General features: G+C 40.6%; 80 protein-coding genes (2 of these 80 running past the window's edge). 3 read left to right on the top strand and 77 right to left on the bottom strand.

Annotation, left to right across the window (positions count from 1 at the left end; genetic code table 11):
* From D6853_RS09175 to D6853_RS09255, 19 genes are all read right to left on the bottom strand, one after another.
* Positions 1-2 carry a 2-nt sliver of a relaxase/mobilization nuclease domain-containing protein gene (locus D6853_RS09175; protein ID WP_120657707.1) on the bottom strand. Its footprint begins 1195 nt before the window's first position, so just 2 of its 1197 coding nucleotides fall inside the window; its start codon straddles the left edge of the window (only 2 of its three bases are visible, at positions 1-2); its stop codon lies off the left edge, out of view.
* A 65-nt stretch (positions 3-67) separates the two neighbouring features.
* Positions 68-352, bottom strand: a complete 285-nt coding sequence (locus D6853_RS09180) for a hypothetical protein (protein ID WP_120657708.1) — start codon at positions 350-352, stop codon at positions 68-70.
* Between the two features lie 104 nt (positions 353-456).
* Complete coding sequence (locus tag D6853_RS09185) at positions 457-732, bottom strand: plasmid mobilization protein (protein WP_199713016.1); 276 nt, start codon at positions 730-732, stop codon at positions 457-459.
* A gap of 13 nt (positions 733-745) precedes the next feature.
* On the bottom strand, positions 746-1048 hold the full coding sequence (locus D6853_RS09190) for a DUF4316 domain-containing protein (RefSeq protein WP_120657710.1): 303 nt from the start codon (positions 1046-1048) through the stop codon (positions 746-748).
* Positions 1049-1057: 9 nt separating this feature from the next.
* Positions 1058-1195 (bottom strand): hypothetical protein, encoded by a 138-nt coding sequence (locus D6853_RS15285; RefSeq protein ID WP_158588708.1) that lies wholly within the window; start codon positions 1193-1195, stop codon positions 1058-1060.
* On the bottom strand, positions 1195-1818 hold the full coding sequence (locus D6853_RS09195) for a CD1107 family mobile element protein (protein ID WP_120657711.1): 624 nt from the start codon (positions 1816-1818) through the stop codon (positions 1195-1197). Before D6853_RS09195 ends, D6853_RS15285 begins: the two co-directional genes overlap by 1 nt.
* Entirely contained in the window at positions 1808-2107 is a 300-nt protein-coding gene (locus D6853_RS09200; RefSeq protein WP_120657712.1) for a DUF4315 family protein, read from the bottom strand. Before D6853_RS09200 ends, D6853_RS09195 begins: the two co-directional genes overlap by 11 nt.
* A 12-nt stretch (positions 2108-2119) precedes the next feature.
* Complete coding sequence (locus tag D6853_RS09205) at positions 2120-3430, bottom strand: C40 family peptidase (protein WP_120657713.1); 1311 nt, start codon at positions 3428-3430, stop codon at positions 2120-2122.
* A 2-nt stretch (positions 3431-3432) separates the two neighbouring features.
* Positions 3433-5955: a VirB4-like conjugal transfer ATPase, CD1110 family gene (locus D6853_RS09210; RefSeq protein WP_243108323.1), complete on the bottom strand. Its 2523-nt coding sequence runs from the start codon at positions 5953-5955 to the stop codon at positions 3433-3435.
* A gap of 12 nt (positions 5956-5967) precedes the next feature.
* The gene (locus tag D6853_RS09215) at positions 5968-6834 is read right to left on the bottom strand and encodes a VirB6/TrbL-like conjugal transfer protein, CD1112 family (protein WP_120657714.1); all 867 of its coding nucleotides are present in this window, start codon (positions 6832-6834) and stop codon (positions 5968-5970) included.
* Between the two features lie 134 nt (positions 6835-6968).
* A complete protein-coding gene (locus D6853_RS09220) occupies positions 6969-7181 on the bottom strand; it encodes a Maff2 family mobile element protein (protein ID WP_120657715.1) in 213 nt (70 codons plus the stop codon).
* Between the two features lie 263 nt (positions 7182-7444).
* On the bottom strand, positions 7445-8038 hold the full coding sequence (gene purN, locus D6853_RS09225) for a phosphoribosylglycinamide formyltransferase (protein ID WP_120657716.1): 594 nt from the start codon (positions 8036-8038) through the stop codon (positions 7445-7447).
* A gap of 88 nt (positions 8039-8126) precedes the next feature.
* Positions 8127-9872: a VirD4-like conjugal transfer protein, CD1115 family gene (locus tag D6853_RS09230; protein ID WP_120657717.1), complete on the bottom strand. Its 1746-nt coding sequence runs from the start codon at positions 9870-9872 to the stop codon at positions 8127-8129.
* A complete protein-coding gene (locus D6853_RS09235; protein ID WP_120657718.1) occupies positions 9869-10348 on the bottom strand; it encodes a PcfB family protein in 480 nt (159 codons plus the stop codon). The genes D6853_RS09230 and D6853_RS09235 overlap by 4 nt, the downstream gene beginning before the upstream one ends.
* A gap of 12 nt (positions 10349-10360) precedes the next feature.
* Positions 10361-11290 carry a ParB/RepB/Spo0J family partition protein gene (locus tag D6853_RS09240; protein WP_120657719.1) on the bottom strand — a complete coding sequence of 310 codons (930 nt, stop codon included), beginning with the start codon at positions 11288-11290 and terminating at the stop codon, positions 10361-10363.
* Positions 11247-12071 (bottom strand): ParA family protein, encoded by an 825-nt coding sequence (locus D6853_RS09245; RefSeq protein WP_120657720.1) that lies wholly within the window; start codon positions 12069-12071, stop codon positions 11247-11249. Before D6853_RS09245 ends, D6853_RS09240 begins: the two co-directional genes overlap by 44 nt.
* Before the next feature lie 10 nt (positions 12072-12081).
* Positions 12082-13002 carry a DUF6017 domain-containing protein gene (locus tag D6853_RS09250; RefSeq protein ID WP_120657721.1) on the bottom strand — a complete coding sequence of 307 codons (921 nt, stop codon included), beginning with the start codon at positions 13000-13002 and terminating at the stop codon, positions 12082-12084.
* Complete coding sequence (locus D6853_RS15545) at positions 12992-13126, bottom strand: hypothetical protein (protein WP_256372400.1); 135 nt, start codon at positions 13124-13126, stop codon at positions 12992-12994. The genes D6853_RS09250 and D6853_RS15545 overlap by 11 nt, the downstream gene beginning before the upstream one ends.
* Positions 13126-14160 (bottom strand): DUF5688 family protein, encoded by a 1035-nt coding sequence (locus tag D6853_RS09255; RefSeq protein ID WP_199713017.1) that lies wholly within the window; start codon positions 14158-14160, stop codon positions 13126-13128. Before D6853_RS09255 ends, D6853_RS15545 begins: the two co-directional genes overlap by 1 nt.
* A gap of 549 nt (positions 14161-14709) precedes the next feature.
* Between D6853_RS09255 and D6853_RS09260 the strand changes: the two genes are divergently transcribed.
* Both D6853_RS09260 and D6853_RS09265 read left to right on the top strand, forming a co-directional pair.
* A complete protein-coding gene (locus D6853_RS09260; RefSeq protein WP_120657722.1) occupies positions 14710-15144 on the top strand; it encodes a MarR family winged helix-turn-helix transcriptional regulator in 435 nt (144 codons plus the stop codon).
* 21 nt (positions 15145-15165) lie between these two features.
* Positions 15166-15642, top strand: a complete 477-nt coding sequence (locus D6853_RS09265; RefSeq protein WP_330542027.1) for a GNAT family N-acetyltransferase — start codon at positions 15166-15168, stop codon at positions 15640-15642.
* Positions 15643-15975: 333 nt separating this feature from the next.
* On the opposite strand, the gene D6853_RS09270 is transcribed toward D6853_RS09265, so the two are convergent.
* The 8 genes from D6853_RS09270 to D6853_RS09305 all read right to left on the bottom strand — a co-directional run bounded on the left by D6853_RS09270 (position 15976) and on the right by D6853_RS09305 (position 22279).
* Positions 15976-16719: a hypothetical protein gene (locus D6853_RS09270; RefSeq protein WP_120657724.1), complete on the bottom strand. Its 744-nt coding sequence runs from the start codon at positions 16717-16719 to the stop codon at positions 15976-15978.
* Positions 16720-17269: 550 nt separating this feature from the next.
* Positions 17270-17605 (bottom strand): ATP-binding protein, encoded by a 336-nt coding sequence (locus tag D6853_RS09275; protein WP_330542029.1) that lies wholly within the window; start codon positions 17603-17605, stop codon positions 17270-17272.
* A gap of 38 nt (positions 17606-17643) precedes the next feature.
* A complete protein-coding gene (gene rsgA, locus D6853_RS09280; protein WP_158588709.1) occupies positions 17644-19230 on the bottom strand; it encodes a ribosome small subunit-dependent GTPase A in 1587 nt (528 codons plus the stop codon).
* A gap of 363 nt (positions 19231-19593) precedes the next feature.
* Complete coding sequence (locus tag D6853_RS09285; protein WP_120657727.1) at positions 19594-19896, bottom strand: flavodoxin family protein; 303 nt, start codon at positions 19894-19896, stop codon at positions 19594-19596.
* Between the two features lie 25 nt (positions 19897-19921).
* Complete coding sequence (locus D6853_RS09290; RefSeq protein ID WP_120657728.1) at positions 19922-20746, bottom strand: ornithine carbamoyltransferase; 825 nt, start codon at positions 20744-20746, stop codon at positions 19922-19924.
* 49 nt (positions 20747-20795) lie between these two features.
* Positions 20796-21236 (bottom strand): GNAT family N-acetyltransferase, encoded by a 441-nt coding sequence (locus D6853_RS09295; RefSeq protein WP_120657729.1) that lies wholly within the window; start codon positions 21234-21236, stop codon positions 20796-20798.
* Positions 21237-21345: 109 nt separating this feature from the next.
* Complete coding sequence (locus D6853_RS09300) at positions 21346-21978, bottom strand: helix-turn-helix domain-containing protein (RefSeq protein ID WP_120657730.1); 633 nt, start codon at positions 21976-21978, stop codon at positions 21346-21348.
* A gap of 139 nt (positions 21979-22117) precedes the next feature.
* Entirely contained in the window at positions 22118-22279 is a 162-nt protein-coding gene (locus D6853_RS09305) for a hypothetical protein (protein WP_243108324.1), read from the bottom strand.
* Between the two features lie 205 nt (positions 22280-22484).
* Between D6853_RS09305 and D6853_RS09310 the strand changes: the two genes are divergently transcribed.
* Positions 22485-24224, top strand: coding sequence for a S41 family peptidase (locus D6853_RS09310; protein ID WP_120657731.1), 1740 nt, complete (start codon positions 22485-22487; stop codon positions 24222-24224).
* A 96-nt stretch (positions 24225-24320) separates the two neighbouring features.
* On the opposite strand, the gene D6853_RS09315 is transcribed toward D6853_RS09310, so the two are convergent.
* The 50 genes from D6853_RS09315 to D6853_RS09550 form a co-directional block, all read right to left on the bottom strand.
* Positions 24321-24932 (bottom strand): CPBP family intramembrane glutamic endopeptidase, encoded by a 612-nt coding sequence (locus D6853_RS09315; RefSeq protein ID WP_120657732.1) that lies wholly within the window; start codon positions 24930-24932, stop codon positions 24321-24323.
* 91 nt (positions 24933-25023) lie between these two features.
* Positions 25024-25533 carry a GNAT family N-acetyltransferase gene (locus tag D6853_RS09320; RefSeq protein WP_243108325.1) on the bottom strand — a complete coding sequence of 170 codons (510 nt, stop codon included), beginning with the start codon at positions 25531-25533 and terminating at the stop codon, positions 25024-25026.
* Positions 25520-25987, bottom strand: coding sequence for a C-GCAxxG-C-C family protein (locus D6853_RS09325; protein ID WP_120657733.1), 468 nt, complete (start codon positions 25985-25987; stop codon positions 25520-25522). Before D6853_RS09325 ends, D6853_RS09320 begins: the two co-directional genes overlap by 14 nt.
* Positions 25988-26276: 289 nt before the next feature.
* Entirely contained in the window at positions 26277-26531 is a 255-nt protein-coding gene (locus tag D6853_RS09330; RefSeq protein ID WP_243108326.1) for a hypothetical protein, read from the bottom strand.
* Positions 26495-26953, bottom strand: coding sequence for a hypothetical protein (locus tag D6853_RS09335; RefSeq protein ID WP_243108327.1), 459 nt, complete (start codon positions 26951-26953; stop codon positions 26495-26497). Before D6853_RS09335 ends, D6853_RS09330 begins: the two co-directional genes overlap by 37 nt.
* 173 nt (positions 26954-27126) lie before the next feature.
* Positions 27127-27816: a Type 1 glutamine amidotransferase-like domain-containing protein gene (locus D6853_RS09340; protein ID WP_120657734.1), complete on the bottom strand. Its 690-nt coding sequence runs from the start codon at positions 27814-27816 to the stop codon at positions 27127-27129.
* A gap of 24 nt (positions 27817-27840) precedes the next feature.
* Positions 27841-28266: a GNAT family N-acetyltransferase gene (locus tag D6853_RS09345; RefSeq protein ID WP_330542036.1), complete on the bottom strand. Its 426-nt coding sequence runs from the start codon at positions 28264-28266 to the stop codon at positions 27841-27843.
* A 39-nt stretch (positions 28267-28305) separates the two neighbouring features.
* On the bottom strand, positions 28306-28827 hold the full coding sequence (locus tag D6853_RS09350) for an AAA family ATPase (protein WP_120657736.1): 522 nt from the start codon (positions 28825-28827) through the stop codon (positions 28306-28308).
* Positions 28828-28886: 59 nt separating this feature from the next.
* Complete coding sequence (locus tag D6853_RS09355) at positions 28887-29621, bottom strand: flavin reductase family protein (RefSeq protein ID WP_120657737.1); 735 nt, start codon at positions 29619-29621, stop codon at positions 28887-28889.
* 7 nt (positions 29622-29628) lie between these two features.
* The gene (locus D6853_RS09360; protein WP_120657738.1) at positions 29629-30102 is read right to left on the bottom strand and encodes a GNAT family N-acetyltransferase; all 474 of its coding nucleotides are present in this window, start codon (positions 30100-30102) and stop codon (positions 29629-29631) included.
* A 118-nt stretch (positions 30103-30220) separates the two neighbouring features.
* Positions 30221-30664: a GNAT family N-acetyltransferase gene (locus tag D6853_RS09365; RefSeq protein ID WP_120657739.1), complete on the bottom strand. Its 444-nt coding sequence runs from the start codon at positions 30662-30664 to the stop codon at positions 30221-30223.
* A 37-nt stretch (positions 30665-30701) separates the two neighbouring features.
* Positions 30702-31061: a TrmO family methyltransferase domain-containing protein gene (locus tag D6853_RS09370; RefSeq protein WP_120657740.1), complete on the bottom strand. Its 360-nt coding sequence runs from the start codon at positions 31059-31061 to the stop codon at positions 30702-30704.
* A 29-nt stretch (positions 31062-31090) separates the two neighbouring features.
* A complete protein-coding gene (locus D6853_RS09375; RefSeq protein WP_158588710.1) occupies positions 31091-31345 on the bottom strand; it encodes a TIGR04076 family protein in 255 nt (84 codons plus the stop codon).
* 26 nt (positions 31346-31371) lie between these two features.
* Positions 31372-31983 carry a class I SAM-dependent methyltransferase gene (locus D6853_RS09380; RefSeq protein WP_120657742.1) on the bottom strand — a complete coding sequence of 204 codons (612 nt, stop codon included), beginning with the start codon at positions 31981-31983 and terminating at the stop codon, positions 31372-31374.
* Positions 31973-32359: a DUF3795 domain-containing protein gene (locus D6853_RS09385; RefSeq protein ID WP_120657743.1), complete on the bottom strand. Its 387-nt coding sequence runs from the start codon at positions 32357-32359 to the stop codon at positions 31973-31975. Before D6853_RS09385 ends, D6853_RS09380 begins: the two co-directional genes overlap by 11 nt.
* 30 nt (positions 32360-32389) lie before the next feature.
* Positions 32390-32860, bottom strand: coding sequence for a GNAT family N-acetyltransferase (locus tag D6853_RS09390; RefSeq protein ID WP_120657744.1), 471 nt, complete (start codon positions 32858-32860; stop codon positions 32390-32392).
* A gap of 23 nt (positions 32861-32883) precedes the next feature.
* Positions 32884-33405, bottom strand: a complete 522-nt coding sequence (locus D6853_RS09395; protein WP_120657745.1) for an HAD domain-containing protein — start codon at positions 33403-33405, stop codon at positions 32884-32886.
* 82 nt (positions 33406-33487) lie between these two features.
* Complete coding sequence (locus tag D6853_RS09400; protein ID WP_120657746.1) at positions 33488-34159, bottom strand: methyltransferase family protein; 672 nt, start codon at positions 34157-34159, stop codon at positions 33488-33490.
* Positions 34160-34173: 14 nt separating this feature from the next.
* The gene (locus tag D6853_RS15290) at positions 34174-34332 is read right to left on the bottom strand and encodes a hypothetical protein (RefSeq protein ID WP_158588711.1); all 159 of its coding nucleotides are present in this window, start codon (positions 34330-34332) and stop codon (positions 34174-34176) included.
* A gap of 33 nt (positions 34333-34365) precedes the next feature.
* Positions 34366-35211 (bottom strand): nucleotidyl transferase AbiEii/AbiGii toxin family protein, encoded by an 846-nt coding sequence (locus D6853_RS09405; protein ID WP_243108328.1) that lies wholly within the window; start codon positions 35209-35211, stop codon positions 34366-34368.
* On the bottom strand, positions 35211-35807 hold the full coding sequence (locus D6853_RS09410) for a type IV toxin-antitoxin system AbiEi family antitoxin domain-containing protein (protein ID WP_120657747.1): 597 nt from the start codon (positions 35805-35807) through the stop codon (positions 35211-35213). Before D6853_RS09410 ends, D6853_RS09405 begins: the two co-directional genes overlap by 1 nt.
* A gap of 239 nt (positions 35808-36046) precedes the next feature.
* Complete coding sequence (locus D6853_RS09415; RefSeq protein WP_120657748.1) at positions 36047-36631, bottom strand: DUF1349 domain-containing protein; 585 nt, start codon at positions 36629-36631, stop codon at positions 36047-36049.
* A 65-nt stretch (positions 36632-36696) separates the two neighbouring features.
* Positions 36697-37293 (bottom strand): GNAT family N-acetyltransferase, encoded by a 597-nt coding sequence (locus D6853_RS09420; protein ID WP_120657749.1) that lies wholly within the window; start codon positions 37291-37293, stop codon positions 36697-36699.
* Between the two features lie 178 nt (positions 37294-37471).
* Entirely contained in the window at positions 37472-38032 is a 561-nt protein-coding gene (locus D6853_RS09425) for a helix-turn-helix domain-containing protein (protein ID WP_120657750.1), read from the bottom strand.
* Between the two features lie 194 nt (positions 38033-38226).
* Positions 38227-38796 (bottom strand): GrpB family protein, encoded by a 570-nt coding sequence (locus D6853_RS09430; RefSeq protein WP_120657912.1) that lies wholly within the window; start codon positions 38794-38796, stop codon positions 38227-38229.
* The gene (locus D6853_RS09435; RefSeq protein WP_120657751.1) at positions 38793-39839 is read right to left on the bottom strand and encodes a helix-turn-helix domain-containing protein; all 1047 of its coding nucleotides are present in this window, start codon (positions 39837-39839) and stop codon (positions 38793-38795) included. The genes D6853_RS09430 and D6853_RS09435 overlap by 4 nt, the downstream gene beginning before the upstream one ends.
* A gap of 190 nt (positions 39840-40029) precedes the next feature.
* Entirely contained in the window at positions 40030-41505 is a 1476-nt protein-coding gene (locus D6853_RS09440; RefSeq protein WP_158588712.1) for a methyl-accepting chemotaxis protein, read from the bottom strand.
* Between the two features lie 116 nt (positions 41506-41621).
* On the bottom strand, positions 41622-42542 hold the full coding sequence (locus D6853_RS09445; RefSeq protein ID WP_243108329.1) for a DMT family transporter: 921 nt from the start codon (positions 42540-42542) through the stop codon (positions 41622-41624).
* Between the two features lie 15 nt (positions 42543-42557).
* Entirely contained in the window at positions 42558-43049 is a 492-nt protein-coding gene (locus D6853_RS09450; protein WP_243108330.1) for a GNAT family N-acetyltransferase, read from the bottom strand.
* Between the two features lie 47 nt (positions 43050-43096).
* On the bottom strand, positions 43097-43864 hold the full coding sequence (locus tag D6853_RS09455) for a GNAT family N-acetyltransferase (protein WP_120657753.1): 768 nt from the start codon (positions 43862-43864) through the stop codon (positions 43097-43099).
* 7 nt (positions 43865-43871) lie between these two features.
* Positions 43872-44231: a tautomerase family protein gene (locus D6853_RS09460; protein WP_199713019.1), complete on the bottom strand. Its 360-nt coding sequence runs from the start codon at positions 44229-44231 to the stop codon at positions 43872-43874.
* A gap of 60 nt (positions 44232-44291) precedes the next feature.
* Positions 44292-45068 carry a PhzF family phenazine biosynthesis protein gene (locus D6853_RS09465; RefSeq protein WP_120657754.1) on the bottom strand — a complete coding sequence of 259 codons (777 nt, stop codon included), beginning with the start codon at positions 45066-45068 and terminating at the stop codon, positions 44292-44294.
* Positions 45065-45211 (bottom strand): hypothetical protein, encoded by a 147-nt coding sequence (locus D6853_RS15295; RefSeq protein ID WP_158588713.1) that lies wholly within the window; start codon positions 45209-45211, stop codon positions 45065-45067. Before D6853_RS15295 ends, D6853_RS09465 begins: the two co-directional genes overlap by 4 nt.
* Before the next feature lie 46 nt (positions 45212-45257).
* Positions 45258-46124 (bottom strand): NAD-dependent epimerase/dehydratase family protein, encoded by an 867-nt coding sequence (locus D6853_RS09470; protein ID WP_120657755.1) that lies wholly within the window; start codon positions 46122-46124, stop codon positions 45258-45260.
* Positions 46121-46585 (bottom strand): hypothetical protein, encoded by a 465-nt coding sequence (locus D6853_RS09475; RefSeq protein ID WP_120657756.1) that lies wholly within the window; start codon positions 46583-46585, stop codon positions 46121-46123. The genes D6853_RS09470 and D6853_RS09475 overlap by 4 nt, the downstream gene beginning before the upstream one ends.
* On the bottom strand, positions 46582-46965 hold the full coding sequence (locus tag D6853_RS09480; protein WP_120657757.1) for a hypothetical protein: 384 nt from the start codon (positions 46963-46965) through the stop codon (positions 46582-46584). The genes D6853_RS09475 and D6853_RS09480 overlap by 4 nt, the downstream gene beginning before the upstream one ends.
* Before the next feature lie 35 nt (positions 46966-47000).
* The gene (locus D6853_RS09485) at positions 47001-47282 is read right to left on the bottom strand and encodes a hypothetical protein (RefSeq protein WP_120657758.1); all 282 of its coding nucleotides are present in this window, start codon (positions 47280-47282) and stop codon (positions 47001-47003) included.
* A gap of 68 nt (positions 47283-47350) precedes the next feature.
* Entirely contained in the window at positions 47351-47698 is a 348-nt protein-coding gene (locus tag D6853_RS09490) for a hypothetical protein (protein ID WP_147367735.1), read from the bottom strand.
* Between the two features lie 74 nt (positions 47699-47772).
* Positions 47773-48081, bottom strand: a complete 309-nt coding sequence (locus tag D6853_RS09495) for a hypothetical protein (RefSeq protein ID WP_120657760.1) — start codon at positions 48079-48081, stop codon at positions 47773-47775.
* A gap of 46 nt (positions 48082-48127) precedes the next feature.
* Positions 48128-48637, bottom strand: coding sequence for a hypothetical protein (locus D6853_RS09500; protein ID WP_120657761.1), 510 nt, complete (start codon positions 48635-48637; stop codon positions 48128-48130).
* Positions 48638-48679: 42 nt separating this feature from the next.
* A complete protein-coding gene (locus D6853_RS09505; protein WP_120657762.1) occupies positions 48680-49201 on the bottom strand; it encodes an Imm42 family immunity protein in 522 nt (173 codons plus the stop codon).
* A gap of 87 nt (positions 49202-49288) precedes the next feature.
* Entirely contained in the window at positions 49289-49600 is a 312-nt protein-coding gene (locus D6853_RS09510) for a hypothetical protein (protein ID WP_120657763.1), read from the bottom strand.
* Between the two features lie 35 nt (positions 49601-49635).
* On the bottom strand, positions 49636-50085 hold the full coding sequence (locus tag D6853_RS09515; RefSeq protein ID WP_120657764.1) for a hypothetical protein: 450 nt from the start codon (positions 50083-50085) through the stop codon (positions 49636-49638).
* Positions 50086-50087: 2 nt separating this feature from the next.
* Complete coding sequence (locus tag D6853_RS09520; RefSeq protein WP_243108331.1) at positions 50088-50639, bottom strand: T6SS immunity protein Tdi1 domain-containing protein; 552 nt, start codon at positions 50637-50639, stop codon at positions 50088-50090.
* 5 nt (positions 50640-50644) lie between these two features.
* Positions 50645-51181, bottom strand: coding sequence for an RNA 2'-phosphotransferase (locus D6853_RS09525; protein ID WP_120657766.1), 537 nt, complete (start codon positions 51179-51181; stop codon positions 50645-50647).
* A gap of 16 nt (positions 51182-51197) precedes the next feature.
* Positions 51198-51734 carry a DUF4303 domain-containing protein gene (locus D6853_RS09530; RefSeq protein WP_120657767.1) on the bottom strand — a complete coding sequence of 179 codons (537 nt, stop codon included), beginning with the start codon at positions 51732-51734 and terminating at the stop codon, positions 51198-51200.
* On the bottom strand, positions 51718-52179 hold the full coding sequence (locus D6853_RS09535) for an SMI1/KNR4 family protein (RefSeq protein WP_120657768.1): 462 nt from the start codon (positions 52177-52179) through the stop codon (positions 51718-51720). The genes D6853_RS09530 and D6853_RS09535 overlap by 17 nt, the downstream gene beginning before the upstream one ends.
* A gap of 28 nt (positions 52180-52207) precedes the next feature.
* Positions 52208-52510: a hypothetical protein gene (locus D6853_RS09540; RefSeq protein WP_243108332.1), complete on the bottom strand. Its 303-nt coding sequence runs from the start codon at positions 52508-52510 to the stop codon at positions 52208-52210.
* A 114-nt stretch (positions 52511-52624) separates the two neighbouring features.
* On the bottom strand, positions 52625-52966 hold the full coding sequence (locus D6853_RS09545) for a hypothetical protein (protein WP_120657770.1): 342 nt from the start codon (positions 52964-52966) through the stop codon (positions 52625-52627).
* Between the two features lie 110 nt (positions 52967-53076).
* A protein-coding gene (locus D6853_RS09550; protein WP_120657771.1) for a GNAT family N-acetyltransferase crosses the window boundary here: on the bottom strand, positions 53077-53625 show its 3' portion. The gene runs 33 nt beyond the window's last position; 549 of the gene's 582 nt are visible here — the last part of the coding sequence; its start codon lies off the right edge, out of view; its stop codon occupies positions 53077-53079.

Genomic DNA, 53625 nt, shown 5'->3' on the forward strand with positions numbered 1-53625 from the left:
ATAGAAAAAGGACAGCTCTTCCGTTTTGGAAAAACTGCCCTTTGGACATTTACCAATTATTTAGTTTTTATACTCTTTTGAGAACTCCATGAGCTGACTCTAGGAGAAGCTGGATATTGGCTGCTGCGAACAGACATATAAACATCGCTATAAGGATTGCCCCAAAGAAGATCGCACATGGGATCATCTTAAATACGATTGAAAGAACACAGCAGATACCACACAGCCACACAGCAAAACCAGCGACATAGCATCCAACGAATATAGATGCCTTCGTAACAAGTGTCAGTACGTCGACCACTAGCAGTAATGGTAACACTATTATCTTTAAAAGAAATCTCATAATCCACATGTCAAACCTCCTTCATCCATCTTTTGCCTTAAGTCTATTTCCTGAATTTTCAAAATGCAAGGATGCCTCTTTTTGTTGATGGAAAGTTGATGGCTCTTTGATGGTTATCTGATGGCAGCAAACTTTTTTAGGATTGTTCTCATGCCTTCCCAGATATCTTCAAACCTGTGCTGCAGGTCCTTGATATCAGCTTCATGGATAACGCCAAGACCGTTTGCTTTCTTTGCATACTGATTAAGGTTGTTGGAACACATGCGGATGAGATATACCATCTCTTTAATATCCGAAGTATCAACTCTTACGCAGTAGCCATCAAGCAGCATCTTACGCATGTACTTACTCATGTTTGTGATACCGGCTTCTTCCATCTTGGCTTTCATCCGGGCCAGCTCATCATCTGACAATCTCACCGAGATCTTGTTTGTGCGGTTTTGCAACTTTCACCACCTCAGCTTTTTTCTCTATGAGTTTTTCATACTCCTTGGCTTTCTTAATGGTAGTCTCAGATGGAGCATCCTCTGGCATATTGTTGATTATACCGTCGAAGTTATTGTCGTTACCTTCTATGGCATCCTCCACCGCCTTAAGATGGTTCTTTTTGGAAAAGATCGTATGCTCCTCTAAAATGTTTTCTTCTACCTTTGAAAGCTCTTCTTCCTTGGCTAATCTCTTTTCAGCAATATCGAGTCCATCCATAAGCGCCTCCTACATCTGCTTGTATTCATCAAGCTTCTTAAGAACAGATGGCTTTTTCACCTGCTCTTTTACCATGGTATCCATTTTCTTACTGAAAGCCTGAAAGCGGCGAACTGCCGCCTCCTTATCAAATATCATCTGCTCCATTACTCTTCCTCCTTCTCATCTTCTTCAGGGATATCAATATAATCATCAGCATAGGCGCTGTCAGGATCTTCGCCGCTTTTCTTTTTCTTGAAGCTCTCAGAATTACTGTAGAAATAGAATCCTGCTACGCCTGCAAGACCAAGAACTATGATCAGTCCAAGGATAGGATTGGGCCCTGACTTTTTGACAGGCTCTTCCGGTTCGGGCTCTACAGGGGTAGGCTCTACAACGGGTTCTACAGGAGTTTCAACCTTACTTCCAAGGGAAGCTTCCAGTGCCTCTTTATCCTCATCGCTAAGAACATCCAGAAGGTCTCTTTCATCTACCTGATTGAGGAAATGGACGTTATTAACTCCCGTATTGTTATCGCGGTCTACAATGATATAAAAGATATTTCCGTTCCTGGTAGTTACTGTCAAAAACTCCTTGCTGTGATTGTCGCTGCTTACTATGTCATCAACAAGGGTCATGTTTCCTTCAGGTGTAAGGGGAGTGGGATCTTCTTCCTCTTCATCAATTACTGTGGTATCTACGTTGTCAGGGACGTTGGCACTTACTGTAAGGGGCATAGCGCAGGTCATAAGTGCAACAGATATGGCAAGGAGCCTTAGTTTATTCTTCATCTTCTGTAACCTCCTCTAAATCGTTTATATGAGATGCAGGGACTGTGTCTGCACCCTCTTTTATTATTTCCTCTACCGGCATATCTCCCGGTATGTGACTTTTTGAATAGGCAATGAGTCTTGATAGCTGTTCCGGAGACAGGTCTGCTGCTTTTACCATCTCATGGATGGTTGTCTTTTCTTCTTCAGAAACCTTCTTTTCAAGAGCCTTGACCTTGGCATCCCATTCAGCTCTTTTACCTCTTGCCTTTTCAAGCTCTTGTTTGTACTTTTCTAACCTTTCAAGCATGTTTCTCTCCTTTTACGGCAATCTACCAAAACAATAAAAATGTTCTTTCCAGTAACGTGTGTTTATGGACGTGTACTGTATGGGATTCCCGCAGTGAAGCATCATTCCGTTACCTACGTAGATGCCAACGTGACTTGCTCCGTTGGTAGCGTAGGTTCCCTGGAAGAATATAAGGTCTCCTGGCCGTGCCTCTCCAGGTGAAACCACAGTGCACATATTTTTAAGACCGTTGGCTGTCGTCCTGCCAACATTCCAGCCGCTGTGGTTCAGAACCCAGCAGACAAATCCGCTACAGTCAAAGCCGCTTGAAGGGCTTGAACCTCCCCATACATAGGCTCGTCCCAGATACTTCTCACCTTCTGCTATCATGGCTGCAAATCTCTCATTGGACATTGCATCTGTGGCAGGGTGATAATCGTCAGGATCTTCATAATCTGCGTAGACATCATCAAAGAGATAGGACTTATTGCCCTGAGTAGCAAGAAGGACTTCATACCTTGCCATGTCATCCTCGCTAAGACCTTTGGATTCTATGACTGCTCCAAGGCTCTTATTAACAAGGGTTACTGTGAGGATCTTGACCTGATAGTATTCTGTCGTTTCATACTCGATTTCTTCTTCCGTAACTGACCCATCGCCGTTTGTAACGCGTACTGTTTCTGTTTTGGTGACAGTTCTAGATCTTGTCTCTATGCGGCTACTGTAGGAAAGGTCGTACTGCTCGTTGAATAGGTCTTTTACCACGTTCTTCATCTGCTTGCGCTTATAGTCCTCGTACTTGACTGTGAGGTAGGATGCAAGCTCATAAGGGTTATGGCCGATCTCATCAAGGTTGTACTCGTACTCATCAAACTCTGGGAAGTCTTCTTCCGTTCTTTCTATGGTCTTTTGCAGCTCTTTTTCCAACTTCACATAATCAGCATCTACTCCGGTTATATCCTCGTCGTAGGCTGTATATGTGGCTGAAAGAGTTGTATCTCCCATACTGGATATCATCACTTCAAAGCCACTTATAAGAAAGTGCATCAGGTAGAAGCACAGGAGCGCAACCACAATTAAAATAAGCACCACAGGGTGCTCTTTGATCAGATCTACTATGCGTCTTATTGTCTCCTTAGCAGCATCCCTGGCGCCTTCTGCTGCTTCTTTCATCTTGTCGGAGAAGCTCTTTACATAAGGATTGTCGGTATCCTTCTTGTAATAACCTTTCCTTATCTGCTGGCGCTGATAATGCTTTTGCATCTCGCGGCTTGTTTCTCCAGCTGCTTTTGCGCCTTCTTCAAGGGCCTGTCCGCCAATGTTTTCATCCTGGTTAAAGCTCACGGTTATACTCCTTTCTGCCAGGCAGCAACCTCCTTTGGCTTAGTGGTCATGATCTTGTAAAGTTCAAGGTCTTCAGGGAACTGATCCTTAAATGGCAAAATAAGGCTTCCGAATACAAGAAGTCCTTCGCCCTGCTCAGCTTTTTCAACATAGGAAAGCTGATACTTACTGATGCCTAGCTTTTTGGCAAGGATTGCTCTGTCTCCCGGTGCCTGATTGAGCATGTAGATAAATTCGCAGTTCTCGAAGATGTTCTCGACCTCTGATGACTCCAAAAGGTCTTTTACGTTCTGAGTTATGGCTGTGGGTATGCCGCCCCACTTACGGAAACGCTTATAAATCTCTGCGCTGTAGCTGGCTGTCTGCTTATCACGAAGGAGCAGGTGGAACTCGTCCATGTAGTAGCGGGTAGCCTTACCAACGCTTCTGTTTGCGGTAACGCGGCCCCAGACCTGATCCTGAACTATGAGCATACCTAGCTTTTTGAGCTGCTTACCAAGATCCTTGATGTCATAGCAGACGATTCTGTTATTGATATCTACGTTGGTATGGTTGTTGAAAACATTTAGGGAACCAAATACATAGATTTCAAGGGCTGTTGCCACTTCTGTAGCTTCTTTTTCTTCCTGATCCATAAGTGCGTTGTAGAGGTCAGCAAGGATTGGCATGTTCTCCGGTATAGGTTCCTTGAAGTACTTCTCGTAGATCTTATGGATGCAGCGGTCGATAACGGTCTTCTCCACAGGACCCAGACCTCCCTTGCCATCCATGATGAGCTCAAAGAGGGATAAGATAAACTCAGCCTTCAGGGATACCGGATCGTCGCCATCTGAATAGTTCTCGTTGATATCCATAGGATTGATGTACTGCTTAGATTTCTGGCTGATATGAATAACCTGACCGTTAAACTTCTTAACAAGTGCCGAGTACTCCTGCTCAGGGTCGCAGATCATGATGTCATCATCTGTGGAGAGGATTACGTTACTCATTTCTCTTTTTGCAGAAAAAGACTTACCAAAGCCGGGCTTACCAAGGATCATGCCGTTAGGGTTAGAGAGGCTCTTTCTGTCTGCCATGATGATATTCTGAGATAAGGCGTTAAGGCCGTAGTAAAGAGCTTCGTCGCCTGTCTGCATGAGTTCCTGTGTGGTAAAGGGAATGAAGATACCTACAGAGCTTGTGGTAAGGCTTCTGTCTACGTTGATCCAGTCCTTGGCAAATGGGAGGCAGGTCATTAGAGCCTGTTCCTGGCGATAGTCCAGCTTGTAGGTGTCGCAGTTAAACTGCTGGGCCATGCTTGATGATTGCAGGTAGTTGTTCTTAAGCTCTATCTGGGAGCCTGCAGTGTTCATGATAAGGAATGTCATCTTGAACATTCGCTCGTTCTGATCCTGCAAGTCCTGAAGGAATGAGTTTGCGTCTTTTCCATAGGTCACAAGGTCTCCCGGAATCAGATCCATGTCATAGCCGGAACGAACAGCCTTCTTCTGCTCATCAATCTTGGTAGAATCGATGCTGGTTATAGTTCTTTTTACCCTCTTGATAGCATCGTTCTGGTTGATGGACTGCAGGTGGATACTGATGACCTGAGATGAATCTGAGTTTAGAAGCTCCATGAGGAACCTGTCTTCCATGGTTGGTGCATCATAGGAAAAGGCTGAAATTGTCGCGTACCTTGTCTTGGTGCGGATGGTGTTCTTGGTTGGGTATTTCAGCGGGTCGTTTGTCTCGCCGCCGAGGCGCTGTATCTCCCTGATAAGGTCGATACGTTCTTTTCCATTAAGGGGCTTTGCTTTTACATCAAGCTTTTTGAAGTTATTTAGGATGTCGCTTTCTATGGCTCTTAGTCTTGGCTTGGCATCCTTGATGGATTTGGCGTTTATGCCAAAGGTAATGTACTTGGATTTTTCAAGGCCGTTGTTGCCTTTTTCAAGCTGCCTGTTTAGCATCTCTGAATACTCAGCCCTGACATCATCAAAGCCGTCGTCTCTTTCCTTGATACGAATTGTCTCGTAGAACTTAGCTTCATCCTTGGTTACGTTCACAAAGGTAAGCTCGAATGAAACTGAGCTGTCGAAGAAGTTAAGGAACTTCCTCCAATTGTCAAAAATAGCCTGCTGATCCTCATCGGTAGCAAGCTTGTAATTGATATCTGAAAAGCTCATGGTCTTCGAATAGAAGTTTTCATCTGCTCTGCAGATACCGTTCTTAAACATCTGCCATGAATACTTATCCTCATCGGGGTTTCTTTTTCTCTTTTTCCAATCAATGGCGTGTTGAATTATGCGCTCTATGCTCTCCCCATTTTTCTCATACATGGCCATGAAAAACATTGGCATCATGACAGCCATCATGATAAATGTGGCGCAGCTTACGTTTTCAGATACGCTTTTGACAAGAAAAAAGGTGGGGAGTCCAATCATTCCGGCAAGCGAAAAACATAGGAGCTGCCTTTTGGTGAGATTAAATGCCACCTTCTCTTTTACCCTGGATAAATCTCTTGGCACATTTACTCTTATTGCCATAATCATCCTTCCTTATTGTGCTGAAAAAATTCTCTTGGATAAGGTGCCTGTCTTGAACAGGGCAAACACTAGCAGAATGTTGTAACCCATGATTCCCCACAAAGAGCCTACGACATCATCTGAGATTGTGACGTTCTGGATCAGCACGGCATAGATACCTACGCATATGAGAATAAGGAATCCCTGAAAGCCAAGTGCTACAAGGCTCTTTACGTAGTTCTGTCCCACCATGCTCTGCTCCTTGTTGCCAAAGGTTGAAAATGGGAGCGGTGCAAGGCTGATCATGAGATAGATCTCAATCATTCGGCCATAGATAACGAGGAATACCATCATGGACATAATCTTGATTCCGATGTTTATGAGGAAGATCTCTCCAAACATTGAAAGAAGTCCTCCGATGTCCATTGCTTCCAAGGTCTCGCGTAGGGTCTCAAGTTGTGATCCGTTAACCGCGGTGGAACTTTGGATAATGCCTCCGCTGTTGGTGATTACATTCCCTGCAACGTCAAATATCGCCATTGTGATATCAAAGCAGTTTGTGATGAGCATTACTGCTATACAGGTCTTGAATATCCATTTGAAGAATATCCAGGTCTCAAAGTTTGCCAGATTGTTGTGGGCGATGACCAGCTGTATCAGCTCGTAGCAGGCAATGAACGTCAGGGCCATTCCTGCTATTGGCATGATCGCGTTATTGGACACCTGCTTCATCAGGTCGAATACGCCCGGCGTAAAACTCGCCGGGCTCGTAGCTACATCGCTTGCTACCTGTCCAACCTGATCGTTGATACTGTCAAACATGCCTTCAAGCAGCACCATCAGCGCATCAACAATCCATCCCTTAATCCAAGAGGTCATCTGCTCGAAAATTCTTTCCATGTGATGATCTCCTTAACTTGGTTGTAGTTTGCGGGCGGTTCTGAGCTGGCAACTTGTTCTTGCCAGCTCGGGGAGGTCAGACTGTGCAAATGTTCTTGCACGGTCTGGGCTCCTACTGCCCGTAAACGCGGTTCTTAGAATAATCCTGCGAGAAGAGGAATGAGCTGTGTGCCGAGGAGACATACACCGCCACCAGCCATGAGCTGCTTCATTCCCTGTGACTTTGCACCCGGATTGTCGTTTCCGTACCCCTCAAGGAGGTTAACAACGCCCCATGCTCCAAGACCTGCACCAAGTGCGACTACGAGTGTTTCAAGTACCTGAATTGAACTCTGGAAAAATTCCATACTGTTACCTTTTCGGTTCCTCGCAAGCCTCCTTCTCACCTTCATTATTAAATCCTTGATCCGACTAAATACCTTCATTCGTCATACCTTCATCCGGAAGCGCGAGCCTCCGAATTTCCCTTTCTTTTAAAATGTGATTGATAGTTTCGTGCCCCATCACTGCGCACATGATTTTGGGCATAGAAATAGACCAGTACTGTCTGGGCGTCCCCAGGGTACTGGTCTATGTAAGGTACTTATTCAATTCTACAAACGGGAATTTATTATCCTAACGGAATCTTTCCACAAACAATATCGGATATGACTTCTACAAGGAATTCATGTTCTCTTTCTAATACTCTATCTGCTAAAATTTCAGGAGTATCATTTTCATAAACATTGACTTTTGTTTGAGCAACAATTTCACCACTATCATACTCCGCATTCACTCTATGTATCGTAACACCCGTTTCTTTTTCCTTCGCTGCGATGACTGCAGTATGAACATTCATTCCATACATTCCTTTACCGCCAAATTTAGGAAGAAGTGCAGGATGGATATTGAATACTCTATTATTATATTTTTCAAGTATTGAGATATGTAACATTCGCATATACCCGGCCAGAAAAATCATATCAATAGAATACTGATTCAAAACATTTAATATTTCTTTAGCAAGAGCTTCTTCACTTCCATATTTTTTTACACTCATATGATAATTTGGTATACCTTCACCATTTGAACGCACCAATGCCATTGAGTCTCGGTTATTACTAATAACAACTTTAACAGTAGCATTTATTCTTCCATCTCTGCATCCATCTATGATTGCCTGCAGATCACTTCCTCCATGGGATGCAAATACTGCTATATTCATCTCTCATTACCTCCACAAATCCCGATTTGTATATTTCTTCTCACTGCATTCCATTATACATGAAGTGCAGCGAGAAGAAATGCATTTTCTACACTTTTATCACATCAAAAACCTCTCCAGGTCTGACTTTCAACGTCTGATGCACAAACTTCTCAATATCCAGCTTGTTCCTGTCATCATACTCCCCTGTCTCCTTATACAGCGGATGCTGAGTTACATCGTATTTGTCCGACAAAAATGGTCGCACGCCACGAAGCTGCAGGATGCACTTGTCGCCATCCATGACAGCAAGCTCATCTATTGTCATGAGATCCTTGCCGCTCTTTTGGTAGTTCATGGAGTAAGAAGGATTGTTGCCGCGGCTTTCGCCTGTGGAATACATGTCGATAGTCTCTTTTCCCAAAGCCTGAGACAGGTCTTTTAACGTGGTCGGTTCTGTGCCGCCAAGGAAGATCTGTGAATCCATATTGCCGATTATGGTATCGGCGTTGTCCTTATAGATTGCCTTAAGCTGAGACTTTGCCTGAAGGAAAAGGCAGGCACTGATCTCACGGCTTCGGATTGTTGCTACAAGCTTCTCCAGATTGGGAATCTGGCCGATGTTGGCTGTCTCATCGATAAGGCAGCGCACATGAACCGGAAGCCTTCCTTTATAGACGTTGTAAGCTTTATCACACAGTAGATTGAAAAGCTGGCTGTAGACCATGGATATCAGGAAGTTGAAGGTCGGATCTGTATCACTCATTACGAGGAAAAGAGCTGTCTTCCTATCTCCCAGGGTATCGAGCTCAAGTTCATCATACATGGTAATCTCCCGCACCTGATCAAGATCAAATGGAGCAAGACGGGCACCACAGCTGACAAGTATGGACTTAGCTGTTTTTCCGGCTGCCAGCTTGTACTTCTTGTACTGTCTTACCGCAAAGTGCTTAGGATTCTTTTTCTCAAGCTCATGAAACATCATGTCTACCGGATTCTCGTAGTCCTCGTCATCTTCTCTGACTTCCGATGCGTTCAGGAACTCAAGGAGGGTGTTGAAGTTCTGCTCTTCTTCAGGAGCTTCGTAGTGGATATATCCAATGAGTGCGCAGTACAAAAGAGTCTCTGCTTTTTGCCAGAACTCATCTCCTGCCTTGCCATCGCCTTTGGTGTTTGCAATAAGGGTATTCACAAGCTTTAGGATGTCATTATCGCAGCGGATGTAGGCAAATGGATTGTAGTGCATGCTCTTACCAAAGTTGATGGTGTTAAAGATTTTCACCTTATATCCATGATGAAGCAGGGTCTTACCGGTATTAATGACCACATCTCCCTTAGGATCAGTTACTACATAGCTTGAATGCATCTGCAAAAGGTTTGGAATTAAAAAGAACCTGGTCTTACCTGAACCAGATCCTCCTGTTACGAGTACATTCTTATTTCTTGCATACTTTGGACTTTTAGGGCGGCTGTTCATCATGAGCCGCTCTGTCTGTGTAAGGATGATATTATCCTTAAAATTCGGAGCCATAAAGGGCTCTATATCCTGCGCATTTCCCCACCTGGCAGTTCCATACTCTGCACCGTGGCGGTATTTCTTGGCATTTTTCCCTTTGATAAAAACTACTATCTTGAGGGCTACTCCGCAAATAATACCTATGAGAAGATCAAAGGGAACAAGGCTTGGCATGGGATTAGAGAATGCAATAGGTATGGTCTTTGCCAGTGCCGTTACCTCATTTATTGCATCCACTGTCTGGGACAGCCTCCAAGCCTCTCCTAAGTTTGTCGCAAGTATTCCTACCAGCAGATATGGGATATTCAGCAGGATGAAGCGTTTTTGTTTCTTAGTCATCGCGTCATCTCCTGTGCTCTGTTTCTGTTCTTCATTGGCTGATTCTTGGCAATATCAATGAAGTGCTTCAGCTTGGCTATTACGCTCGGCCTTGTTTTGATCTTCATCATTTTCTTGCTGTATTCATTGACTACTGCCTCCATAGCATCTGTATCTCTTGCTTTGAAAAAGGCTGTGTAGACGGCTGGCTTTTCACTCTTGTCCTTCATGATGGCGAAATCAACGCCGTACTTCTTGGCTATCTTTTCAAAATCTCTGATACCTGCATCTCCAACAACCATGCTGCTAACACCCTGATTCTGCTTAACAAGCTCATCTATAGACTGCTTGCCCTGGATGTGCTCGTCAATGGATGCAAGGTTTCTATTAGCACGGTGTCTTAGATATGCTCTGATTGCAGATACTATAGCTCTGGCTGTGAGCCTTGTTCCTGAAATGGCAAGTCTCACGGTTTTCTCTTCTATCTCTTCCTGCATGTGATCACCTCCTTACAGGCTCATCTCCCTGTTACGTTTCTTCTGCCATTGATCAAGAAGCTTAATGATGGTATCCTCCATCTGCTTTGGCGTATATGACTTAGGGAAATATTTCTTAAGGGTGTCGTGTTTTAATGTTACACGGTCTACATCTGTTTTCTTCTCTTCAGAAAGAATGATGTTCATTCCTTCCTGTGAGATCTCATTATTCTGAGCAAGCTTCTTGATGCGCTGTGCCTGTTCAAGTGATGGAACTGCCTGAGCATAGTCCATGGCTGATAACAGTTCTTTTTGCTGCTTATCATCGAGAAACGAAAGTGTTACTCCGGTATTTAAGCCGATGACCTTTTCATCTACCATGTCGAGGAGTTCTGGGATGAGGTTTGTTAGGCGGATGTAGCGCTGAACAGATCTTGCACTTTCACCGACTTGTTCACCAAGTTCAGCATCACTTCGTAAATGTGTGCCAACTTGGCACGCATTTTCTTTTGACGGTCTCCCTGCCTGCCTCTTCATCGCATCCAGCTTCATCTTATAAGCAAAGGCTCTCTCACTTGGAAGGATTTCCTCTCTCTGAAGATTACTATCAACCATGAGTATTGTGGCTGCATCATCATCCAGCTCTCTTACGATGCAAGGCAGTGTCTCAAGCCCGGCTATTTCACATGCATGATGCCTTCTATGTCCTGACAGGATCTCGTAGCCTCCTTTTCCATCAGGTCTGCAAATAGCTGGCGTCAGTACGCCAAACTCCCTGATGGACTCAACTGTCTTTTCCATCTCCTCATCATCTCTGACCTTGAAAGGATGATACTTGAAGGGATGAAGCTGTGATAAGGGAATCTCTACTACCTGATCAGCAGTAACTTCCGGCGATACTTTGCCATCACCAAAGATATCATCGTAGCTGCTCAGCTGAATGTTTGAGCGCTCTTTCTTCATTCTTTAGCACCTCCTTTGTCAGATTCTTGTAGGCTTCTGCTACCTTGCCCTTTGGATCATGGGCAAAGATGCTCTTGCCTTCTGCACTTATCTCAGCCGCCCTCACTGAATGAGGAATCTCAGTGCTATAGACCTTGAGCTTGCTTCCATAGGTATCACGGATAAGGTTACTGATATCCCTGGCATAATTGGTCCTGTTATCCACCATGGTCAGCAAAATGCCATCGATTTTTAACTTAGGATTGATCTGCCTGCGTACTTTATTCACAGTCTGAAGAAGCTGCTCCAAGCCTTTGGCTGATAGATACTGAGCCTGCACCGGAATCACCAGCTTATCTGCCGCTGCCAGTGCATTAACAGTCAGCATTCCAAGGGAAGGCATGCAGTCGATCAGGACGTAATCATAATTGTTCTTCACAGAGTCGATGTACTCTTTTAACACCTTTTCCCTGCTCATGACATTTACAAGGGACACTTCCATGCCTGACAGTGCTATATTTGCAGGCATGAGGTCAACGCCTTCAGGATGATGAAGAATTCCTTCCCCTTGCTCTATGGGCTGCTCCTGCAACACCTTTGCCATGATATCTGCTATTGTGACCGGAAGATCATCTGTTCTTGGATGTCCCAAGCTGATAGTAAGCGAACCCTGCGGGTCCATATCCACAAGCAGTACCTTTTTTCCTTCAAGCGCAAATCCAATTCCAAGATTCTCGGTACTCTGCGTCTTCCCTGTTCCGCCCTTTTGATTTACAAGGGCTATTACTGTTGGTTTACTCATCGTTTCCTCCTTATATCAAGCCATGCGCCATGTCGTGATTAACCATAGACTTGTAATGTGCATCCATGGTAAGCGGTGCGTTATACAAAACTGCTATCAGGTACTGACGCATATTTGTGATCTCGGTGGTGTTCTTACTAAGCCGCTCCAAGACATACTCGATATGCAAACTATTTAGTTTTAAAAACTGGCTTTTAACCAGATTTATTGGTTTCTGCTCTCTGCCAACAAGTATCTTTTCCCTGGAAGAGACGACAACGTCAAGGATGATAGCCGCTATCTCATCAAGGAAGTCTGCCTCGTGTGGATACCGCTCTTTTAAGATATCCAGAGAGATGTTTTCTTCAATCAACCTTCGATACTGCTCTGTTTCATCCATCTCTTCGCTTCTGTTCTGTTCGGTACAGGAACCGCTGCCAGAATAGATACGCAGTGGCCTTGAAGCGAAGGGAACAGAATCAGTATCACTAAAATCAGTATTATTATGCTCAGTATTATTTGACTGTGCTTTGGACAATTCTTGAATTTCCCTTTGGACAACTCCTGAATTGTCTTTTTGACAATTCTTGAATTTTCCTTCCGGTTCAGTTGCAAAGTTCTTTACATAGATAAGATTGGGCCTGCTAAGTCCCTGACGTTTCTTTTCAATAAGACCGCATTCTTCAAGCTCTTTCATAATGGCTACAGCTTTTTTGCTACCGCAGTTAAGGCTCGTCTGAACCTCATCAATGGTGTAGACGATAAAGACTCTCCTCTTTTCATCAAGCCAACCGTTTTCAGCAGACAGGCACATGCGGTCCAGGAGAAGTCCGTACAAAAGCTTCGATTCCGCAGATAGCCGTTTAAAGCGTTCCTCTGTGAAAAGAGCTTTAGGAACCCTCATAAATGAAAAAAGATCGGATTCCCGACCGTAAAAATAATCAAACGTCATGCCGCTTCCTCTTTTCTTTCATCTCTTCTATGATCTTACGGGTGCACCAGCCAATGCATGGCTGATGCTTTCCGTAAGGGCAACCATCGCAAGCAGAGGGCTTCTTACTTGCTTTTCTTTTCATTACAAGACTTCCCCTCCTCTGGCACGTGGACGAGGGATAGAATCATGAGAAATGGTCTCACGCTTTTTTCCATCAAGCTTATCAATGACTGATTCACGCTGCTTTGATGCCATGCGCTCCTCGTATTTTTCTGCAAGCTCAAATACCTTGTCCTTGGAATCGTAGTGGTAAACGCTGTCCGTAAGGAGATCTTCAGGCGCTACCTGGGTCTCATTTACCTCTTTTACCATGCCTTCAAGATTGCTGCGGTCAATGGTTCCGTCATCTCTTACAAGGAGAACCTCATGAATCGATGAAGGCAAAATGTAGAAGTCGCCGCCGACCCTCTCAGCAGCCTGATCCATGAAATCCTGATATGCGATTACGCTGGCTCCCTGGATCTTGTCAGGTACTGAGGCAACGAACAAAGGATCACTTGGCATAACGGGGATCATGTCCTTAGCTTCAGGTCCCATCATCTCCATAAGGGTCTCTGACATAGTCTTGATGACTGCTGGTCTCATGACAGGAGCATACTTAAGAGCATCCTCATGAAGCTGCTCTGCTGTGATGCCGTAGTTATCAAGGAGCTGGTTAGTGATGAGGATTGAACCTCTGCCATCATCTCCGGTATCAACCACAAAGCGGTACACAACAGCCATATCCTCGATCTCTTTGTGTGGAACCTTATCAAGAAGCTCTGCGTTACGCGCTGCAGATACAACCTCCATGGAAAGAGTCTCTTTCATGTGGTCGTAGTCCTGAAGGGCTTCAAGATTGAAATCAGGGTGATTCTCAAGAGCTGATTCTGCTCTTGAAGCTGCGCTGTCAATCAGATCCTCGTAGCTGTGCCCTTCTTCATGAGCCTTATAAAGCTCTCCGATATTAAGATTCACACCAAGAATCCCATCCTCAGGCTTAATGGTAAGAGCATCATAGTTCTCATTCATCTTCTCTACCGAGTGCGTCTGCACATCATAGGATTTTCCGGTTCTACTCTCAAGCTCTCTTTTTACGTCTTCTGTAACCTTGTCTTTAAATTCTTCGTAGTTCATCGCCTACCTCCTTCTGAAAGTGAATTGTTGCCGCCAAAAAGGCATAGAAAAAGAGCAGGTACCTCTTTTGAGATAACTGCTCTATGTAATGATCACTATTAAATTAAATCAAAAAACCTGGTGAAACTACCCACCCTAGGTTTACCATACTTTATTGGCGTAGGAACGCATCTTTGTACCAATTTTGTTCCATCTCTGTACCAGTATTATCCATTTCACGTGAATTTATGTGAAACTATGTAAAATTGGACTTTGGGGAATATTAGGAAATAAAACGCTTTGTGAGGAAACGTGAAAATACGTGAAATAGGCAGGTTTCCACGATTCCTAGTTTCATTTTCTATTTATCTCCTTCTAAAAAGCCTTTGTTTAAGCTGTTTTGGCATTAATATAAAAACCTAATGTATATTATCACATTTCAGTAAAATAGACTAGTGGTCCAAGCTAATCCGGGACCGTCCCATGTGAGTCTCGTGATTTTGTTGCGAAAATAAATTGTTGACTTTCGCAACCATTCTTCATATCATAATCTTACAAAGGAGGAGGCGCATGGATAAGATAAGATTATTTCGCGAATATACCAGAGAGCTTGAACGCAATCTTGAAAACATGAATCAATCGGATTGCAGCCAGTGTAACGTCAACACTTTGCAATGCTTTCTTGTGGTAGAGATTGGCCGGCAACCCGGCATAAACATCAAAGACTTAGCCAAAAATCTCAAGCTAGATAAAAGCGGTATCAGCCGTGCCATCGAAGAGCTTGTGCAAAAGGGCTTTGTTCTACGCGAACCTTCAAAAAAAGATCGTCGCTGCGTCATTTTAACACTCACCAAAAACGGCGAATCCAGATTCAATAAGATTGAAAACGACATGTATGAGAAGTTCAAAAAAGTATTCTCATGCATAGAAAAAGATAAGCAGGATATGGTTCTGGAAGCTTTGCAGCTTTATAATGCCGCTTGCTTAAAAGCAGAAAATAAATAATTTTTAACGGAGGAAACTGTTGTGATACGAGAAATGCTTGATACGGATTGGTCCAGAGTAGCTGAAATTTATAAACAAGGAGTCGAGAGCGGCATCGCCACCTTCAATACCGAGTGCCCCAGCTTTGACGAATGGAACAAAAGTCATATCAAAGAATGCAGATATGTCTATGAAGAAGACGGTATGGTTGTTGGCTGGATATCAATAAGCCCAACCTCAAGCCGCTGCGTTTACAAGGGCGTCGCTGAAATGAGTGTTTACATTGATTCCGCACACAAGGGAAAAGGCATTGGCACAGCTCTTGTAAATCATCTCATCGAAGAGAGCCAGAAGCTTGGCTACTGGAGCATCTATTCCGCCATAATCTCAATCAACAAAGCCAGCATTGCTCTCCACAAGAAATGCGGTTTCAGAGAGATTGGCTACAGAGAGCGAATTGCCAAAGATATATTCGGAGAATGGCAGAACACGACTCTTATGGAATATAGAGCATCTTAAGAACACTGCGGTTTGTTTGGGGCGTAGTGGGGCCTCACTGTCCTGAGCTTTCTAGCTGGAATAATGTGTTTCTAGCTGGAATAATGTCTTTCTAGCTGGAATAATATCTTTCTAGCTGGAAAATGCCATGATCTCGAGATTTCTATATGCTTTCTACTGCTCTATTTCTTGTAGGAAGCATATAGTTTTTCGATAATCATGGCATTTATATGCCTTTTCACCTCCTGATCGCTCGCAAAAAGCATATAAAAATCCAAAAATCGCTGTTCCTATATGCTTCCCACCCTATCCATTTTAAATATTTCATATCGAGTTTTTCCTAAATCAATCAATTCACAAAAACTCATGCTGTTGTATATCATTTATTATGTTCCCAAAACAGTTTGTAAAAATGATCGTTCTCCTCACTTCGTTGTCGTCATCAAATGACACATGAAATGTCTTTTTACCAACCTTTTCTATTCTGGGATTCTTAAGCTCTGAAAAAGCATACATGGCATTATCTGCATTAACACGCATTAACCCGGCATTTTCAAAAGAATCCGCCATGAATTTTTCAACTCGGCTTAAAGTAGTATAATAATCAACTTTGTCAGGATTTTGCTCTTTATAATTTATTACTTCCTCCAAGCCTTCAAAAAAAGCTTGTGGATTTTTCCTTCGTTCCATGACTTCAGCTGCATAGGTAAGATTTTGTTTAGCCGCTTTGATATTATCCGGCAACGCAGCCATTTGCGCCGCTGAACCTGCCGGTGCATAAAAAGTGCCGCTAGATCCGCCTTCTACCAGCTTCTTTTTTGTATCATGCAACTGAATCGCATATAATCGACGATCTTTTACAATAAATGCAGTGGACTTCGACATATTATGTCTCTGATTCATTATTATAAAAAAAATTGTCGGTACTAAAATCATCAAAGCAAATTCTATTGGAACCGGTATATATAAAAATAACCTAAAAGGCCCAATATGCACCGCCCATGGAACAATCACAATACCCATCAAAGCAAAGCATAGCCATGGGTTATTCGTCCATAAATTATCTTTTGAAGTTTTCATGTAAATACGATCATCCATATTAAGATCAAATCTCTCCTTTTATCTCGCTTTACTTAGTACACAGCTTCCGCACCTATAATGTTGCATTCTATTATATTTAGATTAATAGTTGTTCTAACTAAAAAATGCCATGATTTCGAGATATTTATATGCTTTCTATCGCACTATTACTTGCAAGAAGCATATAGTTTTTCAATAACCACAGTTCCTATATGCTTCCCAGCCCCAAACCGCTCGCAAAAAGCACACAAAACCCCAAAACCACTGTTCAATCCGTATCATATCCAAGTATTGAACCTGCTCCGCAAAGGCCGAGCCATCCGTCCTTATCCCAAAGAGCCTCTCTGTTCCGGAATGTTGATTGTATTTAATGTTCTATCGACATCAACATATAATAATAGTATCTCCTGATATTCCAAAATCTGAATTTTCCGGTATTTCAGAAAGAATAATAGTATCTACCGCTCTTGCTTCTATGGGATTAAACAGGATTATTGCCATAGCCGTCATTAGTAAGAAGTGATGCTTACATTATTATCTGTTTTCTTTCTCTTTTCATCATATACCCTTAAAAATATACCTCACATCTAAAGTATCCATCTTTTTCCGAGCAGAACCTTATCTTGTACCTGTACTTCCGGGCAACCTGCTTGACCACGCGGATGCCAAGGCCGTGTTCCGGAAGATAATCGGACTTAAGCTTGGCATTAAGGGCTTTTAGCTTGGTATCGTCGCACCCCTGCCCATCATCGGAGACAGTCAGCACTGCCCTACCTTTTGGTTCCTGCTTTAGGGAAACCGTCACATTGCAGCCATTCTCATTATGCGCAACGGAGTTTGTGATCAGATTCTCTATCATCCTCTTCACCAAAGTGTTGTCCGCATTTATAGTGTATATTATCACATTTCAGTCAAATAGACCATTGGTCCCGGAGAGTCGATTCAGTACCGGAAATTGTTGTTATCCTTAAATTTCTTGGCAGCCTTGGCCCACTTGGAAATCTCTTTTTTCTTAGCGTAGTTGTTTCTGTTCTCCTGCCCCAAAGATTTATATAGCATGTATCTGTCGGGATCAAGCTCTCCTCTTTCAATAGCTGCCTTAATAGCGCATCCGGGCTCGGTTTCATGTTTGCAGTCGCTGAACCTGCACTGACTTTCCAGCTCTATGATATCCGAAAAGGTGCCATCAAGTCCCTCTTCAACCTGAGCCATTCCCAGCTCCCTCATACCGGGTGTATCAATGATAGAGACTCCGTTGCCCGGCATGATAAGCTGCCTGTGAGTAGTTGTGTGTCTTCCTGTTGAATCAGAAGCCCTGACTTCTGAAGTCTTCATTATCTCCTCGCCGCAAATGGCATTTAATAGCGTTGACTTTCCTGCGCCTGAGGAGCCCATGAAGCAGATGGTTGTTCCGGGAATCAGATACTCATCAAGTTCTTCCAGACCAATTCCATAAATAGCTGAGATAGCATGGACTCTGACTTTATCTGAAATTGTTCCTACTTCTCTTATATATCTTCCTGTATTATTACACAGGTCAGATTTGGTAAGGACCACCACAGGGATTGAATCTCCCTGAAGAACAACACTGACGTATCTGGCTATTCGGTTATAGCTGTAGTCTTCATTTAGTGATGTGACAATAAAGGTGTAGTCCACATTTGCGACCATATACTGCATGGTGCCTGTCTTGGCCTGGTCGGGTCTTGTCAGGAAGCTGCTTCTTTCACATACAGACAGGATCATTGAATCCCCTATTGGGTTATAAGCAAATATGACATAGTCTCCCACAACCGGAAGCTTATCGGGACTTTCGTTGTAAAAAGAGCCTTTGAGCTTCGCCGGGATATCTTTTTCAAAAAATCTTATCGTATAGCTGTTCTTCTGAATCTCGGAAATCCTTCCAAGTCTCTCCTTATGAAGCCACTGGCATGAAAGCTTGAGAGGCTTGTAGTACGGGAAGTTCTTGGTATACTCTTCAATCTCTTTCTCATCTTCACACTCCTCAAATACAGGCGCCTCGTAGAATTTGCCGTGGATATCTTTAAAGCCGTCATTTAACGGATAAGCCATGAAGGCATCAAAGTTGCCGTCATCTCCGTGCTCGATCCCAAAATTATCGCAGGTGATAAAGCCGTGCTTAGGATAATAATCCGGTTCCCCGCACATCACGATGCCCATATAACCTGCTGCCTTGGAAGCGTTTGCAACTTCCGCAAGAAGCTTTCCGCCAATGCCCATGCTAAAGCATGTCGGCTCTACTGCCACAGGTCCGATGCACAGAACCTCGTGCTCTGTATCACCGTCAACAACTCTTGCTTTTGAAACAAAGACCGCACCGACGATCTGTCCATCCATCTCTGCCACTCTGCTAAGATCGGGAAGATACTCTTTTGCCTCCCTTAGCTTATGCACCATCAGGTGCTCATTACATCCGGGTCCGTGAATGTTCCAGAATGCTCTCATTACCATGTGTTCTGTGTTATAAAAATCTTCTTTTGTTTCTTTTCTTATAGTTAAATTATTCATTGCTGTTTTTTTCTCCATTTATCTGTGTTTTCAATAGTGTCTTTTCCCTAAAAAGGGCATAAAAATACCGCGACAAAACAAGCCACGGTCGAAGTTGCAAATATAGAATAGAACTAGTCTAATATATCAAAATAGGCATACCGAGGCCATCATTCTATATTCAGTTACAATCTCTATTCTCATTGCACTCATTATTATGATTACCTCGCTTTCCTCTTTATTTTTGTATCTTATATCTAAATCGAGTGTAACACTGCTGTTTTTCAGCGTCAACTGTCAATTGTATATCCTTCATCCCCCAAGAACCTTTAGTGCTCTTTCAAAGTTCCTTTTCCTTCGCATAATCCGATTTATCAAATGCTCTTACAAAAATCTATCTATAAATGCCTTGAACTGTCCTGGGACGTCTGCCCAGTATGATGGTGCAACCGATACGATCACATCTGCCTGCTCAAACTCATTCATCAGTTTATCCACATCATCATGCTGAACGCATTCCGCAGTCGTATGGCAGCTTCTGCAGCCTTTGCAAAATGAAAAAGAATAATCTGCAATGCATACGGATCTTGAATCATATCTATGAGCTAACCCTTCCGAGACTATATTAACGATTTCTGCAGTAGCACCTGTTTTGACAGGACTACAGTTAATGATCAAAGCTCTCATATCTCTCCTCTAAAGCCACATATTATCAGTCCGACAAACAATAGATCAGTATTGCTTGCTGTATTTTCAAAAGGCTCTCCTTAAACTCATATCCGACAAAGAAATCAGCATCGATCACATCCTCAGATACCTCTTCACCACGATAGAAGGGCGGACATGGATTAAGGACTGCGCCTATGTTTGCCTGCTTCATAATATCTTTTGTGATCTGATATGGTCCAAAGTCCTTAAGACTATCCTGCGGAAAAGAATCTGTGCAGACAATATCTTTTCCTCTTATACCATCTTGTAGATCACTGTTAAATTTAACACCCGGAATCTTGTATTCATCAGGGCAGCACTGAGTCAAAGAAAAGCCAAAAGCTTCAGACGCTTCTTTCCATGCCTTTCCTATATTCCCATTTACTCCGACAAATAAATACTCATCATCAAGATAGCTTGTCCTTATCTTGGAAAGAGCATAAAGATCTGACATCATCTCGCAGGGATGATTATCATCGGTCAAAGCATTTACAACAGGAACATCCATTGCATCAGACATTTTATCGAGCATTTTGATGTCTTTGTATCTCACAACAACAGCATCTGCCCAGTTTTGAAGATAGCCACACACATCTTTGATATCTTCTTTTTTATCAAGCGTGGACGGGTCAAACAATATTGATTGGCCGCCAAGAAGATATATCCCCTTTTCAAAAGAGACTCTGGTCCTTATGCTACTAGCCGGGAAAAACATCACAACAGTTTTGCCTTTCAGAAATCCGGGATACTTCTCGATGTTATCAGCTATATCAAAAATCTTCAGAAGTTCATCTGATTTAAAATCAGTAAGTCTTATAAATGAACGCATTGTTCCTCCATAAACAAGATGTATAGTTCCCCTTTAATGTGTGTTTATCTTATTCAAGTCGCATATCAAACGCCTTTTTTGAATCCCCGTTAAATCCTTTGCTTTCGTAAAAATGATGTGCCTCTTCTCGTGCAATACCGCTCTGAAGAATAACTTTATAGCAGTTCTTTTCTTTGGCAAAAGAAATAGCCATATCAATGACCTTCGATGCCAATCCCCTATTTCTGTAGTCTTTATCAGTTATTACATTTTCTACAATACAGATGCCCCTGTTGTTTCTGGTAAGATTGGGTATATAGACCGCAAAGCAGGTGGATACTACCTTGCCGTTATCAATAGCTCCAAAATACCGGATATTGGGATCACCCTCAATTTCATTCCAGACTCTTTTGCTGTCATCTACAGCTGCCGGCTCATCCTCCGGTTGAAGCTGTTTGTATAATTCCAAAAGCGACTCAAGATCTGCCTGCGCCAGCCTTCTAAATTCCATTGAAATCCTCCTTAAGGTCTATAGTCATAAAGCTCTCTCTTTGCCGTATCCATAATATCCTTCTTCATGCGGACAGGGTTAGTGGTTCATTTTATGTATATAGTGCAATTTACCATATTCCTTCTCCATCGCCAAGGATAATAGATCTGATATTCTCTTCAATCTCCGATTGATCGAGCCCTTGCTGAATCAGCGGCTGAATAACCTCTCTACTCTCTCTTGTATGCGGGAGCTGGGAAGCCAGCTTATTAGCTGTATCTTCTCGTCCTGCCTTGAGGTATAGGAAGCACAGCGCCGCACGCATAGTCGCTTTCTGCCTTTCGTTTTGTGATATAGGAAGCCCTCTTTCCATCAGCTCTATAGCTTCTTCAGTTTCACCCTTTAACGCAAGTGTACTTGCAAGTCCAAGAATCATTCCGGGTTTATTGGGATATATCAGTAGGGCTTCTCGATAGGTCTTTTCCGCCATATCCAGATCCCCGCTTCGCTGATAGCCTATTGCCTTCTTATGAATATTGAGGCGTGTCTCCTCCGCGCGGATAGTGTCCATCCCAAGAAGCAGATCAACGCTTGTCTCAAATACATTGGCTAGCGCGGGGAGAAGTGTTATGTCCGGGTAAGACTCCCCTCTTTCCCACTTTGAAACGCTCTGCGCCGTAATTCCAAGATATTCTGCCACATCTTCCTGCGTCAGTTCTTTTTGCATCCTGTACTTCTTAAGGTTTGCAGGTAAATACATCATAGTTGTCCCTCCGGTGTTAGAATTTGGCAAAAGCTTCTGCCATGTAATCTTCAGAACGTTCTATGACCATGATACCATGTGCGGAGATAAATCCAATGGCGTAGTGGTTGAGTTTATATCAACAGGCCCGCAGCACCTTTTATTCCTCCGAAAGGTCTTTTTCCTCATAAGGCTTGTTCCAGGAGCCGATCTCCATGTGGCCGTTAAAACCTTTAATGTACTCATATTTGCGTCTTGTCATCTTCTCAAAGTCGTTGCGACCGTATAGAAGGAAAAGAGTTCCATCCTTCACAAGATACACATTGGAAGTGTCCTCCTTATTTAAATAATAAAATAACACATCCCCGTCCCCTAGGCTCATTTTTGTGTTGACAAACCGGACGAGAGAGTTTATTATTACCACTACAAACATAGTATTGCTATCGTAGTACGTCTAGCGCAGTATTATGCCGGAAAGCCGCTACAGACGCTACTAAAATGAATCAATAGATTACGAGGAGAGTTATATGATAAAAAAAGTATTTGGCACTTTACTTGCCCAATTTATGACGATAAATAGAGTTCAGATTGTTTGGCACCTTGCGATCCTGGCTATGCTGATCATCCTCAGGATACTGCATAAGAGATGGCGGAATGATTATTACAAAATGAGCTTATGGAAACTGCTCTGCCTTATTCCCCCTGTTATTGCCGGCATACACTTCCTTATATACGTACGCGGCTATCTTCCGCTTTTGAGTGACTACAAATTTATGTATTTGTCTGCAGTCAGCTCGCTTATTCTTTTCCCTTTTGCAAGAAGAAAGATCGGATATAAGGCTGCTAACGTATTATTGGGATTAGCTTCCGCTGCCTGCATTATTATCAGTCTTACTTCTTCACCTTTTCACACATACAATTTCGCGAATGACAGCTATACCAAATCTTTCCACAAGATGATCGCTACCATGGACAAGTCCTATGTCCTCAAGGAATGGAAGGAAGTTGATTTTGCTTCTCTTGAAGATAAATATATGCCTCTTGTAAAAGAAGCTGAAAAAGAACATGATCCCGCCAAATTCTATAAAGCAGTTGACGCATTCGGAAAGGAACTGCACGATGGTCATGTTTGGGTAAATTATGATTTCGATGAAGAACAATATCCTATCACAGAAGATACACATGAATATGGGCTTGCCACAGTGCGTGTTGATAACGGACAGGTCATCGCAGTAGCTACCTCACCCGAAGTTAACAAGCTCGGAATAGAAGACGGAACAGTTATTACCAAATGGGACAATATGCCTATTGATGTTGCGGTAAAAGAGAATGTTCCCGATCAGGGAATGCCCGTAGAACGCAATGATCAGTTTCTCTCATATATGGAAGTTTCAAGGACCGGAGGCGATACTGTTGATGTAATTTTTTTGGATAAGGATGGAAAAGAAAAAGCTGTCACATTAAAGGATCTTGGTGAAGAAGATACTCTTAAAAATGTATACAGCACTCTTTTTCGCGGATGGGGATATATAGCTACGGAAGGCTTTGAAAAATTGGTTAAAGACAACTTCAGCACCAAGATGCTAAGCGACAAAGTAGGTTACATCAAACTAAATGCAGAGATAACATCACTTGATAGCACTGAAGATAACATGGGATATATGACAGGAGACCACAAGTGGGCAAGAGAAATGTTCCGCAAAAAGCTTCGAGATCTCAAAGCTCAGGGAATGGAGCAACTTGTAATAGATATGCGTGCCAACGGAGGCGGCTATGACGAGATTGGAATGGCATTGGGAGATCTTTTGACCACAGAACATTTCTACGGCCAGGGTTTCGGATACCGCAAGAATGGCAAGTATATATGCACATCCCCGGATCACAGCATCAAAGGCGACGGTGAATTCGCATATCTCAATGCTGTGGTACTTACAAATCTGCGATGCTTAAGTGCAGGTGACGGAACTTGTTTATATCTATCCAGGCTCCCCAACGTGACCCTTGCGGGAATAACCGATCCCAACGGTTGTAATCAGGCTATAGGCGGCCAATGCATCTTGTCAGACGCAGAAGTCACATTGTCTTATCCCACTGAGCTCATGTTGAACGAAGAGGGTGTCCCCAACATTGACACAAGAGCCGACAGAGTAAGCCGTAATCCTGTGGAAGTACGCATTCCTTTCGACAAGGAAGCCGCTTTAAAAATACTCAGCGAAGGTGAAGATTACGAGCTTGAGTGGGCTGTTGACTACCTCGATAAGCAGTAAAAAGCAAGGCCCTAAGGGACGGGGGTAGTGGCCCATTTTGTTTTGGACCGCCAACCCTCCTTAGACAAACTTGAATTTGTGCGATTAACTTCAAAGTTATAGTGCTATCGTCGCCACTATGACATTAATCGTTCCATGCAAAAACCAGCTTGGAATAATGCTCCCACCAAATTTTTTTTCGTTCATCCATCCCTGGAACCACCCAAAAGCACCGGGTAGTATAGTCATTATTATAGTCACAGGTATATTGTGTGTTGCTAAACCAAAAGGAATTCCGTGCATCATGCCAAATAGGGTTGCCTGTATGATATTGCCGGTGATGAACCCAAACTTTTCTCCAAAACGTTTTAATAAAAAACCCCTGAAGACTATTTCTTCGGATAATCCAGTACGGATAAAGCCATATGCCAATACAGCCGGAAATGCAGCAAATCCTTTGCCGGCAAAGTCTCTGCCTGCGGTGGTCACCCCTTCAGGAAGAAACCGGATTGCAAATGACGTTAATCCTATATACAGTCCAGTAGCAATAAGGATTGCACATGCTGTTCCCCACCATTTCCCTTCATGCTTGATCTTTTTTATTCCTATCCACTTAAAAAAGTTCTGTTTTCTCCTGACAAATATCAGCCAAAAGATCAGGGGAATCAAAGAAAATAGCAATACCTGTACTAATGCGCCAACGAATTCATTAATAAACATTCCAAACATATCTCGCGTCTCTCCACTTCCATCGTCAATAAAACTGAAATATAATTTGCCTCGATAAATTGCGATTTGTCATACTCATTTATATAAAAAGTTATAATCTCTTCTGATACCACAATAGGTCATACCATCTGTTGAACTTCTTGCCAACAGCCTTCATATGAGCCACCTGTGTATATCCTTTGCTGAGATGAAACTTGCTGCTGTCATGTGTAAGATATTCATCCTCATCTTCGCATGAAGCAACTCCCGCCAAAAGATTAACGATTCCCTGCTCTTTAAGTCTTTTTTCTAATTCATTGTAAAGAAGAGTCCCTATACCTTTTCTACGATACTCCTTATCGACATAGATCGAGGTGGTTGCGGTCCAGTCGTATGCCTGCCTTGTGCTGTAAGCTCCAGCATAAGCATAGCCTACCACTTTCCCGTCATCAACGCAGACCAGATACGGATATTTTTCTGTTGTGCGCTTGATACGCATCACAAACTCATCTGCTGTTGGCGCCTCATATTCAAATGAGACTGCTGTATTCTCAACGTAATATGAATACATATCTGCCAGCCTCGGAGCATCGCTTATATGAACTTCCCTAATGCTTATCAACTCCGTCGTTCTCCATTTCTTTTATAATATCTTCAAGAATATCCACCGCACTTGCTACCATCTTTGGGCAGAAATCCACAAAAAGACCATCTTCTCTTGCTCTCTGTGCGCCTTCCGGTGTTGACACATCATATCCCAGCAGATCATTGCATATATACGATCCGTTAGCTTTCTCAAACCGCTCTATCATAAGATCATTGATTCTGTTTGATCTCTGCCGCTCACACTGATCTCCGATATGGCTTTGTCCATACAATAATCCCAAAACCATAAGAGCCCCGGTACAAGCTCCACAAACTTCGCCTTTACGCATACCGCTCCCAAAGCAGGATCCAAGTTTAAAGGCCTGTTCCTCCGATACTCCGCATTCCTCATGAAACGTCGCCAATACCGCTTGTGAACAGTGCATCTTTTGTGAGAAGTATTCTATTGCCTTATCACGTTTATTTTTCATATTCATTCCTCAAATGCTTAGCAAGTTATGTTAAAAGATAATTGTTTTATCAAATTGCGATTTATCTTCTACAAAATAATTACTAATGATTATATCCAATAAATAAGCGGCTTACAATCACTTTCATGGTTGCAAACCACTATAAATACTGGAAGTTCTCTCTTCAATAAATCCATTTTCTAGATAATATCTTTGTTTCATGGAAACTGACACTCACATCATCTTCCGATCCGTAGCAATACAAAACTTAAACCAAGAATTATTTCGTTGAGAAAAATAATCTTCCGAGTTAACGTTCTATGGCCATTTCCGTGCATTTCCATTCTTCGCCCAGAACCTCATAAGTCTCTATCTCATCAAGAATGACATCTTTGAATCCCGCTGCTTTATAGCAGTAATACGCTGATTCATTATTCTCAAAAACACCTAAAGACACTTTCTTTGCGCCATAAACATCAAATGCAGTAAACGCCATAAGTGAATCAACAAAGAGGAACTTTTCAGGTGTTATCTGAGATAACTTTCTATCGGACTGTTTGTCCATACCTGCGCTTCTATGTATCTCTCAGGCCCTTTTTCTCCATTAGCATTCCACTCTTGAGGCATACCATACTTCTCAACAACCGCTAAAATTTCTTCGTAAGTATATACTTTTTTTCTATACTCTTTACCATCATTTACTCTGGGGCTGAATGTCGGCATAGAATCACCGTATGTAAATGATACCTTTGCTGTATCGAAATCTTTTATCGAAATAGCTATTTCTCCAGGTTCTTCAAACCATGTATTTAGCCATGGACATGCTTCAACGACCATATAATGCGGAGAAGCAATATCCATGATAATACCCTTTTCTTTTGCCTTTTCCCGTACAATAGCTTCGCAGTTGCAACGCTTAACTATATAGTCCATATCCCTGTGCGAAGCAAAAGAATACGGTCGTTCCTTTTTTATTCTTTCGAGCACAGAACATGCCTCTTCCTTAGGAAGTGCTGTCAAGCTTCTAAACGGACCTGAACGTTTATCATAATAGTGATATAAATACACAGTCATTAAATCCTCTCTGCATTCGTTATTTATCCCGCAATATTGCGAGATAATGTACGATCATCATCTCGACAAACTGGAATTTGCGCATGTCATACAATACCACCATCGCTAATGACAAAATGCTCTCCCATTAATTCTTCCTTACCATCTTCAGAATATAGATAACTTCCGTCAGGGATTGCAATAAAAGTATGACCCATGCTATCCGGATATGTAATATCTTCAAAAAGTCTTTTACCATCTAAGAATCTGTCTTTTATATCTTGATAATGCGGAATGAGCTTGGTTTTTGTAAGTCCTAATCCCGTAATAAACCGCTTATAATCAGGATCTAATGATTCACCATCCAGCTCCGGCTGTGCATAAACTTCTTCCGCACTATTCATGCTTCCGGCACTAATTCCGAAAATCACGCCATCAAAATCCTCCAGGAGTTCCTTTAACCTTATCTCGCTAAAGAATCGATTTTGTGTTGGAACATGGCCTCCTCCCAAGATAATAAAATTGCTACTCTTTACCAACTTCGCAGCATCGTTTTGATTTCGTCTATCTAAAACTGTATAAGACTCAAACTCCATTCCTGAAATCTCTGCCGTGTATTTTATTCCAAATGAAAAACCATCTGTTTCATCATAATCATCCGGTGATGCAGTTATAAAAAGCCCCTTATTATACTTATGAATAGCCTTCTGCATTCGGCTGACAAATTCGTTTTCCGTGTTAAAAGGAAGTCCCCGTCCTGTGAAAGGGCTGCTTGTTAAAAATAGAATTTTGCTCATATATACATCTCCATAAACTTGAATTTATGTGTCTATTCTGATGATTTCAGCAAGAGCTTTGTTTCGATATACTAAATCATCACGGACGATAAAGCCCATTTTCTCCCAAAAGTCATTTCCAACTTCGTTTCTATCGAAAACAACCAACGCTGCCTTATTGATTCCATGTTTCTGTAATGCTTCCATAGCCGTATCTACAAGACTCTTTGCGATGCCTTGCTTTCTATATTGTGGATTTACTGCTGTATGATAAATATATCCTCTCCTACCGTCATTTCCAACAATAATCACACCAACAATATTGTTATCTACTTCTGCAACAAAACAAGTATCAGGATTCCTTTTGAGGAATTTTTCTATGCCTTCTATTGAATCATCAAGATTATTTAAACCCATTCCTGCACAGGACATCCACAACTTATACACTTTTTTATAATCATCAATTGTCATTAAACGTATACTCATATCCATCTCACAAACTTGAATTTGTTAGTCAATTAGTTGATCTAACGCTTTTTCATAATCTTCAGATATTATAATAATCTTTTCGCCTGCATGACTAAATGCATTAATGAACCAGCTGTTGCACTGCTTGAGTTCCTCTTTTGTACAGTCAGCTTCAATCATTCTAGATTCAATATCTGACTCATGCTTGATTATATTATCGTAATTGTTATCAATATAATCATCTGTCATGGCTAAACAGATAAATTCTATGCTTTCTAGATATGATGCATCAAAGTTCGCACGCCATGTGGGAGGAACATAGCAGCCTTCAACGATAAGATTTTGCTTGTTCTCAATGGCAGTCTTTATTATTTCTTTGATAATAGGCCAAAGATATTTAGTAAGTTCATCATCGTCACTAGGCGTAAGATTTGTATTCCCACTACGAATTAGTCCCATCTTCAGATGATCAATTGAAATGTATGGATACTTGTATTTTTCAAGTAACTTTTGAGCCAGAAGTGTTTTTCCTACATGGGAAGGACCTGTTATAATGATTACCATTTTCACCTCGTTAAACAAGAATTTATCACTGCTTTAGCATTGCGCTGCCTTGTATATGATCAATATTCGTAGGATTGATTTACTTTCCTAAGTGCAGCTACATAATCGCAGCCTTTTTCTTTCACATTTTCCGGATTTATAGGATAATGGACATTGTAAAGAATCCCTTTGTCTCCGAACATATCCTCTATATAATCCTTCTCTATATGCCCGCCTACAACTTCAAGGCAAATCATAACATGATCATCACCCGGTACGATTTCTTTCTCCCACAAATACTTGCACTCAAGGTTCATGAAACATTCAGCGACCATCGGCGCTTCTATCCATGAAGCTTTCTCCACAGTAAGCCCTGATGAAGTTATCTCATCTGCCTCGAGCTGATTATTCTGTATCGTCTTCATGCAGGCGTTGTATAAATCAGAAGACATGAAATTCAGCACTGCTGCCTTCTTTTCATTTAGGCTTTGGTAAAGATGTCCACACTTATTCACGCTGCATAGAATCACGTAATACCCGCACCCATGATTCGCACTCGTAAACCCTGCCCATGACTGCATCGTAGCATTGGGCTGTCCGTTAGATTTATATGTTGTGACAAGGAACATCGGCGTCGGGATTCCCATAATAAACTCTTTCCAATCAAAGCCGAAGTTTTTTGCAAATTCTCCGTATGTCCCCTTCATAGATTCCGGCATTTCTTTGTATTGGTATTTCATCTTTTTCCTTTCCTCCGTACTAAAATCAACATAAGAATCGACTTCAATTATCTCGACAACCTTGAATTTATCCATTTTTCCGTTACAATTCTTTCATCATGCATAGTGATTCTGGCATAGAAACATACGGACCATAGTTTTCAATTTTATTAAATCCTACTTTTCGATATACATGACACGACTCTTGCAGCAATTCTCCTGTTTCAAGAATCAATTTCTTGTATCCCAGTTCCTTCGCCCACTCAATTAATTGAAGAACCAGCTTGGTCCCTATTCCCTTTCCTTGAAATTCATCTCTGACATATACTCTTTTTAACTCGGTTGCATTATCGATATCACCATACTGATATTCTCTAATTGCTCCAGCGCCTGCGACTTTTCCATCAATATACGCAACCACAACCTCCTTGATATCATCGAGCCGATTATACTGTATATATTTATCTCTCTTAATAACTCTTCCTACGCGCCTATCTAAATCCATATCTAATAGTCGACAGTTCTCAATAAAGTCTATATTTGTTCCAGTGCATCTAATATATTCAATTTCAGCCATTTATACCCCCTCCTAAGTAGGAAAATCGAATTCTACCAAAATCCACAAATTCCGATTTGTCATCGTCTATAAAACTGGAATTTTATCTTTGTCATTTATATTACCAGATAAAAGGCTATCATAACGTTTTTTGAAACAACTGATCCTCAGTACCATATACGGTTTTGAAATCACCTATCTTTACGAAACCGTATTTCTCGTATAAGCCTTGTTCTCCGCTCATGATATAAATCTTTTCATAACCAATGGATCTGGCATAATCTGAGGCGACATTAATCATTCGTTCAGAAACTCTCTTTCCTCTGCTTTTTTCATCAACAAAAACAAATCCGATAAATGGTGTATATTGGGCATCATCCGGCAATTCGTCTTTATTAGCAAAAGTACAATATCCGATGATTTCATCTCCCTCACTGGCAACAAACACGCGCTCTGTTTCCGAGAATTCTTTGTTACGCATCATTTTGGCAAGATACGGTCCTGCCTTCCATGAGCAATTCTCCGCAAAGGAAATTGTATTTTCCCAAAACGGATGACCATATGTCATAACCGATATTTCCATATTTTCTCAAAATCCCCTACAAATAAAAATTCATGCATTAGAAATAGTGTTCCATCAATCGATCTACCCACTCGGGAACCGACGCATCTTTCTTATCATATACAGGATAGTACGGCTTTATATCCAAAACCGGAGTGCCATCTACGGCGTCGAGCCCTTTTACAACAAGCTTATCTTCTCTGTTCTGCGGTCTTCTTTGGAGGTGCTTATCCTTTTCAAATTTTGCTTTATCAAGATGATAAAGTATGATCACATGCGAAAAATCTTCAAGCCCTTTTAATCCGGAATAATACTGCTTTTCCAAAACGATTGAAGAAGTATCTTCTCCCCATGAAACATCTTTTCTGTCCTTTACTTCATTTCTAACGTAGCCAATAGATTTCATTTCAATTTTCATCCCGTCCACCTCAAATGTCGATCAATAAATCATTCCTCTATCTCAATATTAAACACAACAGTCTCACCGCAATCCGTGCATTGATATGGACCGCTCTTTAGATTTCCGCCTCTTCTGAAAGCATAAATAAAAGGATATATTGCCTGCATAGCCACCATGCAAACCCTATCACTGTTATCCTTATCAAGCTCACTACCTATAAATCGAATGATATCGCCGGGGTTGTATTTAGGGCAATGACTTTCAACAACTGTAACTTTTACTTTGTTATCTGTATAATCCATAGCCTGCATCCTCCTCAAATTACTCTTTAGACCTTTAGGATCCCGGAGCAATATGTCATTTTCTCAAAGCTTAGACCAGGAAATTCTGATCTTAATTCATCAACAACACAATATATTTCATCAGTATCCCATTTATCGCCGCATTTTTCTTTACACTCATTCAATTCACTACGGCTCTCAAAAACCACATCCCCGATCAGGATCTTGCCACCATCCTTCAGATGCTCAAGTAGTTCTTTTATAAAAAGAACCTTTTGCTCATCCGTTAAGTGGTGAATAGAATAAGTTGCAACAATGAAATCATAAGACTTTTGTTTAAGCGGTTCTACCAATCCTTGTGTGAAATCGCCCTGATAAAGATGAGCATCCGGCATCTTCTCAGAAGCCAGCTCGATCATTCTTGCCGAAAAATCCTGTCCATAAATAACGCATCCATTCTCATACAATTTTGTTGCCAGCGTGGCTGTTCCAAAACCTATATCAAGAACTTCCGCATTCGGTTTTTCCATTATTGTCTTATATATACTTCCCAGAATCTTTTTGTATCCAGCAAACGGATAAGTATTATCCTCATCTGATATCCCTACAGATTTATCATATCCATCTGCCCATAGATCAAATCCTTTATTATCTAACATGTCTACCTCTTCCGGTCTTTATAAATTGTATTAGTTCTTCAACATCATCAAAATCATCATAGTCACCGTTAATTCCTTCCCTATGATAAATCACTCCTGCTTTCTCATTTCTCTCAAGACAGTCCAGTAACTCTTTTTCTCCGAACCTCTTGATGAATAAAGAAAAACCATATGGTTTAATTTTAGACAAAAGACCTTTTTTACAATCCTTATCGCATTCATAGCAATGTCCCAGATTAAGATCCATAGAACATTTTCTGTTCTCACACCAAGCTTTGTCCGGACACTCGCCGGTGTCGCATCCACTACAATGATCATTTTCACTACATAAACAACAAGCCAAACCACATCGTGCTATACCTAATTCCCTTTTCATAATAACCTCCAATAATGATCAAATTTGAATTTATAGATCAAACATCATAAAATTCTCGTTATGCTTGAATCCATAAGCGGTGTACAGCTTCACCCCCATATCTGAAGCAGTAATGTGAACAGAGCTGCAGCCATAGTTTCTCGCTTCGCCTACGACACAATCCAAAAGTTTCTTCGCTATTCCCATACGACGGTACTTAGGATTAGTGTACATACTTGAAAGTAGCCCAAGTTTTCCTGACAGACATGTAAAATACGGTGGTTTTTCAACAAACGACATCCCACTAGTTCCAATTATCGTATCACCATCCATGGCTAACCATGACACAAAAGTGCCATCTTTCATATGCTTATGATAATAATCAAACAGTGCTAATTTAAGATTTACGTTTTCTGGGACTTTTTTCCCACTCGAAGCATACTCCTCTGTTAGCTGCTTAATTCGCATATCAACAAAGGTTTCTAGTTCCGCCTCTGTCAGTTTTTTGTATTTAATATCCATAACTCTCCTCCACAAACTCCGATTTATCGCGCAGGTTCCGATCTCTTGTTATTACTTAGTATATCCAAAGCTTTCTCTACATCAGTTTCTGTTAGGCCCTGCTCTGCATCAGTTCTTACCTGGTATTTTTCAACATCTGCGTTATGTAGCTCCAGATCATCCAAAACCACCCAGCTTTCAACGTCAGGATTATTCTTTAGCCACATCAAGATTTCGTCGGCCTTGATCTTGCTAAATTTCTTAGTCTTTCTGATTTCCTCAGTTGTAAGGTCCGGTGTCATTCCTGCAACAGACATACCCTCATTTCGTAGAAGCTCAACCAAATGACCGGCTTCCGGGCGTAAAGGTTTCAGATCTTCTCCGAACCAAAATCTCCATCCGGAATGAAGAATAATCGATGCGCCTGATTTTTTCACAAGCACAGATAGAAGCTTCACTTTTTCTGTATCAATATATTTTCCATTGCTTATTTCCTTCTGGTGTTCATTGTTCCAGAAGTTTGAATTCAGCACTCCATCAATATCTAGGAATATTATTTTCGCCAAGAGTTACTCCCTTTTTTCTGTTATGTCTAAATATGTTGCCGCCTGCGTTTGTGGATTATCAGCGCAAACCGGAATTCATCCCTTACCAAACAAACGGGATCACTTTATATTTTACTTTTGATTTGTATTCTTTATATCCCTCGAGCCCCTCTTCAAGGACCTTTTCTTCATTTCTCATTCTTTTTGAAATAATGGGAATATACGAGAGTAAGATCACAAATGAAAAGAGTGAACCAAGAACAATCCCCATTGAAATAAAAAGAAACAATGTAGCCGAATACATAGGATGACGAACTATACCGTATAAGCCCGTATCGATTACTTTTTGATTGTCCTGCACCTCTATTGTGCGAGACAAAAAAGTGTTTTCCCTAAGCACTTCAGCATACATAATATAAGCTAACAAAAACACCACTACTCCGATAATAACTGCCCATTTGGGAAGGATCATCCACTTAAACCGATAGTTTAGGCCCGCAACAATAAAAGCAGCAACAAACATTATGCCGCTAAGTGCCACGACGGTCTTCTGCTCTTTTTCCTCTTCTTTTGCATTAAGTCGCTTTTTCAGAAGATCAGGATTATTAAACATCATAACAATCCCTGCTACAAACATAGGAACAAACAAAATGACGATCATTAACCAGCCATTTGGATAATGTATCGTTCCTGCAGGTACAAAAAGAAGTAAGCCAAATAATATCAACCCGATCATTATTTTTGTTATCGCCTGCAAAAACAGTTTTTTTGTCATAACATTACTCCTTATCACTCGCTTAGATAAAAAGACGGCACAAGTTCATGACTGATATACTCTTTGCCGTATCGAAAACCTTTTTCCTTCTCTTTGTTTATATAATCCTTGAAAAGGTATTCTGAACAGAAAGTGTGCTCATCTATATACTTCTGTATTTTCTTGCTTATCATTTTATCCCTCACAAACCGGAATATATTAGTATCCTACATATTTGTTTTTAATGAAATCTCTTCTACCGTAGTAAGAGTTGAATCAAAATCAACCACACTAGCATACTTATTTGCTTTTTGATAATTAAGCCATAAAGTTCTTAAAGGATCATCTACTCTCATATCTTCGCATATTCCTTTCCAATCCTTAAGTTCCTCCTCGGAACCTCGCTTTCTGGCTGTTCTGTGAATAGCCTCTTCCAAAGTTTTGAAATCTATCATATTTGCATACATATGATAAAACATATGCAGATCATAAAAATCTCTTGCTCTTGAAGTACCAATATTTCTTCGAATAATTGTCTCGTATTTTTCAGCCAAGATTGTTTCTCGGTTATATGCAACCACCTCAATCACATCATCATCAAGAATTGTCTTATACTCATATTTTATAGCTCTTGGAGTGATTTCATCACCAGTCGTGATATCAATTTTCATTTTGTTAGCTATCTTACCATAATAAGCTGTAAAGTAAGCCCTAAAGTTATTATAATCATCATCTTCACGAATTGGCTCCAACTTTTCAAACTCAAATCTTATGCCATCACCAACATCTATTAGTAATATTTCCTTTATGATGTTACTAATTTCATCTTCATCCATATTAATTCCTTTAACCGTGGTATCCATATCCATCGTTGTTCGTTCCATTACACCCATCATGGATGAAATAAGCATTCCGCCTTTTAGAATAAAATTCCCGGAGTACTTCGAAGCGGATAATCTTTCCAGTACTCTCTCCAGCAAGAACATCTGCAATACTTCTTGAGATTGTAAACCTCGCTGAGTTGCAAAATGTCTTATCTGACCTTTTAACTGTTCCGGAGTGCGTTCTTTCACTATAAAACCTCCATGTATGTCCTGACTTTTGATTCAATATTAAATTGTCTGGCATACCTAACTATCTTTCTTGGATTACATTTGGAGGAAAAATACCCCTTCATTGCCTGCGTGTATATCTGATTATCAACAGTTTTTTTATCACGAATTAAGTCGCAGATACAACGCTCTAAATCGTATATCTTTACTTCATATCCCTGGGGAGTTACAGCATCAGTGATCCCTAAAAACCACAAATCTTTTTTGCAGTAGTGGAATCTCGTATTCTCATAATCTTTTTTTATACGAGAAACATTATCTCCCTGAGGAACTGTAATATCTAATTCATGCGGAACTCGATCTGAGAGTCCATGCAAAAATAAAGCAGTTCCATGTGAATAAATCATCTTAGGAGAACGATTCTGTATCATTCGATATTCATCAGGTTGATTATCAGCTAATACATAGTTTCCATGCGATTCCTTTACAATTAATCCCGCCACCAAAGCATGGTATAGTGCAAGTCTCGAAACTCCTTCATCACCCAATTTCTTAGCAGAAACAATTCCATCATTCGATTCTATAATCTTTTTCAGCGATTCAATTGAATATTCCATATATATCACCGCCTTTCATATCGTTCTTTAATTCTATCATATTAAAGAATGATTGTATATATATCATTCTTTAATAATTGTTTTTTAAAGAACAATATGCAATGTCCGCCTCTTTTTTGAAAAGTTAATAGTTGCTGCCAAAATAGTGAAAAAGACCAGCTACCTCTACCCAAGATAACTAGCCTTATGAAATGGTTTTATATCCTCAAATTCATATAACGATATCAAATATTAAATACTCATAAGTCTGATTTCTCGTTACCGTTACGAATATTCTTCAATGATATTCTTTTTAATTCTATATCTCTAAAGTAACGATCTCCGCCCTCGCCCATTGGAGACTGCGCCACAAGTCCAACCTTTATTGTGTCACCCATCGGAAGGTTGGTCAGGCGAGCCATTCTAAATTCTTTACCATCGATCGAGTAATGAATCCCAAACAAATTTCCTTTTCTGGCAAGCTGCAGCCAAACTTCATTTCCTTCGATGTCTACAGAATTTGCATCATCTGATCGTCCGTTTGTCATAACAGAAACTACAGAATGGGTGCCATAATCCGTATATTCGAAACATGCCTTTGCCCATAAACGCTCATTATCAAATGCAAATAACACGCAGGCATCATAGGTTGACACAAAGTCATGGGAAACTCTGGCTTTAAGAACAAAATCTCCCGTAACCTCCTCATAAAAGAATGGCGCATTAGCTACAGACTTATTACTGTCCGGATCTACAAAGAAATCACTGTTAGGCGTTGCAACAGCTTTTATACCATCTTCTATGATCTCATAATCACTTTCCAATATAGTCTTATTAAACTCCATAACCGTCTTCTACCTTGTAAACTTTATCCCATGTATTTTTTCTATTTGTTATTTATCCTATGCCATTACCCCAGCATTTTACGCATGACCACTTGTTCTTTTTCCCTCATAACTTCAACAAATCCGGCCTTCTGATATAGTCTGATCGGACCTTGGTAATCAAAATCATTGCGTTTATCTGAAAGTATGGCATATCCCTCAACTGCAACATATCCATTTGATCTTGCATCATTGCAAACTTTTTCTATAAATGCGGACGCTAGTCCCTTTCCGCGGTATCCGGGTGCAATCTCAAAACAAACTATAGAAACAGTTTTTCCGCAGGTATTCTTTCTTGCAAAATCCGGTACAAATCCTGCGTAACTGTCCATGTCCGCCGCGTTACACCATCCCACAGCAAGCTTTCCGTCATAAGCCAAGTATCCGTGGATCTCGTTCTTATCAAGCATTTCTGTCGCATATCTACGCAGTGTTTCTTTTACCCCAAATTCTTTAAACTCACTGACCATCTGCTTGATATTTTCTTCGTCCTGATTCGGGGATGTGCAATAACATGGCCCGTTTGGATTGCCATCGGAAAAGGCACGGTTATCAAAAAAGTCCAAATAATCATCCTTCAATTCAGGTGTCAAAGGTTTTATAATTATTGATTCCATTCCCATACTGCTCTCCCCCTTTTTTCACTCTACTTATTACACATTTCCCCTGCCGGAAATGTTGCATTTACTTTATAAGCATAGCCATGGTAGCTCAGGACCTCCGCCTGAGCACCACGGCCAATTACTGTCTTACTCCCATCATAATTCATATTTAACTACGTAACCTTTTGTTGCCAAAACTTCACCCTGTCATTATCCCGAGTATCAAAAATGCACCGCCTGTAAGGATAATAGGTATCAATATCATACAGAGCCCTATCGCTGCGGCGCCAAATGATTGTTTGCCTCGAAGCTTACAGATAAGACCGTAGATGATCAATAAGAATCCCGGCATGATCGCTGCCCACGGAACACTGGCGGTAAACTGCAGTTTTTCCGCGTTCCAACTTATGCTCATAAGGATTTCAAGGATCGTTATCAGCACAGCCGTTCCCGCAAAGGTGTAGATGATTATCTTGTGCCGCTCTTCGATATCTTTTTTGGCGACCTGAATAACACTATCTACAGTTTCATCCATCATAGTACTTTCATTTATCTTCTCTGACTTCATAAGTTCCGTAATGGATACACCTAAGGCATCAGCCAGATATTCTATTGTATTTATGTCCGGAAAACCTAAACCTCTTTCCCACTTGCTGATCGCCTTGTCAGTCACATGGATTTTTGCAGCAAGATCCTTCTGGGTCATGTTCAATTCTTTTCTTCTGTCAGCTACAAAGCAACCGAATTTTTCTGCATCCATTTTTTCACCTCCTTCGATTGCTATCGTATGGCCTACAGATGATAATAACAACCGACGAATCGTTTACCGGCTAAAACGCGCGATTTTACTGACTTTCTACGCTGCGTTTACACCATTGATACAATGCTGTTTTCTTACTGCAAAACAAGAAACCATGTAAACAGTATAACATTATTTTGCTCACCAAAGTCGAGTTAAATATATCTATCTCCGTACGCTTTTCGAGCTTCCTTTGTCCACTTCTTGATAAAATCAGACTTTGCTTCTGTATAAGCATCTCGATCATGCTCATACTTTTTCCAAAGCTCCAGCTTCATCATTTCATATTCTTTGGCTATTTCCGGATGTTCATTAAGATAATCTCGGAAATAAAGTTCGTCGTTGTCGCCGGAATATCTTACGTGCACATGATAAACCTTGTCCGCAAATCCATCTTTGGTATAGCCTTTATTAAATGAAATATGGCGCTCATCAGTCCACATTGCGGTGAAGCCGTTCTGTTCCATCAGTGTTAAAACCGTCTGAAGATCTTGATCTTTAGCTATTTCCACAAGCACATCCACAATATCTTTTGCCCAGATACCTTTTATCGAAGTACTTCCAACGTGACTGATCCTGACTACAGATAGCTCTTTTAATACCTCTTTTATCTGCTTTTCTATTTCCTGATATTCTTGCTCCCACTTTTCATTTGGTGCTACAAGAAATATCGGAAACAGCTGCCACAGCTCCTCTAATGACATTTCTGATAATTCTTTACTCATCCTTTTTCCCATTTCTTTTTAAATGTCTCCCACTCGGGAGTTTTTCTGATAAACTCGTAGTCATCATCTTCGCAATAATGCTTAAGCAGAGTAGAGATTATCATATCAGACACGCCCGGCGCAACTCCATTAAAGGTCATGTGCTCATACAAACTCGATTTCGTGTAATCCATCATAGAGCCGGCGTTAGTAAATAACAGCTCCATTAGCTCAAGCGCCTTTTTGGAATCCTTCATTGCGACCGCAAGAGTAAGTCGTCCGGCATTCTTATGGTATTCTCCCATGTCAAAGAGATCTTCAAGCGCACTCTCTTTTTCAACGATCGCCTTGGCCTTATCATAGTTCTCCGTCTTGCACGCTACCATAGTGATCTCATGAAGCAATACGGTTAAGGCCTGATACTTTGAAAAAAGCTCCTCTTCAAGCGCCTTATACGCTTCCTCATATTTACCGGTGCCTGAGTAGATCGTTGCAAGCTTTCTTTTTCTGTCAGGATCATTCTCAGGATAGTACTCAAGGCACTCCTTGGCATCCTCAAAATTCCCCCTTGTTATGTGAAACGAATACAAGCCGTCTGCCGCCTGCAGCTTTATCTTTTCATCACTTGTCAGTAATAGATTTTCATAGGAGCTTTGGATCCATTTATCGTACTTGCCCCTTTCCTTGCCGGTCATGATAAAAGTTCTGGTATTAAACATGGTTGTAAGATTAAGGATCAAGCTTCCTGCATTGGGATACTCTCTTACAATGTCCACAATCTTTTGGTAAACAACATCGGGTTTTTCCGTGTTCAGGATCCCGAAAATCTCTTGGATGATATTAGCTTTCTCTATTTCAGTGAGATTCTCATTGTATGAAAGGAGCTCATCAAGTGTTATCCCAAGAAGCCTTGCTATGGGAGCCAAAAGAGCTATATCCGGCATAGATGCACCGCTTTCCCACTTGTTTACGGCAGGCGCTGTAACGCCTAATCTGTTAGCCATTTCCTCCTGTGTAAGATTCTTTTCTTTTCTGTATTTCCTTATGATTTCATTTATCTGCATAATTTTCTCCAATCTTTCCTTTTATATAACCGGTTATGTCACTCATTATATCTGTCTCAGGTTTGGAGCGGTAGTGAACAGCTCTTAACTTTAATTTAATTTTATTAACCGCTGCTCATATCATTATACAATAAAAAATGCCGAGAGCTTTTCGCCCTCGGCACAATATCTTTTTACTGATAGTCTTATGTTATCCCTGAGTATAACTCTGAAGCTCAGTGATCTTTGCAATGATACCTTCCATAGAATCCTTGAACTGCTCGATAAGTTCAACGTTCTTGGTACTTGCCTTAGCTGCTTCAGCAGAGCTTGCGCTGATCTCCTCACTGGTTGCCGACAATGTACTTGCACTGTCAACGATCTCGTTGTTGGAGCTGCTGAGGGATGAAATGTAATTACTGATATCACTGATCGCTTCGCCAAGTTCAGACAGCTTCTCCTGAATAAATTCGAATTTCTTGGATGCGTTCTGTGTATATTCAGTCTCGCGATTAGCCGACTGTGAACTTGTGGTAGCACAATTCGCAACGGTATCGGCGTTAGCAGTAAGAACCTCGATGATACTTGTGATATTCTCTGTCTGTTTCTTGGTCTGCTCCGCAAGGTTTCTGATCTCATCAGCAACTACCGCAAAGCCTTTACCTACTTCACCTGCTCTTGCAGCCTCGATACTAGCATTAAGAGCAAGGAGGTTGGTCTGTGATGAGATTGAAAGGATAATGCTGGTAATTCCGCTTACATCGTCGGTATTGGAACGAAGCTCGTCAGCCGCTGTTTGAAGATCTTCTCCGGCCTTTCTGGCTTTCTCTGCTTCTTCAAACAAGGACTCCATAACACCCATACCTTCCTTAAGAGCCTCTGCAGCTTCAGCATTTATGCCGTCAACCCTTTCGGCACTCTTCTTGGTATCATCAATGATATCCTGGATATCATGTGTCTGCACGGTCTGATTGGTGATCGCTTCTGCTGTATGCTGAGTTCCGTCCATGATATTGCTCATCGTATCATTAAGAAGTGTAGCTGATTCTTCGATTGTCTTAAGTGCATCCCCCATTGATTCGGCGTCTTCAGCTACGCTCTCTGCAACCTCAGTGATCTTGCTTGTGATAGTCTTATTTTTATCCGAAACCGAAGTAACCTCGTTAAGTGAATCAGTGAAGAATTTCGTGAGAAGTGTATGTCCCTTGAGGATCGTCACTGTTGTAAGTATCGTAATGATCGTCTCGATCATGATAAGCTCAATATCCGCGGTAATATCTGCGGTAGATGAGATTGTCAGGATTACACGAACCAAATTGGAAATCGCAAATCCTATAACTCCGACCCTCACACTTAATTTATCAAGCGACATAAGGAACATGATAAGGAACGGGATCATGTAAGGATATGTCGTTGCGGTGTTTCCACTGTTAAGCATCGCAAAGTAAACGACTGAATACGTGATTGCTACAAGTCTCATGTACTTCAGTCCGTTTTGGGCAATAAAATGATAAAGTGAATCCGCAATGAAAACCACAATAATAAGAACAAGCGGTAAAATTCCCATAATGGGAGGAAGTGCTGCAACCGCAAGCTGTGAGATTAGTCCGACCATGGAAAAGAATGTCGTAATTGCGTGAATGATAAATAGTAGTTTACAAGTTCGTTTTAAGTGATTTTCCTGCATAAAAAAGCCCTCCATAAAAAAATGTCCACACTAAAATTATATCACTCCGCAAACGCATTTTCGTGTGTTTATAATACTTTTATAATTATGCAAATCAGGTGTTTTTCTATTAAAAATCACTCTCTGTTTACGACATAAATTCCAAGACTCACAAGTGCAAGCGCGACAACATACCAAACACTGAGTTTATCCCACTCCGCAAGGAAAAGTGCGGACAAAAGAGCTCCGAAGATTGGATTGGAAAACCCATATATCGTAACTGACGATACCGGGTTGTACTTAAGAAGAATCCCCCATAAAGAATATGCAACCGAGGATATCAGCGCCATGTAGATAATGAGAATAATTCCCACAGGATTTGTAAGATGTATTCGGCCGCCTGCCATAAGTCCTATCATGACCATAGCAAGGCCACCTATCACGAACTGATAACCGCTTAGCGTTACAGGGTTTTCTTTTACCGAAAACTCTTTTATCATGACCGATGAGATCGCATAGGATACCGCAGCGATCAGGATAAAGCCTTCACCGTTAAACGCAAATCCCGCGCCGACGCTTCCGCCCGAAAGGCTCACTATGATGACTCCCGCCGTTCCGAGGATACATCCGATGATCTTGTCCAAAGACAGACGCTCCTGCTTTCTTACAAGACATGCAAGCAAGATTGCAAAGAACGTGGTCATTCCGTTAATTATCGATGATTTAACTCCCGATGCGTGCGCCAGTCCTATATAAAAGAAAATGTATTGTAGTATCGTCTGAAATACACTCAACGTGCAGACCATCTTCCATGATGTCTTTTTCGGAAAAAGAACTTTCTTCTGAATGAGGCTTCCAAAGATGATCGTCAGCACTCCCGCAAGCGAAAACCTTATTCCTGCAAAAAGAATCTGAGAAACGCTGTCCTGCGCTCCTATCTCGAACATCTTGTATCCTGTTTTTATGCTCGGAAAAGCGCTGCCCCATAAAAGACAACACAGAACCGCCAAAAGACACACTATGAATTTGTTTTGTAACGGATTTTTCTTTGTGTTCAAAAGCTTGGGCTCCTTTTACAGTTTCTTTTCATAGCACAGGAAATCCTGGTCGTACAAGTGGCACTCACCGACTTCATCAAAGCCAAACACCGCATACGAGCGAATTGCCTTGGTATTATGCTTTCCTACGAGTATGTGGATACCGTTGAAGCCACGCCTTTTCAGCTCATCCATGCCATATTTAAGCATTATCCTCGCAAGCCCCTTGTTCTGCTCATCAGGCAAAACCGCGAGCCTCGCAAGCTCTCCCTCGGGTTCCAGCCTCTTATCCCAGCACGGAAGCTTATCCACTTCCACATCTTCTTCAACCGAAATCGCAGCTTTTATCTTTCCCGCTTCTTTTAAAACAAAAAGTCCGTCGCGCGCAAAATCCGCATCAATCGTATCATGCGAAGGATAATCCTCATCCCACGGGCACAACTCTCTCCCTATCTGCGCCTTATAAAGCGCCATTATCTCATCGCGATCTTCTTCCGTCGCCATAATAATCTTGTAGTCTTTTTCCAAAATCAGGTCCTTTCATAAGGGGATGAGCTAGCTCATCCCCTTATTATTCAAGCATTCATTTCATTTACGATATCAATAGGCTTTGCCGTCATCTCAACCCACGCGGGCAAAAGTCCGCTTCTTATCGCATTTCGCGCCGACCTGATATTTGACCAGGCACAGCAGTAAAAAGGCACCTTTCCGCGTGCCAAGATTTCTTTTGCCAGCTTATTTGTCAGAGCGGACGCGATTCCGTTTCGCCTATACTCAGGCAGAACATCAACTCCGATCTGCCACATATCATCGCAATCAGCCGAGCATCCCGCCAGCCCAACAAGCTTATCATTGTCGTACGCTCCTACCCCAAGCACATCACGTTCCTTGCGGGCACTGCAGATAGCATTGCTCCACTGTGGCAAATACAGATCCTTGAAATCTTCAGGCCCAAGAATCCTAGTCTCGTACGGGCAATCAAGCTCCGGCATATTTTCAACATTAGGCAAAAAATACTCCGCCATAAAACACACTCTGTGCCCAAGCTTTTCAAGCCTCTCATTTAGCCAATGCATGTTCGGCGTCTCAAAACAGTGATAGAACTCAAACTTGTCTGTGTACTCCTTCACAAGCTCCGCGACTTCATCCGACACCGCCGCGACAACGTTACTTCCGTAGGAAATAAGGTTGCACGTTATCGGCTCCATGTAGTACTTACGCGCATTCTTCCCAAGCTTAAACGGAAATACCACATTCTTATCAGATACAAAATCTTCAGCGCGACAGCCGTTGTCTTCCGCCGACTGGCGCATCGCTATTTCTAAAACCTCTTTTGTTGTCATTTTAATTTTACCCCTTCTGTTTCCCCGCGAGCCCCCAGTTTTCAAGCGGCGGCTCGTTGATGATCATAAAAACATCAGTCTCTTTTACCCCAAGCTTACTACCCAGGCTATTCGTAATCATTTCTATAACGGCTTTCTTCTGCTCTTTTGTTCTTCCGGGAAAAAGAGTCAGCTCAATCAAAAGAAAATCCTCAGTCTTGCCCTCCGGCAGCTCAAAATTTTCTTTTTCTATCTCGATGATCCTCTGAAACCTGTCCCAGTCCTCAATGCCCAGTGCCTCTACCAAACCGTCGTGAACGATATCCAAGATCTCTTTTTTATAATCAGGGCTTTTGCCCTTTATCATCTCAATTCTAACTAATGGCATATCCCACCTCATTTGCTTCGCGTTCCAAAATGGAACGCCACCCACTGCTCCGGAGTTCATTCAACTCACAAACAACTCCCCAATCGAATACAACACTGCTTTTCCGGAAATAACAACTCGGTCACCTTGAACTTTACACTCCAAACTGCCGCCTCGTTCTGAAGCTTGGTATGCATGAATATCATTTTTACCAAGGCGTTCTGCCCAGTATGGTGCTATCATACAATGTACCGAACCGGTTACCGGATCTTCATTTATCTTATCCTTTGGAGTAAAAAAGCGCGATACACAATCATACTCTTTTCCCTGAGCCGTCACACCTACTCCGTCCCCGTCAAGAAGCAGCACCTCGTCAAAATCAGGCTTCATCTCGCGAATTATCTTTTCATCTTCATATACCAGCAAAAGATCACGATCTATAAACGCCCTACTTGGCTTATGTCCCATCGCCTTCGTCATCTGCTCATTAACAGGTATCTCGTTAAGTTTATATGCCGGAAAATCCATAACAATCTCATCCTGCTGCCTATGGATGAATAAATCTCCGCTCATGGTATGAAAAGTAAGATCACCTGCATCTTTCTCATAGAAATTAAAAAGGACATATGATGTCGCCAACGTCGCATGACCGCATAAATTGATTTCTCCTCCCGGAGTAAACCACCTAAGATCATAACCATCCACGCTCTTAACGGTAAACGCCGTCTCGGAAAAATTATTTTCCTTAGTGATATTCATCATTAGTTCTTCTGACAACCACTCATCAAGCACACATACCGCCGCCTGATTCCCATGAAAAAGCTCATCTGTAAATGCATCTACAATATATTGTTTCATTTCTCATCCTTATCTTTCGCCAAAAGAGATTTGAACGCCTTGGCAAGTTCTTCTGCCGGAACTGCGGATATCTTCTCGGCGTACTTATTCTGCTTAAGCTCGATTTCTTTTAGTTTCTTCTTATCTTGATTCTTCTTTTCCATGATCGTTGCCCTCCTAAATACTAGGATTCAAACACTTTTTAATAGCTCATCCCACCTTAGCAATCTCATGATCGATCAGCTCATATATCCAATCGCCAAGCTCCGAGAACTCGTAGCCAAGGCTCTTCGCCTTACCGGTATCATAACTCATGTCATTTTGAAGGCCATTGTACGGAGCAGCGTCGCCGTCATTACTGTAAACTGCTGCCTTGCCCGTTTTCTTTTCAATGTAATCTATAAGCTCGGAAATCTTGATCGTACCCCTAGAGCAGCCGTTAATCGGCCCACTCACTGCTTTGTCCGCCAAGAAAGCAAGGAACTCTCCCGCTTCTTTTTCATTGATAAAAGAAATCGCGAAGTCGCGATCATCCACATACATAGGAATACCCTTCATTACATGCTCAACATAAAAGCGAAGCCTTCCGGTGTAATCGTTCTCTCCCATAACAACCGGGTATCTCACAAAGACACACTTATCCGCATCCATAAACTCATAGACAGCTCTCTCAGCCTGCCTCTTGGACTCGCCGTAATCCTGCGTTCTGTCCGCCCAAACAAGCGGGTGTGCCGCCGCGTCAAACTCTTTTTCATTTATGCAAGGCTTATCTTCCGCATAAACCGAGCACGTCGACATCTGAATATACTTATCGCACTTTATATTGGGCAAAAGAGCCTTCACATCATTTGAACTATATGCAATCTTGTCGATCACAACATCAAAGCTACTGCCTTCGACAGCTCTTATGACACTATCGGCATCCGTTCTGTCCATAACGATATGCTTGACGCCTCCTTTGAAGCTAAGCTCGTTGTTTCCGCGCGTTGCGACCGTCACGTCGTGCCCCGCATCTATCAACGCATTCACCATAGGAATGCCAAAAAATCTTGTTCCGCCAACTACTAATATCTTCATGTCTTCTCCAATAGATATTTCCAAGTATCCCTATATAATAAAGTCTTTCCCGGCTCTTTGGTTCCGCCAAAGTAGCCCTTTTTGTCATTGCAATCGATAAATGTCACCTGAAAAGAGCCTCCGCTTGTGAACACCTTATCCAGTGCAAGTACGCCCTTTAGATGCTCCAATATTTTGTCATCTACAGAATTCACCTTTACTACAAACAAGACTCTTCCTGCTTTATAGTTCTTTTTCAAATCCTCACAATGGGAAAGCACGCTTTTGTATAAGACACTATATTCATCAAAAGACAAGTCGGGCACTATAAGTATTTTTCCTAGTAGCCCTCTTTTGATAATAAAAGCTTTTTTGCCTTCGACATTGACTTCATCTCCGGGCATCATCCACAGTGAATCCGCAAGAATCAGATTAGCGTCATAATTATCAATTACATAGTTTACGTTGTTAAGCTTGCTCATTTATGTAACTCTTCCACCAAGCGGGAATAATTTGTTACTGCTCGATCGACAGTAACTTTCCCTTTAGAGAAACGTATTATTAATTCCTTTTTGCTTCCAATAGAAACTTTTTCTATATCATCTTTTGAATACTCTTTGGTAATCCCAAAGATATTGGTATGCGCTATTGTTTTGGGGGTAACGGTCATCTTCCAATTCCTGCAAAAGACTAATCCAATGATTCCTATAGCAATAAGCGTAAACCCAATATAAAAATGACCTCGGGTTACAGTATCTGTGCTCCTTGATGCAATCATCATTATTGAAGAAAAAATAATCCCAAAAACAAGATACACAATGCACATGTTTTTCAAAACACTCGGAAGTTTCAATTCATACATATCTGTAAATCTCCTTTAACGTCTTAAATAGTTACTTATCCATTTTTCCTCATTGAAGCCAGCAAGCAAATCGCTTCATCCATCCTTTTTTCTAATTCTTCATTTCCATTAGCCAAATTATCATATAGAATTCTCAGTGTTCCTTTGATTCGGACCCCTAACAGATTTCCTTTCCTGCATTCTTCCATGGATTCTGTGTATATTCTTAATAGCTCCTTATAAACACCGACTCCTCTATCCCGAGTTTTTATTTCATTTTCTAAGAGAAGTATTACTTCATTTATTTTTCTTTCTAAATCTTTACTTAGATTTTCCATTATTCCCACTCTATAAGCTTTCTGTACTTAACCTATTCTTTTCCAAACTTTGATATCAACATATGCAATCACCACTCAATGTTTGAATTCATTATTGTATCTAACTGTTTTGCATAAAAAAAATGTTCCTTAGCATCCATACGTTTGTCATAAAACAAAGCGATTATTTGTTCTTTACTTTTTTTACAAAGAACACATTTGGAATCACCTTGTGTCCATATTCTTGGTAATATCATCCCCTCAACATTTGCAACTATACTATCTACATTTCCGAACAAAATTAATTGCTCAAATAGATCATAGGATTCCAGTTCGACATCCCTCTTGATAATTTCAAATCTTTTATTTTTTATATCTACTTTTACAGCAATTGCTATATCATATTTTTCAATAAATTCTATAATATTCATATTCATTCGTGCATCAATAATAGGTATGAACACCTTTCTCATCAGTAACTATAGCCGGTATACAAAATCACCTTTCCACACTATTTAACTATACGCATTGAAAGTATTTCTCCATTAGTGATATCTATGGCAAAACTCCTTCCATAAATATCTATTACTCTACAACTTCCTTCTGTATAACTAACACCAACATATGGGCTTCTCGCCGTACCGCCAATCTCTGTTGGAACCTGTTTAATTCTCCATATAACCCTCATGTCGGAATCAAAGCAGTATACATTATCATTTTCATCACCATCTTTGCCTTTAACTACGCAGATAGTCATGTTTTCTAATGATACTTTTTCTATAATATTATTTTCGTCATAATAATAATTTGTTTCTGTCATACATTATGCTCTTTCATTACTATTGGAGTGATTTCTCTACCTCAAACTAATACGCAAAACAAATCTTCTTCCATTTACTGTTTTCAAAATTATATTGAAATCTATAATCTACACGTCCATATTGGTCAGCAAGTTCAGGATTAGCTTGACAAACGGCCTCTAATCCTTCTCCACTCCCAAAATAATAATACCTGAAGCCTTCCGGTGGCTCTATCTTCCCTATACAAATAGCTTCTCTGTCATATATCCATATATCTTCGCCATTAGTCATGACATATATTTGGGTGTCAATTAGATTTACCCCATGTATTTTCCCAAATTTTTCCTTGTATTCTCCGCTTTCTGTTGATATAGTCAAATTTCCACTTTCATCATATTTGCATATATTATTCCCTTCTAAATCCATATAATAATATTCAAATTGATTATTATCATATGTCTTCACACACACATAATCTTTTATTGAATACGCATAATCTATGCCTTCTATATTACGCTCTATTTTTTTGCCATTGTGTATCCATTCTATTTTGGTTTTTGTATATTCTAAATCCATATTTTTATCTCACATTACCCAAACAGAAGATTGCTCTTTTACTTAATCAGAAAAGTCCAAATCAGCTTCCGTAAGATTTTTCAATCTATTTGCAATTTTATTCAAAGCTTCCCTTTCTACAACCCATTCGTGAATATCGGCATCATCCCAATAATGCCGTGATTCTTCAAAATCGTATTTAATCTTTGCATACAATAATCTTACTTTATCTCCACTTCCAACTGCAAAGATATAGTATTTTTTATCTTGCAAAGTCATCGGTGTAATATTATATTCAGGGTTTCCATCCTCATTCCACCAATCTTCAGGAAAAATCATGTCGTATAGTTTTGCAAAGCTCACACTTTTTTCTAACCCAAACACTTCATCATTTTGCGGAATAGTTTCCAACATTTTTGATAAATCACGTAACTCCCCACTTAAAGTTGCATTTAATGCTTCACCCGGAAAAAGAATTCCGTCCATAGAAAATGCCAATATTCCATTGGTATAATTGTAATCATCATTCCATTCTCTAATATTCTCAAAAATAACTGCTATAACGTATGGATCTCCTATAACCATTATTACCACCCCTTTTGTAAATCTTAAAGCTAAATCCTATGAGAAAAGAAGCCTTTAGCATCAATCTCCAATTGATACCATTCCCTATTACTCTTGAATAAGTCCCACTATAGGTTTCTTCTTTAGCACATATACTTTGTTTTCATTAGTATATATGTATAACGCATCATCGCCACTTTCTATTCTATCTATCCCGGCGATTTTTATATTACAAATAGTCTTTTTGCAATAACTAATTGCAATACTCACGATTTGCTCATAAACCAAAACAGTCATTACAAGCTTAAAATCGCAATCCATATATGAATAAATAAACTCGCCGGAAGAAACATTACCAATAGAAATAGGTTCTTTTTCAAAAAAATTATTTAATTCATACTCATCATATTTAATAAACATACCATCATCTTTTTTAAACTAATGCAGATAGAAAACTATTTATATTTTTTTAAATAATACTCTATAGCTTCTTCACCGCTCTCAATCTCAAATATCACTCTATTTTCTAAATCTATTGCAGAAAAATCACTGAACATTTCGTTCTCAAAATAGGTATGAAAAAATTCTTTGATATCAATTACGATAACCTCATACCATTTACTTCCTCCTCCAAAACCGGGAATCAACCACTTAATGTTTCTCTTATTTAATTTCAAATTTTCATATAAATAATCTATATATTCATAAGGATTATCAAAATACTCTGTTGTAAACGATTTACTATATTCAAGCCTCCTAATTTCATCCAATGCATTGATGAAAACTTTATCAACATCATCTCGTTCTTTTGTATTTAAAATCCTTATACAGTCTAGATCACTGTATTTTTTATATATTTTTTTATTTGTTATCTCCTGTTTTTTTCTTCTTATATTTTCATTCATAATTATTGCGTTTTTTCTATCTTCCCAATCATTTGCGCTATTATTGCTATATATTCTTTTACCTTAACCTTTTCTAAATTGTCGGCGCTTCTCTTTCCGCCAAGTCCTAATAAAGGCACGAAACCGTAACATTCGTCAAACTCCGGTTTTCCAAGTTTTTCATTCGCACACTTAAACAGATCCGGTTCAAAAAAATCTTTTTGAAAGTCTTCATCCAACATATTAGAAAAGAAATATTTAAAGCCAGCTCCTAATCCTTTAAATACTCCATCCTTAAAACAGATCATTCTAATATATCGATTATCTTCCCATGTAATGACATCTCCAAAGGCCGTCATCATTATAGGGATTGCCTCTTCTGCTCTGAAATATGATTCTCTTAAAATCTCTTTATATTCATCCGGATTGATTATTTTGATATAACCATCAAGCATTTGTCCGAATCCATAATCACGCCAAACATCCAATAACTCCGAGGGTAATATCCCCTCATACTTTTTTATCTCATCCGGACCTGCTTCTCTATATTGTTGATAATCATTGAATATATTCACAGAATTCATTCTTCCTTTGTTAAATAACTGCTTGGTACCTGTTTAGTAAGCCACACTCCGTTCTTGGATAAATAATACTTGTAGCCGTCATCATACATCTTTTTCGAAAGGACTTTATAAAGAACCGGTTTCCCATGTCGCTGCCCTACCTTCGTAGCGGTTTCAATATCAGATGATAAATGAACGTATAATCTGCTTTTGGGAATCAGCCCTTGCTCATCAATGCTTTTCTCAAATTTCTCTCCGGTACCGTGCCAAAGAATCTCAGGCGGTTCGAGCTCATCAAGCTCAACATCCACCATGATGGAATGACCCTGATTTGCTCTTATAAGCGTCTTATCCTCATTGAAAGAATACCTTTGCTTAGAATCGCTAGCCACTATTTGCTCAAGAATATCTTTATCAATCGGATACTCTTTGGCCATTCCTTCTATTAACTCATCTACATTAGCCCAGCCATGCTCATCAAGGCTTATCCCGATTACTTCCGGCTTATGCCTTAAGATCAGACTAAGAAATTTACTTGTCTCTGTGTAATCCATTTCTTCCTCCTGCGTATTATTCCGCAGCTTCTTCCAACCATTCTTTTAATGCCTCTTGAGGATTTAATCTTAATGCTCTCTCAGTATTAGTATAATCCGGCGGCATAAACTCGGCATTTATAACGATATTTAATCGTTGTTCTCGTCGGCCAAACATACCTTTTGCGTCCAGATTGTGCATTACTTTTTCCATTGAATTAATTCTTAGTTGAACTTCTCTATGCATTTCTTCCGAAGTTTTCAACTTGTTCATTCTATCTATAAACACGTTATTTACATCTTCAAAAAATTCCTCGCCATACGCAAAATACGGAGTTTCCGAATAAGACCATTTTAAATAGTATTTAGCCTCTTCTACATCATCACTCTCATTTGCAACTCTCTCCAAAGCCTCCTTTGACCATGCCGAGATTATAGGGCATAATCCTTCTCCGGTTGTTATAAGAGAACAATAATAAAAGCTTTCATTGTGCTCTTCAAACAGTTTGAGTAAAGCCTTTTCAGTTGCACTTTGAATGATCTCGACCAGTTTTTCATCAATTTCCAATTTCATTCCCAAACTCCATATCCATTATTTTCTTTTTCAAAAATTCAGCAAAAGAAGGAGCGTATAATGTTTTACTATAGAACTCATAAATCGGATATTCATTTTCTATCAATCCATTCGATAAATCAAAGTAAAACATTTCATCGTCTGTTTCTGAAATCACCAATTTATCCATAAAAGTAGGATCATTTTTTCTGCTTAGCTCATTTATATATACGATATCGCCTCCAACAACCTCTTCGAAATCAATCCCATACACACTATAAATCTCTTCTCCACATACTTCTCCGCCATTATAATTCTTTAGCCACCATCTATAAGACTTAGGAAATTCAACTCCAAGCCTTCTTTCTGCTGCTTCTATCCAAGCATCAGACACTCCTTCTCCATACGAAGCAAAATCAACTATATCTCCCGCTTTCTCAATTATTCTTCTCAGATCATCATACATTTTCTACTCCAATCATAATAATTGTCCATTATGCACTCTGTTCTTTTTTATAAATTTCAAATACTTTTCTATCTGTACATGCGGACGCGTCGATTACTTTCTGATAATCGATAGGCAATGCCTTACCGATCTGTTCAAATAAAAATGGTTTAAAACATCTATGCTCTGACATGATAAAGATCACATTATTATTCCCAACATCGACAGCAAGCCCCATGTCATCATAAAAAGGCCCCATATCTGTAGTCAAAATTACAAGCTTCTCTACTGCCGACACGTCATAAACATATTCTTTTGAATTCACATTGGCGTGGATTTTATTATTCTCCATGTATAGTAAATCGTCATCCGTTTCCACTCGTATTTGGTTTGTCATAGTCGTAATACACTCTCTAATTATCTTTTGATACAGTTCCCTTTTTCACAGTCTTTCTATTCTTCATCATCACGCAAATCTTACATCTATAGCCGAATCATATAGCGGACAATCATATTTGAACATTATATCCATGATCTTATTCATGTCTTCTTCAGTCACGCTATAACAATCAAATCTGCAAAACTGCTTGGTTGTAAAAATCTCAATCGCAGCATCGCCCTTTTCATAATTCTTTTCATCGAGTTTGGTCCAATCGGAAAAGGTTGTGCTTACATCATTTAATATCTGCTCAATCGGAAGTTCCGAAACATAGTCCAGATACACTTCGTTCGAAAGGTTTTTATATGTCTCTGAGCAGCTGTTATTGGTATTTTTGTTTTCTTTCCAAAAGCTTAAGTCTCTTGCCATGTGTTTCCTCCCGGTTTCTGTCATTCTACAATGCAGCATATAGTAACGCTTTTATTATTTGTTTTTCTTTATATAATACACAAATACATAGAAAAAATAGTTGCAGGATATTAGTAATGGCCCTTCGAGGCGAACCTATTGGACCATTTTTTCCACTCCCTCTTAAGCAACCTGTACTCCAAGCGTGTCTTCATCTTTCCGTCATGCCACTCATAATCTATGTGCTCCGCTTCCTTGATCAGTCCGTTTTTAATCATGACCTTTTCGGAACCCACATTTTCTTTTAGACAACCTGTTGTAACTCTGTATACGTTGTCCTTGGTAAATGCAAACTCCAGAAGTTTCCCGAGCGCTTCGGATGTGTAACCATTTCCCCAGAACTTCTTGTATGTGAAGTAACCAAGATGAACTATCTTCCCAATCGGTGTTTCATCGACAACGGTATATCCGATGCTTCCCACCTGCTCATGCGTTTCTTTAAGTTCCATATGAAGGAAAAAGAACTTTCGATGTTCGCTCTTCATATCTGCAAGCACATCAGCGAAATCTTTTTTGCCCTCTTCGCGAGAACCAAGCTTAATGTCCTGCATGTAGTACATCGTTTCTTCATCAGTTTTTAATTTGTAATAAGCTTCGAAATCCTCCTCGCAATAATCGCG

It is taken from the genome of Butyrivibrio sp. X503 (assembly GCF_003625475.1).
Lineage (GTDB): Bacteria > Bacillota > Clostridia > Lachnospirales > Lachnospiraceae > Butyrivibrio.

What these genes read in the sequence shown, in the direction of transcription:
- D6853_RS09215 (WP_120657714.1), bottom strand. Translation starts at nt 6,834, where the DNA reads ATGGAAAGAATTTTCGAGCAGATGACCTCTTGGATTAAGGGATGGATT.
- D6853_RS09245 (WP_120657720.1), bottom strand. Translation starts at nt 12,071, where the DNA reads ATGAGTAAACCAACAGTAATAGCCCTTGTAAATCAAAAGGGCGGAACA.
- D6853_RS09310 (WP_120657731.1), top strand. Translation starts at nt 22,485, where the DNA reads ATGATAAAAAAAGTATTTGGCACTTTACTTGCCCAATTTATGACGATA.
- D6853_RS09500 (WP_120657761.1), bottom strand. Translation starts at nt 48,637, where the DNA reads ATGGATTTAGAATATACAAAAACCAAAATAGAATGGATACACAATGGC.
- D6853_RS09185 (WP_199713016.1), bottom strand. Translation starts at nt 732, where the DNA reads ATGAAAGCCAAGATGGAAGAAGCCGGTATCACAAACATGAGTAAGTAC.
- D6853_RS09385 (WP_120657743.1), bottom strand. Translation starts at nt 32,359, where the DNA reads ATGAAAAGGGAATTAGGTATAGCACGATGTGGTTTGGCTTGTTGTTTA.
- D6853_RS09360 (WP_120657738.1), bottom strand. Translation starts at nt 30,102, where the DNA reads ATGGCTGAAATTGAATATATTAGATGCACTGGAACAAATATAGACTTT.
- D6853_RS09525 (WP_120657766.1), bottom strand. Translation starts at nt 51,181, where the DNA reads ATGGATTACACAGAGACAAGTAAATTTCTTAGTCTGATCTTAAGGCAT.
- D6853_RS09420 (WP_120657749.1), bottom strand. Translation starts at nt 37,293, where the DNA reads ATGGGAATGGAATCAATAATTATAAAACCTTTGACACCTGAATTGAAG.
- D6853_RS09375 (WP_158588710.1), bottom strand. Translation starts at nt 31,345, where the DNA reads ATGGATTATACAGATAACAAAGTAAAAGTTACAGTTGTTGAAAGTCAT.
- D6853_RS09460 (WP_199713019.1), bottom strand. Translation starts at nt 44,231, where the DNA reads ATGCCATTAGTTAGAATTGAGATGATAAAGGGCAAAAGCCCTGATTAT.
- D6853_RS09350 (WP_120657736.1), bottom strand. Translation starts at nt 28,827, where the DNA reads ATGGTAATCATTATAACAGGTCCTTCCCATGTAGGAAAAACACTTCTG.
- D6853_RS09540 (WP_243108332.1), bottom strand. Translation starts at nt 52,510, where the DNA reads ATGGAGAATAATAAAATCCACGCCAATGTGAATTCAAAAGAATATGTT.
- D6853_RS09190 (WP_120657710.1), bottom strand. Translation starts at nt 1,048, where the DNA reads ATGGATGGACTCGATATTGCTGAAAAGAGATTAGCCAAGGAAGAAGAG.
- D6853_RS15290 (WP_158588711.1), bottom strand. Translation starts at nt 34,332, where the DNA reads ATGATAAGCAAGAAAATACAGAAGTATATAGATGAGCACACTTTCTGT.
- D6853_RS09410 (WP_120657747.1), bottom strand. Translation starts at nt 35,807, where the DNA reads ATGGAATATTCAATTGAATCGCTGAAAAAGATTATAGAATCGAATGAT.
- rsgA (WP_158588709.1), bottom strand. Translation starts at nt 19,230, where the DNA reads ATGAATAATTTAACTATAAGAAAAGAAACAAAAGAAGATTTTTATAAC.
- D6853_RS09475 (WP_120657756.1), bottom strand. Translation starts at nt 46,585, where the DNA reads ATGAGCAAGCTTAACAACGTAAACTATGTAATTGATAATTATGACGCT.
- D6853_RS09495 (WP_120657760.1), bottom strand. Translation starts at nt 48,081, where the DNA reads ATGACAGAAACAAATTATTATTATGACGAAAATAATATTATAGAAAAA.
- D6853_RS09425 (WP_120657750.1), bottom strand. Translation starts at nt 38,032, where the DNA reads ATGGATGCAGAAAAATTCGGTTGCTTTGTAGCTGACAGAAGAAAAGAA.
- D6853_RS09325 (WP_120657733.1), bottom strand. Translation starts at nt 25,987, where the DNA reads ATGAAAAATAAACGTGATAAGGCAATAGAATACTTCTCACAAAAGATG.
- D6853_RS09330 (WP_243108326.1), bottom strand. Translation starts at nt 26,531, where the DNA reads ATGGACAAACAGTCCGATAGAAAGTTATCTCAGATAACACCTGAAAAG.
- D6853_RS09365 (WP_120657739.1), bottom strand. Translation starts at nt 30,664, where the DNA reads ATGGAAATATCGGTTATGACATATGGTCATCCGTTTTGGGAAAATACA.
- D6853_RS09485 (WP_120657758.1), bottom strand. Translation starts at nt 47,282, where the DNA reads ATGGAAAATCTAAGTAAAGATTTAGAAAGAAAAATAAATGAAGTAATA.
- D6853_RS15295 (WP_158588713.1), bottom strand. Translation starts at nt 45,211, where the DNA reads ATGGAAAAGAAGAATCAAGATAAGAAGAAACTAAAAGAAATCGAGCTT.
- D6853_RS09545 (WP_120657770.1), bottom strand. Translation starts at nt 52,966, where the DNA reads ATGGCAAGAGACTTAAGCTTTTGGAAAGAAAACAAAAATACCAATAAC.
- D6853_RS09480 (WP_120657757.1), bottom strand. Translation starts at nt 46,965, where the DNA reads ATGTATGAATTGAAACTTCCGAGTGTTTTGAAAAACATGTGCATTGTG.
- D6853_RS09300 (WP_120657730.1), bottom strand. Translation starts at nt 21,978, where the DNA reads ATGATGTATTTACCTGCAAACCTTAAGAAGTACAGGATGCAAAAAGAA.
- D6853_RS09535 (WP_120657768.1), bottom strand. Translation starts at nt 52,179, where the DNA reads ATGTATGATGATCTGAGAAGAATAATTGAGAAAGCGGGAGATATAGTT.
- D6853_RS09390 (WP_120657744.1), bottom strand. Translation starts at nt 32,860, where the DNA reads ATGGATATTAAATACAAAAAACTGACAGAGGCGGAACTAGAAACCTTT.
- D6853_RS09510 (WP_120657763.1), bottom strand. Translation starts at nt 49,600, where the DNA reads ATGTTTATTAAATATGATGAGTATGAATTAAATAATTTTTTTGAAAAA.
- D6853_RS09490 (WP_147367735.1), bottom strand. Translation starts at nt 47,698, where the DNA reads ATGAATATGAATATTATAGAATTTATTGAAAAATATGATATAGCAATT.
- D6853_RS09195 (WP_120657711.1), bottom strand. Translation starts at nt 1,818, where the DNA reads ATGAAGAATAAACTAAGGCTCCTTGCCATATCTGTTGCACTTATGACC.
- D6853_RS09260 (WP_120657722.1), top strand. Translation starts at nt 14,710, where the DNA reads ATGGATAAGATAAGATTATTTCGCGAATATACCAGAGAGCTTGAACGC.
- D6853_RS15285 (WP_158588708.1), bottom strand. Translation starts at nt 1,195, where the DNA reads ATGGAGCAGATGATATTTGATAAGGAGGCGGCAGTTCGCCGCTTTCAG.
- D6853_RS09415 (WP_120657748.1), bottom strand. Translation starts at nt 36,631, where the DNA reads ATGGAGTTTAATAAGACTATATTGGAAAGTGATTATGAGATCATAGAA.
- D6853_RS09315 (WP_120657732.1), bottom strand. Translation starts at nt 24,932, where the DNA reads ATGTTTGGAATGTTTATTAATGAATTCGTTGGCGCATTAGTACAGGTA.
- D6853_RS09200 (WP_120657712.1), bottom strand. Translation starts at nt 2,107, where the DNA reads ATGCTTGAAAGGTTAGAAAAGTACAAACAAGAGCTTGAAAAGGCAAGA.
- D6853_RS09270 (WP_120657724.1), bottom strand. Translation starts at nt 16,719, where the DNA reads ATGGATGATCGTATTTACATGAAAACTTCAAAAGATAATTTATGGACG.
- D6853_RS09235 (WP_120657718.1), bottom strand. Translation starts at nt 10,348, where the DNA reads ATGCAGGAAGAGATAGAAGAGAAAACCGTGAGACTTGCCATTTCAGGA.
- D6853_RS09285 (WP_120657727.1), bottom strand. Translation starts at nt 19,896, where the DNA reads ATGAGAGCTTTGATCATTAACTGTAGTCCTGTCAAAACAGGTGCTACT.
- D6853_RS09255 (WP_199713017.1), bottom strand. Translation starts at nt 14,160, where the DNA reads ATGAACTACGAAGAATTTAAAGACAAGGTTACAGAAGACGTAAAAAGA.
- D6853_RS09345 (WP_330542036.1), bottom strand. Translation starts at nt 28,266, where the DNA reads ATGACAATTGATGATTATAAAAAAGTGTATAAGTTGTGGATGTCCTGT.
- D6853_RS09230 (WP_120657717.1), bottom strand. Translation starts at nt 9,872, where the DNA reads ATGACTAAGAAACAAAAACGCTTCATCCTGCTGAATATCCCATATCTG.
- D6853_RS09530 (WP_120657767.1), bottom strand. Translation starts at nt 51,734, where the DNA reads ATGAAATTGGAAATTGATGAAAAACTGGTCGAGATCATTCAAAGTGCA.
- purN (WP_120657716.1), bottom strand. Translation starts at nt 8,038, where the DNA reads ATGAATATAGCAGTATTTGCATCCCATGGAGGAAGTGATCTGCAGGCA.
- D6853_RS09220 (WP_120657715.1), bottom strand. Translation starts at nt 7,181, where the DNA reads ATGGAATTTTTCCAGAGTTCAATTCAGGTACTTGAAACACTCGTAGTC.
- D6853_RS09470 (WP_120657755.1), bottom strand. Translation starts at nt 46,124, where the DNA reads ATGAAGATATTAGTAGTTGGCGGAACAAGATTTTTTGGCATTCCTATG.
- D6853_RS09210 (WP_243108323.1), bottom strand. Translation starts at nt 5,955, where the DNA reads ATGGCAATAAGAGTAAATGTGCCAAGAGATTTATCCAGGGTAAAAGAG.
- D6853_RS09250 (WP_120657721.1), bottom strand. Translation starts at nt 13,002, where the DNA reads ATGACGTTTGATTATTTTTACGGTCGGGAATCCGATCTTTTTTCATTT.
- D6853_RS09370 (WP_120657740.1), bottom strand. Translation starts at nt 31,061, where the DNA reads ATGAAAATTGAAATGAAATCTATTGGCTACGTTAGAAATGAAGTAAAG.
- D6853_RS09240 (WP_120657719.1), bottom strand. Translation starts at nt 11,290, where the DNA reads ATGAAGAAAGAGCGCTCAAACATTCAGCTGAGCAGCTACGATGATATC.
- D6853_RS09380 (WP_120657742.1), bottom strand. Translation starts at nt 31,983, where the DNA reads ATGTTAGATAATAAAGGATTTGATCTATGGGCAGATGGATATGATAAA.
- D6853_RS09515 (WP_120657764.1), bottom strand. Translation starts at nt 50,085, where the DNA reads ATGAATGAAAATATAAGAAGAAAAAAACAGGAGATAACAAATAAAAAA.
- D6853_RS09435 (WP_120657751.1), bottom strand. Translation starts at nt 39,839, where the DNA reads ATGCAGATAAATGAAATCATAAGGAAATACAGAAAAGAAAAGAATCTT.
- D6853_RS09290 (WP_120657728.1), bottom strand. Translation starts at nt 20,746, where the DNA reads ATGCGTTCATTTATAAGACTTACTGATTTTAAATCAGATGAACTTCTG.
- D6853_RS09180 (WP_120657708.1), bottom strand. Translation starts at nt 352, where the DNA reads ATGTGGATTATGAGATTTCTTTTAAAGATAATAGTGTTACCATTACTG.
- D6853_RS09430 (WP_120657912.1), bottom strand. Translation starts at nt 38,796, where the DNA reads ATGAGTAAAGAATTATCAGAAATGTCATTAGAGGAGCTGTGGCAGCTG.
- D6853_RS09440 (WP_158588712.1), bottom strand. Translation starts at nt 41,505, where the DNA reads ATGCAGGAAAATCACTTAAAACGAACTTGTAAACTACTATTTATCATT.
- D6853_RS09455 (WP_120657753.1), bottom strand. Translation starts at nt 43,864, where the DNA reads ATGACAACAAAAGAGGTTTTAGAAATAGCGATGCGCCAGTCGGCGGAA.
- D6853_RS09340 (WP_120657734.1), bottom strand. Translation starts at nt 27,816, where the DNA reads ATGAGCAAAATTCTATTTTTAACAAGCAGCCCTTTCACAGGACGGGGA.
- D6853_RS15545 (WP_256372400.1), bottom strand. Translation starts at nt 13,126, where the DNA reads ATGAAAAGAAAAGCAAGTAAGAAGCCCTCTGCTTGCGATGGTTGCCCT.
- D6853_RS09355 (WP_120657737.1), bottom strand. Translation starts at nt 29,621, where the DNA reads ATGGATAAATTCAAGGTTGTCGAGATAATTGAAGTCGATTCTTATGTT.
- D6853_RS09400 (WP_120657746.1), bottom strand. Translation starts at nt 34,159, where the DNA reads ATGACAAAAAAACTGTTTTTGCAGGCGATAACAAAAATAATGATCGGG.
- D6853_RS09465 (WP_120657754.1), bottom strand. Translation starts at nt 45,068, where the DNA reads ATGAAACAATATATTGTAGATGCATTTACAGATGAGCTTTTTCATGGG.
- D6853_RS09505 (WP_120657762.1), bottom strand. Translation starts at nt 49,201, where the DNA reads ATGGTTATAGGAGATCCATACGTTATAGCAGTTATTTTTGAGAATATT.
- D6853_RS09295 (WP_120657729.1), bottom strand. Translation starts at nt 21,236, where the DNA reads ATGGAATTTAGAAGGCTGGCGCAGGCAGATCTTGAGTCGCTTTTGGAA.